The 57,500-nt window shown below is 51.3% G+C and carries 58 protein-coding genes (2 of these 58 running past the window's edge); 32 read left to right on the top strand and 26 right to left on the bottom strand.

What is annotated here, in order from left to right; translation table 11 throughout:
- The 4 genes from parE to ABD836_RS07080 form a co-directional block, all read right to left on the bottom strand.
- Nucleotides 1-1,416, bottom strand: the 5' portion of a protein-coding gene (gene parE, locus ABD836_RS07065; protein WP_344933930.1) for a DNA topoisomerase IV subunit B. Its footprint begins 474 nt before the window's first position; the window shows 1,416 of its 1,890 coding nt (coding positions 1-1,416); it begins with the start codon at nt 1,414-1,416; the stop codon falls past the left edge of the window.
- Nucleotides 1,417-1,515: 99 nt separating this feature from the next.
- Nucleotides 1,516-2,097 carry a YqiA/YcfP family alpha/beta fold hydrolase gene (locus tag ABD836_RS07070; RefSeq protein ID WP_344933932.1) on the bottom strand — a complete coding sequence of 194 codons (582 nt, stop codon included), beginning with the start codon at nt 2,095-2,097 and terminating at the stop codon, nt 1,516-1,518.
- On the bottom strand, nt 2,094-2,894 hold the full coding sequence (cpdA, locus tag ABD836_RS07075; RefSeq protein WP_344933933.1) for a 3',5'-cyclic-AMP phosphodiesterase: 801 nt from the start codon (nt 2,892-2,894) through the stop codon (nt 2,094-2,096). The genes ABD836_RS07070 and cpdA overlap by 4 nt, the downstream gene beginning before the upstream one ends.
- A gap of 79 nt (nt 2,895-2,973) precedes the next feature.
- Entirely contained in the window at nt 2,974-3,417 is a 444-nt protein-coding gene (locus ABD836_RS07080; protein ID WP_344933934.1) for a DUF1249 domain-containing protein, read from the bottom strand.
- A gap of 121 nt (nt 3,418-3,538) precedes the next feature.
- On the opposite strand from ABD836_RS07080, the gene ABD836_RS07085 reads away from it, so the two are divergent.
- Nucleotides 3,539-4,987: a TolC family outer membrane protein gene (locus ABD836_RS07085; RefSeq protein ID WP_344933936.1), complete on the top strand. Its 1,449-nt coding sequence runs from the start codon at nt 3,539-3,541 to the stop codon at nt 4,985-4,987.
- On the opposite strand, the gene waaA is transcribed toward ABD836_RS07085, so the two are convergent.
- The 3 genes from waaA to ABD836_RS07100 all read right to left on the bottom strand — a co-directional run bounded on the left by waaA (nt 4,977) and on the right by ABD836_RS07100 (nt 7,976).
- Nucleotides 4,977-6,263, bottom strand: coding sequence for a lipid IV(A) 3-deoxy-D-manno-octulosonic acid transferase (waaA, locus tag ABD836_RS07090; RefSeq protein WP_344933939.1), 1,287 nt, complete (start codon nt 6,261-6,263; stop codon nt 4,977-4,979). The genes ABD836_RS07085 and waaA overlap by 11 nt on opposite strands.
- A 92-nt stretch (nt 6,264-6,355) precedes the next feature.
- On the bottom strand, nt 6,356-7,009 hold the full coding sequence (gene elbB, locus ABD836_RS07095; protein WP_344933942.1) for an isoprenoid biosynthesis glyoxalase ElbB: 654 nt from the start codon (nt 7,007-7,009) through the stop codon (nt 6,356-6,358).
- A gap of 25 nt (nt 7,010-7,034) precedes the next feature.
- Nucleotides 7,035-7,976 (bottom strand): Ppx/GppA phosphatase family protein, encoded by a 942-nt coding sequence (locus ABD836_RS07100; protein WP_344933945.1) that lies wholly within the window; start codon nt 7,974-7,976, stop codon nt 7,035-7,037.
- A gap of 66 nt (nt 7,977-8,042) precedes the next feature.
- On the opposite strand from ABD836_RS07100, the gene trxA reads away from it, so the two are divergent.
- From trxA to ABD836_RS07125, 5 genes are all read left to right on the top strand, one after another.
- A complete protein-coding gene (gene trxA / locus ABD836_RS07105) occupies nt 8,043-8,369 on the top strand; it encodes a thioredoxin TrxA (RefSeq protein WP_344933948.1) in 327 nt (108 codons plus the stop codon).
- Between the two features lie 221 nt (nt 8,370-8,590).
- Nucleotides 8,591-9,859, top strand: coding sequence for a transcription termination factor Rho (rho, locus tag ABD836_RS07110; protein ID WP_344933951.1), 1,269 nt, complete (start codon nt 8,591-8,593; stop codon nt 9,857-9,859).
- A 122-nt stretch (nt 9,860-9,981) separates the two neighbouring features.
- A complete protein-coding gene (gene ubiD, locus ABD836_RS07115; RefSeq protein ID WP_344935014.1) occupies nt 9,982-11,445 on the top strand; it encodes a 4-hydroxy-3-polyprenylbenzoate decarboxylase in 1,464 nt (487 codons plus the stop codon).
- A 412-nt stretch (nt 11,446-11,857) separates the two neighbouring features.
- On the top strand, nt 11,858-13,036 hold the full coding sequence (gene hemW, locus ABD836_RS07120) for a radical SAM family heme chaperone HemW (protein ID WP_344933953.1): 1,179 nt from the start codon (nt 11,858-11,860) through the stop codon (nt 13,034-13,036).
- A 231-nt stretch (nt 13,037-13,267) separates the two neighbouring features.
- On the top strand, nt 13,268-14,239 hold the full coding sequence (locus tag ABD836_RS07125; protein WP_344933955.1) for a sensor domain-containing diguanylate cyclase: 972 nt from the start codon (nt 13,268-13,270) through the stop codon (nt 14,237-14,239).
- Nucleotides 14,240-14,262: 23 nt separating this feature from the next.
- Here ABD836_RS07125 and ABD836_RS07130 read toward each other — a convergent pair whose 3' ends face one another.
- Nucleotides 14,263-15,051, bottom strand: a complete 789-nt coding sequence (locus tag ABD836_RS07130; RefSeq protein ID WP_344933957.1) for an SDR family NAD(P)-dependent oxidoreductase — start codon at nt 15,049-15,051, stop codon at nt 14,263-14,265.
- Nucleotides 15,052-15,149: 98 nt separating this feature from the next.
- Between ABD836_RS07130 and ABD836_RS07135 the strand changes: the two genes are divergently transcribed.
- Nucleotides 15,150-15,635: an NUDIX domain-containing protein gene (locus tag ABD836_RS07135; RefSeq protein WP_344933959.1), complete on the top strand. Its 486-nt coding sequence runs from the start codon at nt 15,150-15,152 to the stop codon at nt 15,633-15,635.
- 29 nt (nt 15,636-15,664) lie between these two features.
- Here ABD836_RS07135 and ABD836_RS07140 read toward each other — a convergent pair whose 3' ends face one another.
- Entirely contained in the window at nt 15,665-16,837 is a 1,173-nt protein-coding gene (locus ABD836_RS07140; protein WP_344933962.1) for a mechanosensitive ion channel family protein, read from the bottom strand.
- 181 nt (nt 16,838-17,018) lie between these two features.
- On the opposite strand from ABD836_RS07140, the gene ilvD reads away from it, so the two are divergent.
- Entirely contained in the window at nt 17,019-18,860 is a 1,842-nt protein-coding gene (gene ilvD, locus ABD836_RS07145) for a dihydroxy-acid dehydratase (protein ID WP_344933964.1), read from the top strand.
- 230 nt (nt 18,861-19,090) lie between these two features.
- Here ilvD and ABD836_RS07150 read toward each other — a convergent pair whose 3' ends face one another.
- The 6 genes from ABD836_RS07150 to ABD836_RS07175 all read right to left on the bottom strand — a co-directional run bounded on the left by ABD836_RS07150 (nt 19,091) and on the right by ABD836_RS07175 (nt 27,374).
- On the bottom strand, nt 19,091-19,390 hold the full coding sequence (locus ABD836_RS07150; RefSeq protein WP_344933967.1) for a putative signal transducing protein: 300 nt from the start codon (nt 19,388-19,390) through the stop codon (nt 19,091-19,093).
- A gap of 17 nt (nt 19,391-19,407) precedes the next feature.
- Nucleotides 19,408-21,855 (bottom strand): acyl-CoA dehydrogenase, encoded by a 2,448-nt coding sequence (locus ABD836_RS07155; protein WP_344933969.1) that lies wholly within the window; start codon nt 21,853-21,855, stop codon nt 19,408-19,410.
- Nucleotides 21,856-21,917: 62 nt separating this feature from the next.
- Nucleotides 21,918-22,766, bottom strand: coding sequence for a mechanosensitive ion channel family protein (locus ABD836_RS07160; RefSeq protein ID WP_344933971.1), 849 nt, complete (start codon nt 22,764-22,766; stop codon nt 21,918-21,920).
- Between the two features lie 157 nt (nt 22,767-22,923).
- A complete protein-coding gene (locus tag ABD836_RS07165) occupies nt 22,924-25,401 on the bottom strand; it encodes a TonB-dependent receptor (protein WP_344933973.1) in 2,478 nt (825 codons plus the stop codon).
- Nucleotides 25,402-25,554: 153 nt separating this feature from the next.
- Nucleotides 25,555-26,145, bottom strand: coding sequence for a chalcone isomerase family protein (locus ABD836_RS07170; RefSeq protein WP_344933975.1), 591 nt, complete (start codon nt 26,143-26,145; stop codon nt 25,555-25,557).
- Nucleotides 26,142-27,374, bottom strand: a complete 1,233-nt coding sequence (locus ABD836_RS07175; RefSeq protein WP_344933977.1) for an MFS transporter — start codon at nt 27,372-27,374, stop codon at nt 26,142-26,144. Before ABD836_RS07175 ends, ABD836_RS07170 begins: the two co-directional genes overlap by 4 nt.
- A gap of 112 nt (nt 27,375-27,486) precedes the next feature.
- On the opposite strand from ABD836_RS07175, the gene ABD836_RS07180 reads away from it, so the two are divergent.
- The 12 genes from ABD836_RS07180 (at nt 27,487) to ABD836_RS07235 (ending at nt 38,113) form a co-directional block, all read left to right on the top strand.
- Nucleotides 27,487-28,848 (top strand): NAD(P)/FAD-dependent oxidoreductase, encoded by a 1,362-nt coding sequence (locus ABD836_RS07180; protein ID WP_344933979.1) that lies wholly within the window; start codon nt 27,487-27,489, stop codon nt 28,846-28,848.
- A complete protein-coding gene (locus ABD836_RS07185; protein ID WP_344933980.1) occupies nt 28,845-29,630 on the top strand; it encodes a DUF1365 domain-containing protein in 786 nt (261 codons plus the stop codon). Before ABD836_RS07180 ends, ABD836_RS07185 begins: the two co-directional genes overlap by 4 nt.
- Before the next feature lie 27 nt (nt 29,631-29,657).
- Nucleotides 29,658-30,911: a class I SAM-dependent methyltransferase gene (locus ABD836_RS07190; RefSeq protein ID WP_344933982.1), complete on the top strand. Its 1,254-nt coding sequence runs from the start codon at nt 29,658-29,660 to the stop codon at nt 30,909-30,911.
- 363 nt (nt 30,912-31,274) lie between these two features.
- Nucleotides 31,275-31,853, top strand: a complete 579-nt coding sequence (locus tag ABD836_RS07195; RefSeq protein WP_344933984.1) for a TetR/AcrR family transcriptional regulator — start codon at nt 31,275-31,277, stop codon at nt 31,851-31,853.
- Between the two features lie 206 nt (nt 31,854-32,059).
- Nucleotides 32,060-32,233, top strand: a complete 174-nt coding sequence (locus ABD836_RS07200; RefSeq protein WP_344933986.1) for a hypothetical protein — start codon at nt 32,060-32,062, stop codon at nt 32,231-32,233.
- 177 nt (nt 32,234-32,410) lie between these two features.
- On the top strand, nt 32,411-32,602 hold the full coding sequence (locus ABD836_RS07205; RefSeq protein WP_344933988.1) for a hypothetical protein: 192 nt from the start codon (nt 32,411-32,413) through the stop codon (nt 32,600-32,602).
- A 216-nt stretch (nt 32,603-32,818) separates the two neighbouring features.
- A complete protein-coding gene (locus ABD836_RS07210) occupies nt 32,819-32,995 on the top strand; it encodes a hypothetical protein (protein WP_344933990.1) in 177 nt (58 codons plus the stop codon).
- Between the two features lie 27 nt (nt 32,996-33,022).
- Nucleotides 33,023-33,700, top strand: coding sequence for a GMP/IMP nucleotidase (gene yrfG, locus ABD836_RS07215; RefSeq protein WP_344933993.1), 678 nt, complete (start codon nt 33,023-33,025; stop codon nt 33,698-33,700).
- Nucleotides 33,687-34,091, top strand: coding sequence for an RNA-binding S4 domain-containing protein (locus tag ABD836_RS07220; protein ID WP_425583026.1), 405 nt, complete (start codon nt 33,687-33,689; stop codon nt 34,089-34,091). The genes yrfG and ABD836_RS07220 overlap by 14 nt, the downstream gene beginning before the upstream one ends.
- Before the next feature lie 87 nt (nt 34,092-34,178).
- A complete protein-coding gene (gene hslO, locus ABD836_RS07225; protein WP_344933999.1) occupies nt 34,179-35,030 on the top strand; it encodes an Hsp33 family molecular chaperone HslO in 852 nt (283 codons plus the stop codon).
- Between the two features lie 178 nt (nt 35,031-35,208).
- Nucleotides 35,209-36,759, top strand: coding sequence for a phosphoenolpyruvate carboxykinase (locus tag ABD836_RS07230; protein WP_344934002.1), 1,551 nt, complete (start codon nt 35,209-35,211; stop codon nt 36,757-36,759).
- Nucleotides 36,760-36,907: 148 nt separating this feature from the next.
- Complete coding sequence (locus tag ABD836_RS07235) at nt 36,908-38,113, top strand: class I SAM-dependent methyltransferase (protein ID WP_344934004.1); 1,206 nt, start codon at nt 36,908-36,910, stop codon at nt 38,111-38,113.
- Nucleotides 38,114-38,125: 12 nt separating this feature from the next.
- Here the strand turns inward: ABD836_RS07235 and ABD836_RS07240 are convergent, their stop codons facing one another.
- The gene (locus ABD836_RS07240) at nt 38,126-38,914 is read right to left on the bottom strand and encodes a PGAP1-like alpha/beta domain-containing protein (protein WP_344934006.1); all 789 of its coding nucleotides are present in this window, start codon (nt 38,912-38,914) and stop codon (nt 38,126-38,128) included.
- 259 nt (nt 38,915-39,173) lie between these two features.
- On the opposite strand from ABD836_RS07240, the gene ABD836_RS07245 reads away from it, so the two are divergent.
- The 4 genes from ABD836_RS07245 to ABD836_RS07260 all read left to right on the top strand — a co-directional run bounded on the left by ABD836_RS07245 (nt 39,174) and on the right by ABD836_RS07260 (nt 43,633).
- On the top strand, nt 39,174-39,650 hold the full coding sequence (locus ABD836_RS07245; protein WP_344934009.1) for a hypothetical protein: 477 nt from the start codon (nt 39,174-39,176) through the stop codon (nt 39,648-39,650).
- A 184-nt stretch (nt 39,651-39,834) separates the two neighbouring features.
- A complete protein-coding gene (locus ABD836_RS07250) occupies nt 39,835-40,317 on the top strand; it encodes a phasin family protein (RefSeq protein WP_344934012.1) in 483 nt (160 codons plus the stop codon).
- Between the two features lie 160 nt (nt 40,318-40,477).
- Entirely contained in the window at nt 40,478-41,119 is a 642-nt protein-coding gene (locus tag ABD836_RS07255) for a TetR/AcrR family transcriptional regulator (RefSeq protein WP_344934014.1), read from the top strand.
- Between the two features lie 207 nt (nt 41,120-41,326).
- Nucleotides 41,327-43,633 carry a Tex family protein gene (locus ABD836_RS07260; RefSeq protein ID WP_344934017.1) on the top strand — a complete coding sequence of 769 codons (2,307 nt, stop codon included), beginning with the start codon at nt 41,327-41,329 and terminating at the stop codon, nt 43,631-43,633.
- Between the two features lie 8 nt (nt 43,634-43,641).
- Here the strand turns inward: ABD836_RS07260 and ABD836_RS07265 are convergent, their stop codons facing one another.
- The 4 genes from ABD836_RS07265 to ABD836_RS07280 form a co-directional block, all read right to left on the bottom strand.
- Nucleotides 43,642-44,586 (bottom strand): PA2778 family cysteine peptidase, encoded by a 945-nt coding sequence (locus ABD836_RS07265; RefSeq protein ID WP_344934020.1) that lies wholly within the window; start codon nt 44,584-44,586, stop codon nt 43,642-43,644.
- Nucleotides 44,573-44,971 (bottom strand): PA2779 family protein, encoded by a 399-nt coding sequence (locus tag ABD836_RS07270; RefSeq protein WP_344934023.1) that lies wholly within the window; start codon nt 44,969-44,971, stop codon nt 44,573-44,575. Before ABD836_RS07270 ends, ABD836_RS07265 begins: the two co-directional genes overlap by 14 nt.
- A 60-nt stretch (nt 44,972-45,031) precedes the next feature.
- Nucleotides 45,032-45,586 carry a glycine zipper 2TM domain-containing protein gene (locus ABD836_RS07275; RefSeq protein ID WP_344934026.1) on the bottom strand — a complete coding sequence of 185 codons (555 nt, stop codon included), beginning with the start codon at nt 45,584-45,586 and terminating at the stop codon, nt 45,032-45,034.
- 136 nt (nt 45,587-45,722) lie between these two features.
- Nucleotides 45,723-46,487 (bottom strand): adenosylcobinamide-GDP ribazoletransferase, encoded by a 765-nt coding sequence (locus tag ABD836_RS07280; RefSeq protein WP_344934028.1) that lies wholly within the window; start codon nt 46,485-46,487, stop codon nt 45,723-45,725.
- Between the two features lie 267 nt (nt 46,488-46,754).
- On the opposite strand from ABD836_RS07280, the gene ABD836_RS07285 reads away from it, so the two are divergent.
- The gene (locus ABD836_RS07285; protein WP_344934030.1) at nt 46,755-47,234 is read left to right on the top strand and encodes a peroxiredoxin; all 480 of its coding nucleotides are present in this window, start codon (nt 46,755-46,757) and stop codon (nt 47,232-47,234) included.
- Nucleotides 47,231-48,040 carry a glutamate racemase gene (gene murI / locus ABD836_RS07290; protein WP_344934032.1) on the top strand — a complete coding sequence of 270 codons (810 nt, stop codon included), beginning with the start codon at nt 47,231-47,233 and terminating at the stop codon, nt 48,038-48,040. Before ABD836_RS07285 ends, murI begins: the two co-directional genes overlap by 4 nt.
- Here the strand turns inward: murI and ABD836_RS07295 are convergent.
- The 3 genes from ABD836_RS07295 to ABD836_RS07305 form a co-directional block, all read right to left on the bottom strand.
- On the bottom strand, nt 48,027-48,365 hold the full coding sequence (locus ABD836_RS07295; RefSeq protein ID WP_344934034.1) for a hypothetical protein: 339 nt from the start codon (nt 48,363-48,365) through the stop codon (nt 48,027-48,029). The genes murI and ABD836_RS07295 overlap by 14 nt on opposite strands.
- A 264-nt stretch (nt 48,366-48,629) precedes the next feature.
- Nucleotides 48,630-49,637 carry an aromatic ring-hydroxylating oxygenase subunit alpha gene (locus ABD836_RS07300; protein WP_344934036.1) on the bottom strand — a complete coding sequence of 336 codons (1,008 nt, stop codon included), beginning with the start codon at nt 49,635-49,637 and terminating at the stop codon, nt 48,630-48,632.
- Between the two features lie 194 nt (nt 49,638-49,831).
- A complete protein-coding gene (locus ABD836_RS07305) occupies nt 49,832-50,449 on the bottom strand; it encodes a hypothetical protein (RefSeq protein ID WP_344934038.1) in 618 nt (205 codons plus the stop codon).
- A gap of 99 nt (nt 50,450-50,548) precedes the next feature.
- On the opposite strand from ABD836_RS07305, the gene moaA reads away from it, so the two are divergent.
- From moaA to ABD836_RS07335, 6 genes are all read left to right on the top strand, one after another.
- On the top strand, nt 50,549-51,550 hold the full coding sequence (gene moaA, locus ABD836_RS07310) for a GTP 3',8-cyclase MoaA (protein ID WP_344934040.1): 1,002 nt from the start codon (nt 50,549-50,551) through the stop codon (nt 51,548-51,550).
- Between the two features lie 49 nt (nt 51,551-51,599).
- Complete coding sequence (locus ABD836_RS07315; protein ID WP_344934042.1) at nt 51,600-52,106, top strand: cupin domain-containing protein; 507 nt, start codon at nt 51,600-51,602, stop codon at nt 52,104-52,106.
- 16 nt (nt 52,107-52,122) lie between these two features.
- The gene (locus ABD836_RS07320) at nt 52,123-53,055 is read left to right on the top strand and encodes an AAA family ATPase (protein WP_344934044.1); all 933 of its coding nucleotides are present in this window, start codon (nt 52,123-52,125) and stop codon (nt 53,053-53,055) included.
- A gap of 10 nt (nt 53,056-53,065) precedes the next feature.
- Nucleotides 53,066-54,508: a VWA domain-containing protein gene (locus tag ABD836_RS07325; protein WP_344934047.1), complete on the top strand. Its 1,443-nt coding sequence runs from the start codon at nt 53,066-53,068 to the stop codon at nt 54,506-54,508.
- A gap of 101 nt (nt 54,509-54,609) precedes the next feature.
- Entirely contained in the window at nt 54,610-55,251 is a 642-nt protein-coding gene (locus ABD836_RS07330; protein WP_344934050.1) for a DUF502 domain-containing protein, read from the top strand.
- A 36-nt stretch (nt 55,252-55,287) separates the two neighbouring features.
- Nucleotides 55,288-56,748, top strand: coding sequence for a TrkH family potassium uptake protein (locus ABD836_RS07335; protein ID WP_344934053.1), 1,461 nt, complete (start codon nt 55,288-55,290; stop codon nt 56,746-56,748).
- A gap of 11 nt (nt 56,749-56,759) precedes the next feature.
- Here the strand turns inward: ABD836_RS07335 and ABD836_RS07340 are convergent, their stop codons facing one another.
- The 3 genes from ABD836_RS07340 to ABD836_RS07350 form a co-directional block, all read right to left on the bottom strand.
- Nucleotides 56,760-57,116, bottom strand: a complete 357-nt coding sequence (locus tag ABD836_RS07340; protein ID WP_344934055.1) for a DUF4112 domain-containing protein — start codon at nt 57,114-57,116, stop codon at nt 56,760-56,762.
- 4 nt (nt 57,117-57,120) lie between these two features.
- A complete protein-coding gene (locus tag ABD836_RS07345) occupies nt 57,121-57,279 on the bottom strand; it encodes a YqaE/Pmp3 family membrane protein (RefSeq protein WP_344934058.1) in 159 nt (52 codons plus the stop codon).
- 87 nt (nt 57,280-57,366) lie between these two features.
- Nucleotides 57,367-57,500, bottom strand: partial view of a DUF202 domain-containing protein gene (locus ABD836_RS07350; protein ID WP_344934059.1) — the 3' portion only. It continues 142 nt past the right edge of the window; only the last 134 of its 276 coding nucleotides appear in the window; its start codon lies off the right edge, out of view; the stop codon is at nt 57,367-57,369.

A 57,500-nucleotide genomic window follows, 5' to 3' on the forward strand; every position in this document is an offset into this window, starting at 1 on the left:
GTCTGGATCAATGCCCATGGCCACCGAGATATCGTGCACTTCCTGCGACGCCAATATCTGCTGGGACTCAACCTCCCAAGTGTTCAGGATTTTACCGCGCAGAGGCAGAATCGCCTGAAACTGGCGATCTCGCGCCTGCTTGGCTGAGCCACCCGCCGAATCACCCTCAACCAAAAACAATTCCGAGCGCTCGATGTCGCCACCAGAGCAGTCAGCCAACTTGCCCGGCAGCGCTGGCCCAGCAGAGACTTTTTTACGCACCACTTTTTTCGCTTTACGCATGCGTGATTGCGCATTATTTATGCACAGTTCAGCCAGCTTTTCAGCGTTTTCAGTATGCTGATTTAACCAAAGGCTAAACGCATCTTTCGCCACACCGGAAACAAACGCGGCCGCCTCCCTGGAACTAAGCCGCTCCTTGGTCTGCCCTGAAAATTGCGGGTCTGCCAATTTCGACGACAACACGTAACTGCATTTTTCCCAGATATCATCAGGCGCCAACTTCACGCCACGGGGAATCAAACTACGGAATTCACAAAACTCGCGCATCGCATCGAGCAAGCCGCTGCGCAAGCCATTTACATGGGTACCGCCCTGCGCCGTGGGGATTAAGTTAACGTAGGATTCCGCCAGCGGTTCACCGCCTTCTGGCAGCCATTGCACCGCCCAGTCCACCGCTTCCGAACGGCCACTAAAATGCCCAATAAATGGTTCGGCAGGCAGGGTATCGTATTCCCGAGTATGACTTGCTAAATAGTCGCGTAGACCGTCTTCGTAATACCACTCTTCACTTTCCGTGCCGGTCTCGTCGACAAACTTAACCTTGAGGCCAGGGCATAAAACCGCCTTGGCCCGCAGTACGTGTTTTAAACGGCGAACCGAAAATTTGGCCGTGTCAAAGTATTTTGGATTTGGCGTGAAACGTATATACGTGCCCGTATTGCGCTTGCCACAACTGTCTATTACCGCCAGTTCAGAGGCCTTGTCACCGTCAGCAAAAAACATCTGATGCACTTGGCCATCGCGCTTAATCACAATTTCAAGCGAACTCGACAGCGCGTTGACCACCGACACCCCAACCCCGTGCAAGCCGCCAGAAAACTGATAGTTATCATTAGAGAACTTACCCCCGGCATGGAGGGTACACATAATCACTTCCACCCCCGGCAAGCCCTGCTCTTTATGGATATCCACCGGCATACCACGACCATCGTCGGCGCAACTCAGCGAGCCATCGTTATAGAGCGTTACGGTAATCTCTCTGGCGTGGCCAGCAAGCGCCTCATCGACACTGTTGTCGATAACTTCTTGTGCAAGGTGGTTGGGTCGAGTGGTGTCGGTATACATGCCCGGCCGCTTGCGGACAGGCTCTAAGCCAGTAAGTACTTCAATGGACTGCGCATCATATTGTGACATTTGAAACCATTTTAGCGGCCGGGCCGCATTGTCTAATTATTTAAGAATTCACCGTCACTTGCTCAGCAACGGTGCTCAACTATGTACTTTGCGTCATGCTTAAGCCAACTGCAAAAAATCCATTACCGCCGGCAAGTAACGGTCAAAGCCTTGGAAACTATGATCACCCCCGGCCTCCACCGTTAATTTACTGGATTGATAAAAATCGAGGGCGCGACGGTAATCTAATATCTCATCGGCTTCCTGCACCAAAACCCAGTAGCGACTGGCAGTTGGCGACACAGCCATCCCGCGTAAGGCATCGATATCAGCTTGGCCGAGGCTAAAGTCCACCCCCGTATAAGGGTTGCGATGGTCACCAATAAAATGCTCGGCAAAATTATGTGGCGCGACCGCCGGATTAATTAATACCGCAGGCAAATCATAGCGCTCAGCCATAACCGTGGCCAAAAAACCGCCCAGTGAACTGCCGACCAAGCCAAGCAAGCCGGGATATCGCCGCAGGCAATCTTGCACCAACTGATCTACTTGCTGACAAGCTTCTCCGGGATTATTAGCCAAACCTGGAACGATGTACTCGACATCTGGATGCTGCGCGGCGACAAATTCACCCAGTTGCTGCGCCTTGAGCGATTGCGGCGACGAGAGAAAACCATGAATATAAATTACCGCTGCTGTCATTCGTAACCACTAGCCAAATTATCAACAGCGAATCTTACACCTTTTACCCGCGACACTCTTGTTTGAAACTCACCCCGCGACCCCAACCAAAGTTGGCGATAACCAGGATTGCAATCATCCAAGGCGAAATTAGCGCTATTCGGCGCAAATTGTACACAGGTCGACGGCGTGCTCAACAGACCAATATTTTGGAATAGTTGCTCCGACTGCTGATGAACGTGACCGCAAATAATCGCTTTAAACTGGTCTTTATCAACAAGCTGCTCAAATAGGGCGCTCGCATTCGCCACCCGCTGCTCATCGAGCCACGCACAACCCAAGGGCCGTAAATGGTGGTGCAAAAACACCAATGTGGGGTAATTGTTTGCAGCGGCAGCGGCCAAAATCGCCAACTGATCAGCCGCTAAATTGCCGCCAACCTGACCGGGGACGGCGGTATCTAAAAACACCAATTGCCACCCGCCCACAACGATACTGCTGGGCATCCACTGCTCACCGACCACATTTCGCATTAGCGCGCTGCTGTCATGATTGCCGGGTAGCCAAACAATTTGCTTTGCCATACCGTCAAGCCGAGCAGCTAGGCGCTGATAAGCACTTATATCGCCATGACCAGCCAAATCACCAGACGCCACCAGCACATCGATTTCCGGACACTCCTGCTCCACGGTCTTAAGGACAGCCTCAAGACTATGGTCGGTATCCATACCGAGCAAATCGTCACCGGGGTTTGCGCCCAGATGACAATCGCTAATTTGCACCACGCAGAGCGGCGCCTTGTTAGGAAGAACAGGCAATTTTAAGCTTACCCCATAATTTGATGCTTGTTTTATACGGTATGAGCTTTGTCAGCACCAGTCAATTTCGCGACGGGCATCATATTTCGAGAAGATTCAGTGGATTATCCAAGGAATGCCCTAACTCCAAACACAGACTCAACCACTCACCAAGGTAGGTATTCTGCTGGACTTTTTCATCGCGCTGGAACATGCCCGCATTAGGGTAGGCGTAACGCGGCTTTAAGGGACGCAAGCCGCTGGCTCCCATTACCTCTGCCAATTTAGCATCGTGGTATATACGAACATGCAAAGACGGTGCGGGTAAATCGAGAAACAGCGGTTTTTGTAAGCGTATTTCCAGCATAGTGGTATACGGCGCGCGCTCTTTAATCAGGATTTCTACAGCACTGCCGACCACGCCAAAACACAGGCAATCGCCCGCCTCAACATCGGCAGGTAGCAACTGCTTTAGGCGACGAAAATTCACCTCACAATCGGCGAGATGCCCACTGAGATCGATTTGATAACGTTGACTACTCACGCTTCTCCCAATAAATAGCGGTCAAATCCATAACTTTAGTTAATATTCATTCTCATACGTCAGTAGTTTGATACACTCCCTTGCTATCCAAACCTCCCCATCTGGAGAACAGGTTAACGCTATGATCGCCAAACGTCATCTTCTCAATCTTTCCATCGCGACACTATTCGCCAGCCAATCTGTGTTTGCAGATACCTTACTCGATGTATATGAACTGGCGGTGAAAAACGACCCCCAACTCAAAGCCGCCGAAGCCAGCTACCGCGCCAATATTGAAACTGAAAAATTGGGTCTATCCGCCCTGCTACCGCAGGTCTCTGCCCAAGCGTATTACCAAGATGCCGAAATCGACAGCCAGCGCAAAAGCGTTACGTCCTCATCTGGCGGCGTCCTCGGAAGTTCAAGCGTCATTGATCAACAGTCCAACACCGATAGCGAAACCGAATCCTATAGCATTTCTCTGAATCAGGCGCTGTTCGACTTACCCGCGTGGTTCACCTTTCGCGCCGGCAAAAAAATCACAGCCCAAGCCGAGGCGCAATTAGCCTACGACCAGCAACAATTGATCATACGTGTTTCTGAAGCCTATTTTAACGTACTCCGCGGTCGGGAAAATTTAGACGCATCCAAAGCCGAAGAGCGCGCCGCCAAACGCCAATTAGAACAAACCCAGCAGCGATTTGATGTTGGCCTCATCGCCATCACCGACGTTCACGAAGCCCGTGCGGTATACGACAGTACCGTCGCCCAGCGCCTTGGCTTTGAAGGCAATCTGGCTATCGCCAGAGAAAACCTTAGCAGCCTGACTGGTCAAGAGCACAATAATTTATGGTCGTTAAAGTCTGACTTCCCCATCACAATGCCAGAACCGCTGGATCGCGCGGAATGGGTCGACTTCGCATTAGCCAACAACAAACTATTAAAAGTATCGACCACCGGCGCGGAATCGGCCTATCAATCTGCCCAAGCCAAGAAAATGGCTCACCTGCCCACAATTTCCGGAAGCTTTACTGCGAGCAAAGAAGATTTAGACGGCACTACGCGCTATATGCCGAGCAGCACCTTTTCTACACCGCCAGACAGCTACACTGAATCAGAAGCGTTGCGCATAACCCTCAGCGTGCCACTGTTTGCCGGTGGTGGCATCAGCGCTGGTCGTCGTCAGGCTTACGAGCAATACAATGCGGCCAATTACAATGCCCAAGCTACGCAGCGCCAAGTAATCACCAATACCCGGGCACAGCATATTGCGGTATACACCGACGTGCAGACCGTCAATGCGCGGCATCAGAATATTATTTCTACCCGCAGCGCACTGGATGCGACCGAGGCGGGCTACGAAGTGGGGACGCGTAATATCGTCGATGTACTCGACGCTCAGCGTCGACTCTATGCGGCAATGCGCGACTACACCAATGCTCGCTATGACTACGTGATTAACGTACTGAAGTTAAAATTAAATGCCGGCACGCTAAGCCCAGCCGACATATTCCATTTTAATAAATGGCTGCAGGCTGCCGAGTCAGTATCTCTCAGCGACCGCGCACCAGCGACTAGTGTTAAGCCCTAAGATAGCCGTCAATAATCGCGAGCAAACGCTGCAAAGCGCCGCGATTATTATCAACCACCTGTTTTGCCGCCGCGCCCTGCCGCTGGCGGCAAACAGGATCTGCAAACCAAGCGAGCAGCTGTTCAGCTAACGCCGCATCACTCTCAATTTTTTCTAAACCGCCAGCCGCCATTAGCATTGCGCTGATTTCAGCAAAATTAAAATCACTCAGCCCAGTCACCACCGGCAAACCCCAGGCTGCTGGCTCCAAACTATTGTGACCGCCATGCTCAATTAAACTGCCGCCAACAAACGCAATATCTGCACACCCCAATAACAGCAACAGCTCGCCCATGGTATCGCCCAAAACAACCGACGTATCACTTACCAGCGGAGTCAGGACCTTCGCGGTCAATACTGTGCTTCGGCGCTGCAAAGGCAAATCATACCCTGCAATAAGTTCCGCGACCTTGGCAAAACGCTCTGGATGACGAGGCACTAAAATCAATAGCGCGTCGGGGTACTGCGCTAGCAACTTACAATGCGCGGCAAGCAGAATCTCGTCCTCACCGGCGTGCGTGCTGGCGGCAATCCAGACCGGCCGTGCGCCCAGCCAATCGCGGCGTAGCGCGATTGCTTGATCACGCAGCTGCGTGGGAATATCCAGATCAAATTTTATACTGCCCGACACCGTCAGTTTAGACTCGGCTAAGCCCAGATCCACAAAGCGCGCACCGTCAGCCGCACTCTGCGCCACCACCTGACTAAAGCGCGAAAACACATCGCGACTCAAACTGCCAAGACGGCCATAACCACGGGCCGAACGTGCCGATAACCGGGCGTTGGCCAATACCACTGGAATCCCTCTTGCCGCGGTTTGGCACACCATATTCGGCCAGATTTCGGTTTCCATAATTACCGCGACGCGGGGCTGGACACGATTAAGAAACCGGGCAATTGCATCGGGCAAATCATAGGGCGCATAAACATGAAAGACGCGGTCGCCAAACATCGCGCGCACCCGCTCCGAACCGGTCGGTGTCATCGTCGTGACAACCACGGGTAAGTCTGGATTGTGCGCTAAAAAATGTTCGATAACCGGCGCGGCGGCGATACTCTCGCCAACCGAGACCGCATGAACCCACAATCCACCGGTTTTCGTAGGGGCGCGAAAAAAACCAAAGCGCTCAGCAATTCGCTGACGGTAGGCTGGCGCCTGCGACGCCCGCCAAAACAAGCGAAGCAGCACTAGGGGCAGAATCAGATAGAAAAAAGCAGTGTATAAAAAACGGGCCATATAGCAGGGTTAAACTCCAACTTTCGGCGCGATCTTGCCGAGCGCTCAATGTTAAAATGCAAATTTGCCCGCCAGTATACTCAGTCTGACGCTCAAGCCATATTCAACACTTCGCGCACGCAGCGGTTAATCCCTCGCGCGGCCTCAGCGATACTGCCCGCCAGCATATACGCTGGCGTTGTGACTAACTTCAGCTCCTCATCAATGCAAACTTCGTCGACAGCACACACTTGATGATTTCCGCCCATGGCAGTAATCGCCGCGGAGGTATCTACGTCACTGCCTATCGTGCATTTCACTCCAGGCCCAAAAATCTTCGCGGCCATGGTCGGCGCAATGCAGATCAGGCCCACCGGTTTATTTGCTTTATGAACTGCCTGAATAAAATTGAGCACTTCTGGCTGAACACACATCTCAGCCCCTTTAGACGCAAAATCAGACAAGTTTTTAGCCACACCAAAACCACCCGGCACAATCACCGCATCAAAATCAGCGGCACTGGCCTCACTTAAGTTTTTAATGCGGCCCCGCGCCAAGCGCGCCGACTCAACCAAGACATTGCGCCGCTCTCCTTCGGCAACCTCACCACTAAGGTGATTAACAACATGCATCTGCTCAAGGTCTGGCGCAAAACACTGGTAGCTGGCCTCATGATTTTCCAGCGACAACATGGTCAACACACTCTCGTAAATTTCTGAGCCGTCGTAGACCCCACAACCCGCTAAAATTAACGCGACGTTCTTCATTCTTCCTCTCCTCTATAGCAGTCTACTAGTCAGCCCCGGCAGCAAGATAACAACGCTCAAGGATGCCTTCGCGCAGGCCTCGCTCAGACACCGTCATTTGCTCTATATTTAAGGCATCAAAAAGCGCCAATACAATCGCCAAGCCAGATGCAAATATTGACTGACGATCTTCAGGCAAACCCACAAAAATCACCGAATCTAAATGACTGAAACCTTGTAGGTCTCGCACCAAACTCCGCAAATCTGCGCGGCAAATACCCGCACAGTGTTTACCACGGGCAACAAGCACCTGTTCAACCGCCAATAATGTTCCTGAGCAACCAACGACCGTCATCAGCCGCGGCACAGCTAATTCTGCCACCGCGCGATCAAATTCGCGCCGCGCCGCACGGTACGCCGCGTCGAAATCGACCTTAGTTAGCCGTCCCTCAGGAAAATAACGCAGATAACTCAGGCAGCCAACGGCGACACTGCGACCTCTAAGCATAGATTCGGTCTCACCGAAGGCCAACTCCGTGCTACCGCCGCCAATATCGACAACCAACTGCCCTGCACCAAAGCTCGCCATCTCGCTACATACGCCAAGGTAGACCAGCTCGGCTTCTTCCTCGCCACTAACTATCTCTGGCGTCACGCCAAGCAAACATTGAACTTGTTCGCAAAATTCACCGGCATTACGCATCCCCCGCAGCGATGCAGTCGCCACAATATGAATGGGCACAGCACCATAGCTACTTAAGATCTGTTTAAACTCCTGCAAGCACTGCAGGGCGCGTTCTTGACTCGCGAGCTGCAAAACGCCGCCCTCACTCCCAGCCGCCAGCTGCACTTTACGCTCAGCGACGTAGCAGGGTTGCCAATGCGAATGCGTCATTTCCGCTATTAGTAAATGGAAGCTATTCGAACCCATATCGATGGCCGCAATCGTCGAGCCTGTCGTCAAAGTTACACCCCTGTCTGTTTTCACTTCCGCCCAAATCCTGTGCTATCATCGCACATCCTTAATTTTATGATGTGTAATCGGAGAAATAACATGAGCGACAACATCGTTCACGTCACCGACAGCAGCTTTGAAGAAGAAGTGCTGAAGTCAGACGTACCTGTACTGGTCGATTTCTGGGCAGAGTGGTGTGGTCCCTGCAAAATGATCGCCCCCATTTTGGAAGCGGTAGCTGTTGAATTTGCTGGCAAAATCAAAATCTGCAAAATCGATGTTGATGCCAATAGCAGCACGCCTCAGAAATTTAGCGTGCGCGGTATACCTACACTGATTATTTTCAAAGGCGGCAACGCCGAGGCGACTAAGGTCGGCGCACTGTCTAAAACTCAGTTGCTCGATTTTATTAACGCTGCACTGTAATTCGAAATTGCGCGGCACCGCCGCGCAATTTTACTGAATTTAAATACTAGACGCCTCGGACATTCAATGTTAGAGTGCTGACGATCCTTCAAAGAACACCCAAATAATTAACCTTATTTCGTTCCTGCTTTACACGTCGAGTTCGTTTCGGCTTTCCGATTCTGCCGTTTCCGCGTCTCGCTCATATCTCGTTTAATTGACACCACTAAACCCATATACCTATGAATCTTACCGATCTTAAAACAAAACCAGCACAAGAATTACTCGACATTGCCAAAGAAATTGGCCTAGACAACGTCTCCCGTTCGCGCAAGCAGGACATCATCTTCTCCATACTTAAGCGTCACGCTAAAAGCGGTGAAGACATCCATGGCGACGGCGTATTAGAGATACTACAAGATGGCTTCGGCTTCTTGCGCTCAGCCGACTGTTCATACCTCGCTGGCCCCGACGACATTTACGTTTCACCCAGCCAGATCAGACGCTTTAACCTGCGCACTGGCGACAGCATTGCCGGCAAAATACGGCCACCGAAAGAAGGCGAACGCTACTTCGCCCTACTCAAAGTAGACGAAGTCAATTTTGCCCGCCCCGAGCAATCCAAGAACAAAGTCCTGTTTGAAAACCTCACCCCGCTGTTCCCCAATGAGCGTCTGACGCTGGAACTGGGTACGGGTTCTACAGAAGATTTAACCGGTCGTATTATTGACCTTGCGGCGCCGATCGGCAAAGGCCAGCGCGGCCTAATTGTCGCACCGCCAAAAGCCGGTAAGACCTTGATGCTGCAGAACATTGCATCCAGCATCATCCGCAACAACCCCGAGTGTTACGTTATCGTCTTGCTGATCGACGAACGCCCAGAAGAAGTTACCGAAATGCAGCGCTCCGTGGGTGTTCGCGGCGCCGAAGTTGTGGCCTCGACCTTCGACGAGCCACCAGCCCGTCACGTGCAAGTAGCCGAAATGGTTATAGAAAAAGCCAAGCGTTTGGTTGAACACAAACGCGACGTGGTCATTCTACTCGACTCCGTTACCCGTCTTGCACGTGCTTACAACACCATCGTCCCCAGCTCAGGTAAAGTATTAACGGGGGGTGTCGACGCCCACGCACTAGAACGTCCTAAGCGTTTCTTTGGCGCGGCACGTAATGTTGAAGAAGGCGGCAGCTTGTCAATTATTGCTACCGCACTAATCGACACCGGCTCCAAAATGGACGAAGTTATCTACGAAGAATTCAAAGGCACCGGTAACAACGAACTGCACTTGGATCGTAAAATTGCAGAGAAGCGCGTCTACCCAGCAATCAATATCCGTCGCTCCGGCACCCGCCGCGAAGAGCTGCTAACAGGTGAAGAAGAGCTCGCCAGAATGTGGATACTACGCAAATTGCTGCATGGGATGGAAGACACCGCCGCAATAGAGTTCTTGATCGACAAGCTCAAAGACACCAAGACCAATGCGGAATTTTTTGATTCAATGAAACGGAAGTGAGTCCAGCGTCGGACCTCCGACGCTAAAGCCCACAACCAGCAACGCATATTGAGTTTGATAGTATGACGCCGAGGCTGCAGTTTGCAGCCTCGGACATCCGACTCCGACGTCAGACCTTCCCTATGTATAAAGACCTCAGAGAATTCATTGCCGACCTTGAAAAAAAGGGCGAGCTAAAACGCATCAAACACCCCGTCAATCCCTACTTAGAAATGACTGAGATTTGCGATCGGGTTTTACGCGCAAATGGACCGGCACTGCTTTTTGAAAACCCTATTGGTTACAACATCCCGGTACTGGCAAATTTATTTGGCACTGAAAAGCGCGTTGCCATGGGTATGGGCAAGGACGACATCAAAGCCCTGCACGAAGTAGGTGAATTACTGGCCTTCCTCCGCCAGCCTGATCCACCAAAAGGACTTCGCGACGCCTGGAGCAAGCTGCCGATATTCAAACAAGTCCTGAATATGGGGCCAAAATTAATCAACGGCGCCCCTTGCCAACAAATGGTTATTGAAGGCGACGCCGTCGACCTAAAAACAATACCGATTCAAACCTGCTGGCCCGACGACGCCGCGCCGTTAATAACCTGGCCGCTGGTCATTACCCGTGGACCGCACAAAGAACGCCAGAACCTCGGCATATACCGCATGCAATTAATCGCAAAGAACAAAGTGATTATGCGCTGGCTCTCTCATCGCGGCGGCGCGCTGGATTTCCAAGAATTTAAAAAAGCCCACCCCGGTGAAAAATTTCCAGTATCGGTTGCGCTTGGCGCCGATCCTGCGACAACACTCGGCGCGGTGACGCCGGTGCCCGACAGCCTGAGCGAATACGCTTTTGCCGGTTTATTGCGAGGCAGCAAAACCGAACTCACCACCAGTCTGACCAATAACTTACAAGTGCCGGCCAGCGCCGAATTTATTTTGGAAGGTTATATCGACCCAGAAGAAATGGCGGACGAAGGTCCTTACGGCGACCACACCGGCTACTACAATGAAGTCGACCGTTTTCCTGTATTTACCGTGACCCACATCACCCACCGTCGCGACCCCATTTACCACAGCACTTACACTGGCAGACCGCCAGATGAACCCGCCGTGCTCGGTGTCGCACTGAACGAAGTATTGGTGCCCTTACTACAGCGCCAATTCCCCGAGATTGTCGATTTCTATCTGCCGCCAGAAGGTTGCTCCTATCGCATGGCGGTAGTGACCATCAAAAAACAATATCCCGGCCATGCTAAAACTATCATGTTTGGCGTGTGGTCATTTCTGCGCCAATTTATGTACACCAAGTTTGTGATTGTCTGCGACGACGACGTCAATGCCCGCGACTGGAACGACGTAATCTGGGCAATCACCACGCGCATGGACCCAGCACGAGATACCGTGCTGGTAGAAAACACCCCCATCGACTATCTCGACTTCGCCTCACCTGTATCCGGCCTCGGTTCAAAAATGGGGATGGACGCAACCAATAAAATGGGTGGGGAAACTACCCGCGAGTGGGGACGGCCTATTATCAAAGACCCTGCTGTTATTCAGAAAATTGACGATATCTGGGATGAGCTGGGGTTGAGCTAAGCTCATCATTCGGCGCCCTCCAGCAGCACAGAAACTATCCGCAGGAATGGCTTGTTAAGTTATTTCTAGCGGATTACAGTTTTGACTCGTTAATGAACATGGCTACGCTTATCTACGAGCAAAGGAAATACACTATTCGCCAGCAGCCATTTAAAAAATTTTCTAGTATTTGGTATAGCCTGTTTTTTAATAACTTCGCCGGCCGACGGCATTTCGCCCTCCCTTCAGCACCCACCTATACAAATATGACTCACAGCGCATCAGATGCCTGAAGCACAAACCCTCTCTACGCTGAATGCGCCGCTCACGCCCAGCCTTAACGACGCGCCATAGGCCGCGCTCAATAACAAAGAGACAATGAATAATGCTAAACTGGCAGTCCGCAGCGAACCATCACAAGTAAAGTCCGGCTATGAACGACTCCCCATTAAACACCTTCGATACCGGACGACCACAGGTAACCCCCTTATCTCTGTACATCCACATTCCCTGGTGCGTGCGCAAGTGCCCTTACTGTGACTTTAATTCCCACGAGCAAAAGGGTGAGTTGCCCGAGCAGGCATATATTGCTGCGATGCTGGAAGACTTTGAACAGGATTTAGATTTCATTCAGGGTCGTGAGCTGCAAAGTATTTTTATTGGTGGCGGCACACCGAGCTTATTCAGTGCAGTCGCATATAAGACCTTATTTAAAGGTTTACAAACGCACCTCAAATTCGCCGATGATATTGAGATTACCCTCGAAGCCAATCCCGGCACCTTGGAACAGGGCCGTTTTGAGGGCTATCGTGCTGCGGGTATTAATCGCCTCTCGATTGGCGTACAAAGTTTTGACCCTGTCCAGCTCACAAAACTGGGGCGCATTCATAATAGCGATGATGCCTTGCGCGCTATTGCCTGCGCGCAGGAGGCAGGCTTTAGCAATTTTAATATTGATCTAATGCACGGCCTAAACGAACAAACGCCCGACGATGCACTTCGAGATTTAAATACCGCCATCGCCGCCGGCGCGCCCCACATCAGCTGGTATCAACTTACCATCGAGGCCAATACAGAGTTTTACAAACGGCCACCGGCGCTTCCCGTTGAAACCGATATGCACCGTATTCAAAACGCCGGAGGCGCGCTGCTTGCTGCCAATAACTTTGCTCGTTATGAAGTTTCGGCGTTTGCCAAACCTGGGCATCAGGCCCGCCACAATCTTAATTATTGGCAGTTTGGTGACTACCTCGCCATCGGCGCTGGCGCCCACGGCAAAATCAGTCTCGCCAATGGCGATGTCCTGCGCTACCAAAAAACTCGTAAGCCCGAAGACTATCTACAACGTAAGCCCTCGCGCAGCAGTAAAACCGAGCTGATCGACGCCATCGATTTACCGCTGGAATTTATGATGAACTCGCTGCGCCTGCAGCAAGGTTTTACCCGACAATTATTCAGTGAACGTACCGGACTCGATAGCCAAACCATAGAGCCGACTCTGGCTAAGCTCGTGAAACAAGGCTTACTTGAGGAAGAATCCCTGCTAATCAAGCCAAGTCATCGAGGCTTTGAATTGATCGACAGCATCCTCAGCGAATTTTTACCCAGCTAACTCAAGTTATGCCGCAACAACTGTTTATTTTTCTTTCTTGCGAATCAAACTCTTAAAGACTATTTACTCTGTAATCGTGGAAACTACGTATCGTTAATCGGCAGGAGGCGCGCTAGCGTGTTTGTCTGGCGAAGATATTTATCACAACACGCTAGCAAGGATCTCTATTGTCGCTACTCAATAAGAAGGAGTTTTGACACACAAATACCAACAGTTAAAGGATTAAAAACGATGATCGAAAGAGAATTACTCGAGACAGCCCTGTCTGCGACATCGGAAGGCGTGATCATTGCGAGTATTGAGGCCAAAGGTAAGCCCAGCAAAATTATTTATACCAACAAAGCTGTTGAAACACTCACGGGCTATGACAGCCAATCTCTTGTCGGTAGTGATTGTAATTTAATGGCGCGCCTTACCAGTGACACCACGGTCACTGAACAAGAGATTACCGCAGCGCTACACGCGGGCGAAAGCATTCGCTACACAAAACAATCCAATACTAAATCCGGCGATTTTTTCTGGAATGATCTTTGTATATCCCCAGTATTGAACAACAATACACTCACCCATTTCATCTGTGTTTTACACAACATCAATGAGCAGGTTCTATACCAAGAAAAAATTGAGCTTCAGAATTCACTCTTAGAGAAAAAGAATTCTCAGCTCGACAATATGGCCACTCACGACTTTTTGACACAGCTCTATAATCGTCGCTTCTTTGACCGCGAACTTAAACGACTCTGCGCCTTTCACCAACGCTATCAAACACCATTGAGTCTAGCATTTTTGGATATTGATTATTTTAAAGAATACAACGACTTCTACGGACACAGTGCCGGCGACGACGCCTTGCGTCTCGTGGCTAGTCAAATCAACGATGATTTTAGTCGCGAAGCGGATATTTGCGCTCGGTATGGCGGCGAAGAATTCGTCGTGCTTTCGGCCAGTGATTCCGATGAATCGACTTTTTTAAACCATGTAGAGACGGTTAGGTTGCGAATTGAAGAACTTGCCATCCCCCATGAAAAATCCAAGACATCAGATGTGATTACAGTGAGCGCGGGTATTTATGTTGGAGTACCCATGCGTGGCGTGTCACCCAGTTATTTCACTGAGGAAGCCGATCGCGCCATGTACGAAGCAAAACACGGCGGCCGCAATCAAGTAGCCGTCGCAAGGCACATGCGCCTAATTAGCGGTTAATACTGCCAGCATAAAGCCCACGCTTACACATAACAAACCGCGCCACCATCAATACGAATATTCTGGCCATTGATAAAACCCGCGCGATCGCTGCAGATAAACGCCACTAAATCGGCAACCTCTTGCCGCTCCGCTATCCGCCCACAAGGGTTGGGGTACTCGCTGGCCACGATATGTTTAACAATGTCACTCCAATCATCGCCCCAGCCTTTTTTCTCAGCGCGGCGGCGGAAGCCAGCCTCTAATTCCGCCGTGCGAATATAGCCCGGTGAAATAGTATTGACCGTGATACCAGTGTGACTCAATTCTTTTGTTAGGCTGACGCTCATAGTCGCCAAAGCCCCTTTTGCCGCATAGTAATGCGGCATAATACTATTGGGCTGATGACTGCCAATAGTACCCAGCTGCACAATACGCCCCCAGCCTTTGGTTTTCATTGCCGGTACCAAACCTTGTATTAAGCGCGCGGCCGATAGCACATTTTTTTGGTACATATCCAGCCAGTCATTGGTGTCGCTCACCGCCCATTTACCCGCGGTTGCGGTGCCGTAGTTATTCACTAGTATATCGACTTCGCCAATAGCAGCGCGGGTCTGTGCTAAGACTTGCTCACAGCCTTCCTCGGTACTGACATCGCCCCACACTCCCAATGCGCCATCAACAGCAGCTACTGCGGCATCAGCGCCACCCTGTTCGTTGCTGTGAAAGACCACCCGTGCACCTTCGCTGGCCAAGGTAGCGGCAATGCACTCGCCGGTGCCGCGATTGCTTCCAGTAACAAGGGCTACTTTATTCTTTAGGTTTAGATCCATGGTGAACCGCCCTGTAAATTAACGTTATACCAACATAGTCGCACACCGGCAGTCTGTGGCAAAATCATCTGCTGCTAATCACGATAAAAGAGGCCACGATGAATTTTTGCCCCCAATGCGCCAGCCCAATTGCCGAAATACTGATCGACAGTGAGATTCGTAAAGGCTGCCCCGACACGGCATGCGGTTTTGTACTGTGGAATAACCCCGTACCGGTAGTCGCTATGATCGTCGAAGTGGATGGCGGAGTGGTGATGGCCCACAACGTGGCCTGGCCTAAAAGTTTTTATTCTATTATCACGGGCTTTTTGGAAGCTGGCGAAGACCCGGAAGAATGCGCTCGCCGTGAGACACTGGAGGAATTAAACCTCCACGCCCTAGAAACAAAATTGATCGGGGTCTACCCCTTTGCCCAGCAAAACCAAGTGATTATTGCCTACCATGTTCGCGCAGCGGGCGAAATCAAACTCAACCATGAGCTTGACGATTATAAAATTGTACCCGCACTAGAAATCAAGCCCTGGCCAATGGGCACTGGACTCGCAATTAGCGAATGGCAGAACTCCCTACGCGCCGCAGAATAAACTCATCGCATTGCTATCACCGCCTGCGGCTATTTAGCCTTAGGCGGTGCGTCCTCGGGTTCATCCGGCGTGAGTTCTTTGGCCTCGGCACCCTCTGCCGCGGCTTCTTCGTCTTCCTCACTGCTGGTATCACGATCTCTTGCGATCTCGTCTTTTGCCAACTGGCGGGCGAGTTCTAATTCCTCGGTGAGCGCACTGAGTTCCGCTTTTAAGGCATCCCGATCAGGCGCTTCTTCGCCCTCTGCTACTTCCGCGTTCAGCGAGTCTTTCAGTTTCTTAATTTTGATTTGCAGCTGTTCCACGGCACTCGCAACTTCCGCCTTATTAAACAAGATTTCCTCAGCATGGCCGGTTTTGTCCTCATCCGGGTGTGCTTGGTAGCGACGCTTAGGAATAAACTTTTGCTCTGGCGGCAGTGGCCGCTGATTCATAAAGTTCGGCGACACAATTTCGATGCCCGCTTCATGCAGCGCATCCAGTATTTTGCCCCGCAATCGCGAGCGAGCGCTCACGAGCAAAGCCGCCTCCTTCAACCAACCACTAGCGCGATAATTTACCGAAAAATCACCGAGATTTCGGATTTGCACAAAACCGTTTTCAAGCTCCGCCGCCTCAATCGCGATCAATAGGGCGGTCTCTATATCGCGGCGGTCAACGTCATAGCCCAACGATACTTCCGCCGACACCACCGTGCCCGAGGCTCGCACCACGTTGTACGGTTCTTGCACCAGCAGCAGATTCGGTACCGTCACCAGCTCGCTAGTTTCATTCTGAAATTCAACGTGCAGCAAACCCCGCTGGGACACGCGACCCAGCTCATTGCGAAATTCAATATAATCACCGGCGCGAAAGCTATTCACCGTGCGCAGCATAAAGCCCGCCATTAAATTGCCCATGACCGAGGTCGACGACAAGGCAATCGCAGCACTCATTAACAGGCCTACTAAGCTTAATAGCTGGCCGCGTAATTCGCCGTTCATTGGAATAGTGCTGATGGCGAGCAGCAAGCCGCTAAGGCGGAAGGCCAAGCGCGTACCCTGTTCACGATACCGCGTATCGACACCGTGACCTTTCTGGACCGCAAAGACTTTTCGGGTAAACAGCCAACTGCCAAATAGGAGTACCATCACTACGGCAAACGGCCCCCACTGGCCCAGCCAGTTCGGCGCTACGCTGACGACTACGTCTAAGGCATCATCCATTCAACAAACCTCTTTACTGGTGTAAGACTGCATCATACTCATAGCCACGAGTATAGACACCTGCGTGAAACCTTGCTGATGCACTATTTACCGCATACGAAGGCGCCGCGCTCTGTGTTAAACTGCCGCCCAATAGCAATTGTTCAAAATACCGCTCTGCGAACCACCCGCGAGGAAAATTATGCCTGTTTACCGTTCCAAGACGACAACCTCTGGCCGCAATATGGCGGGTGCCCGCGCACTGTGGCGCGCCACCGGCATGAAAGACGGCGACTTTGAAAAGCCGATCATTGCGGTAGTTAACTCTTTCACGCAGTTCGTACCCGGCCATGTGCATCTTAAAGACATGGGCCAGTTAGTTGCCAGAGAAATCGAAGAAGCTGGCGGCGTCGCCAAAGAATTCAATACCATCGCGGTTGACGACGGCATCGCCATGGGTCACGACGGCATGCTCTACAGCCTGCCGAGTCGTGACATTATTGCGGACTCTGTGGAGTACATGGTTAACGCCCACTGCGCCGATGCCATGGTGTGTATTTCTAACTGCGACAAAATCACCCCGGGCATGCTCAACGCCGCGCTGCGTCTGAATATTCCGGTGATATTTGTTTCCGGCGGTCCAATGGAGGCCGGTAAAACCAAGTTGTCTGAAAACAAACTCGATTTGGTTGATGCCATGGTGATCGCCGTGGATGATGGCGCCTCTGACGAAAAGGTTGCCGAATACGAGCGTTCAGCCTGCCCTACCTGTGGCTCTTGCTCAGGTATGTTCACCGCCAATTCCATGAATTGCTTAACCGAGGCACTGGGCTTATCCCTGCCGGGCAACGGTTCGCTGTTGGCGACCCATGCCGACCGTAAAAAGTTGTTCTTAGAGGCCGGTCGCCGAATCGTTGAGATCGCACGCAAGCACTACGAAGAAGACGATTACACTGTGCTGCCCCGCAATATTGCCTCATTCAGTGCGTTTAGTAATGCCATGGCGCTGGACATTGCCATGGGTGGCTCAACCAACACCATACTGCACTTGCTGGCTGCCGCCCAAGAAGCGGAACTGGATTTCACTCTCAAAGATATCGATGCCCTGTCGCGGAAAGTACCGCAGCTTTGTAAAGTGGCGCCCAATACCCCGCTTTACCATATGGAAGATGTTCACCGCGCCGGTGGCGTTATGGCTATCCTCGGCGAACTCGATCGCGCCGAGCTGCTCGACACCAGCCTGCCAACGGTCCATGCCAGCACCATGGCCGCAGCCTTGGCGCAATGGGATATCATGACGACCGACAACGACGCGGTGAAAAACTTCTTTAAAGCCGGGCCCGCAGGTATTCCCACCCAAACCGCCTTTAGCCAAGATACCCGTTGGAGCTCACTCGACGCCGACCGCGAAAATGGCTGTATTCGTTCAATAGATCACGCCTTCTCTCTCGAAGGCGGCTTAGCGGTACTGTTCGGCAATATTGCGGTAGACGGCTGTGTGGTTAAAACCTCCGGCGTAGACGAAAGCATTCTGGTATTTGAAGGTCCAGCCCATATCTGCGAAAGCCAAGAAAGCGCAGTAGACGACATTTTAAATGACCGAGTGAAAGCCGGTGACGTTGTTATTGTTCGCTACGAAGGCCCCAAAGGCGGCCCCGGTATGCAAGAAATGCTCTACCCTACCAGCTACATAAAATCTAAGGGCTTGGGTAAAGCCTGTGCACTGCTAACCGACGGCCGCTTCTCCGGTGGTACGTCTGGCTTGTCGATTGGCCACGCCTCACCAGAAGCGGCGGCGGGCGGCGCCATTGGCTTAGTTGAACAAGGCGATATTATCCGTATCGATATACCAAATCGCGGCATAAACGTGTTGGTAGACGAAGCCGAGCTCAATAAGCGCCGCAAAGCGATGGATGCCAAGGGCGCCGACGGCTGGAAGCCAGTTAAAGAACGCCCTCGCAAAGTCTCTGCAGCCCTAAAAGCCTATGCTGCAATGGTAACCAGTGCCGACAAGGGTGCCGTGCGAGATGTTAGCCAGCTATAAACGCCGACTATAGAAAGAAAAAAGGGGCCAATAAAGGCCCCGTAAGATTACTGGCATGCTCACGCAACTGAGTTTGCCAGCCGTCCCAATAATTCATAGCGTCGACATTAAGCTCACGCCAAGCCAAACTATACCGCATGTCTGCGTCGATATTTATAGGCAAATACCCCTAGCCATCATTCTTGGTGAAATTTACTACTCCAGTCACAAAAAAAATCGCCTGACTGTTATTACGTCGCTGATGCGCCGCAACGCCAACACAACTTGAAGTTTGCACCATTACCTTCCTTGCACTGTGAGCAGTGCCATTCGCGATCATCCTCCTCACTTAACACCGCCAATAAGGTCTGTGCCTGCGCAAGATGCTCTTCCGCAACCCAAAGTTCCGGCCATACCTCAGTAAAGGCAAGACCACCGCTAGCGCCCCCGGCGTAGGTATTGCGCATCTCACTAGCCAAGCCAGCCATATGCAAAACGTTGGCCGCATTGGCGACCAAACTTAAATTTGCATCCGTAAAAACTTTCTTCACTGCGCTTCGCACTCCGGTTACGCTTCTGGCCTAAGTGGGCGAACATCGACCTTGTCGAGACTCGCATCGAAGGCGTCGGTCAACAGGCTGTCGTAACGACAGTCATCATAGGCTGCTATCGCGTCGGCTTGGGCTTGGTTCAATTGACCACCAGCGACTGCGCTGGCCAATTTTTCGGCGACGGAGTCCCCAGCGAGCTCACCTTGTTTGTCGAGGCTTAGAAAATGTTCATAATCTTTTTCCACTGCAGCCAAGAGCTGATAAGTGTATAGAATACGGCCTTGTGCATCTTCTGGATCAGGACTGAGATAAACCTTATCTGCCAAAAGATTTCGCACCGAACTCGGCTGCATAATCAACTCACCCAGCGCGCGAACCTCGTCGTCAGACGGCGTCCACTGCGGCATACCCCAAGGGAAAAACGCGGCTTTTAATGTGACGCCCAAGGCTTTGATAGGCAAGTTACGGTAGTAAGCTGCAAGCGCGGTATTCATACTCATAAAGCAGTGTTTTAAGGCGTACTCCGCGTGCAAGGCATTTGCCTCGTCGGGCGTTTGCGCATCATGAAACTTAAGTATGGCGCAGGCAATCACGAGTTGACTGTGCACATCGCCCAAGCGTGCCGACAGTAATTCGCGACGCTTCAGATCGCCACCTAAGGTCAGCAAGGCAATGTCAGCACTCGCCGCAAAGACCGCGCTATAACGATTAATATGGCGATACCAACGCGCTGACAATTCGCTATTGCCGCATTTTGGTTTTGCCAGGAGGCCGCCACTGAGGCCGAGTAGAATACCGCGACTAAATACCTCCGCGGTATGCCCGAGGTGCGCCATTAGCAAGCCGTCAAAACGCGGCAGTGCATCGGCAGATTCGTCGCTAAGTGCCGCTAATTCGTCGGCCAAGTATGGGTGGCAGCGCATCGCGCCCTGGCCAAAAATTATCATCGAACGCGTTAATATATTCGCGCCTTCAACGGTAATCGCAATCGGCACGGTTTGATAAACCAAGGCCATAAAATTGCGCGGTCCCATTTGAACACCGCGCCCACCAAGAATATCCATGCTGTGATTAACCACGCCGCGCAAACTTTCAGTGGCGTGGTATTTAGCCATCGCGGTAAGTACCGAAGGCGCGCCATCTTCCAGCGCGCGGGTAACCAAGGCCCTGTATGCTTCAAGCATATAGGCCGAGGCTGCAATCTCGGCGCTGGCCTCTTGCACCCCTTCAAACTTACCAACCGGAATACCGAATTGCCGGCGAATACGGGCGAAAGCCCCTACCAGCAGATAACTCATTTCACCGCCAGCGGTGGACAGCGCCGGTAGCGAAACACCGCGCCCAGCGCCTAAGCACTCGACCAACATACGCCAACCCTGGCCGATATAATCCTGACCACCAATGAGCATGTCCATTGGAATAAACACATCTTCACCAGTAATTGGGCCATTCATAAATGCCGACCCGGGATTGTGTCGCCGACCAATCTCCACCCCCGGCAGTGTCGCGGGCACTAGGGCGCAGCTAATACCCCGCTCGACTTCGTTGCCAATCAAACCATCGGGGTCGCTGAGCCGAAAGGCCAAACCCACCACTGTGGCTACTGGCGCTAAGGTAATCCACCGCTTAGAGAAATTTAACTTAACGCCAAGTACCCGCTTACCGTCATAGTCTTGCTCGCAGACCACACCCGTGTCAGGAATCGCGCCGGCATCAGAACCCGCTTCCGGACTCGTTAAGCCAAAGCAGGGCAGTTCGTCACCCTTTGCTAGGCGCGGTAGCCAGTAGTTTTTCTGTTCATCACTGCCGTACTTTAGCAGCAGCTCGCCCGGCCCTAAGGAATTGGGCACCATCACGGTGACGGCCGCAACAGTTGAACGGCTGGCAATTTTGCTCACCACTCGGCTCTGGGCGTAGGCGCTAAAGCCCAATCCGCCATAAGCGGGTGGAATAATCAGTCCCAGAAAGCCTTTGTCTTTTATGAATTGCCAAACCTCTGGGGAAAGGTCTTTGCTCTCATGATGAATTTGCCATTCTGATAGCAGCGCGCACAGTTCATTGGTTTCGCCGTCGATAAAAGCCTGCTCTTCTGCGGTGAGCTCTGACAGGTCTATCTCTTCAAACACCGACCAATCAGGGCGCCCCGAAAATAATTCTTTCTCCCACCAAGTGGTCCCCGCATCTAGCGCTTCGCGCTCAGTATCGCTCATCGGCGGCATCATTTTTTTGAGTCCGGCCATGGCCGGTGCCGACAACACTCGTATACGCAGCGGCGTATAAAGGAGCAGCGCTAAACCCGCAAACAGGGTTAATAAACTCAAGGGGTGAAGGAATATTGGACTACTTAGTCCGAGTAGCAACCACGCCAATACCAAAACCACTGCGCCGGTATGCAAAGACAGCCGTCGATAGAAAATAAAAAACAGTAAAAATACAAACGCTAAAATGCTCAAGACGCTGGCCATATTACAATCTCCAAATTAAGTGGTGATGCGCTTAGCCTGCCAAGCCCGATATTCGATAAGCCTTACATGTCTTGCTCCGGCGGAGCCGTATTTTGTTCCGCGTCGACGTTAGACTTAAACCCAGAAACAATATGCAGATCCCGCTGCGGAAAGGGCACCACAATATTGGCGTCGACCAAGGCGCTATCTATTGCCCATAAAAATACTGAGCGGGTGCCACTCTGCTGGGCGGCGTATTCGGGTTTCACCCACACCAGTAATTCAAAGTCTAAACTTGAGTCACCAAAGCCTTTCATAATCACGGTTGGTGCTCGACCCGGAAAATCCAACAAGGTCTGCGGCAGCTCCTTAATTGCCGCTAACACCACGTCGCGCATGCGTTCTTTGTTGGTGCCGTAGGCAACACCAAAAGGGATACGCAAACGGCAGTAATTATTGGTGTGTGTCCAATTTGTGACCTTGCCGTTAACAAATTCGGAATTTGGCACAATTACCTCGGCATTTTCCAAGGTAGTAATAATGGTAGCCCGCACTGTAATTTCAGAAACGACACCAATTACGCCGCTTTCCAATTGCACGTAGTCGCCTACTTTCAGGGCGCGCTCAACCAAAATAATCAAGCCGGATACAAAATTGCTGAAGATAGCTTGCAGACCAAAACCGATACCCACAGAAAGTGCCGAGGCCACCAATGCGAGTTTGCTAAAGTCGATACCAATCACTGACAGGGCAATAAACACCCCTATACTCAAGACCACGTAATGGATTAGCCGTTCAATGGTGTACAGGATGCTGCTAGAAAACGACGCGCGTCGCTGCGCCACCGAGCGCAAGCTGCCCCGCAATACGCGCGACGCCACCATGGCCATGCCTACCACCACACAGCCAGTAAGCAGGGTGCCCAAGGTCACCGGGTTTTTACCCAAGCTGACCAAAGGGTAGGTAAGATAGCTATTAAGTGAAATGAAAAAACTGTCGACGGTAATGATTGCGGCCCTCGGTGAGTGGCCGCGGCGCGGCCTATATCATTTACTTAATATAGGCGCCTGTCGCTAAAACAGCGAGTTTTTATGGCTGCCAAGACAGGCTAATACCGTAGGTCACCGGCATACCGGTATAGCGGCCAATCGTGTCCAGTTGATTAGTGACATTATTATAGTAGTACTCGTCGCCGAGGTTGCGGCTCCAGAGCATAAGCTGCCAAGGTCCAGCGGTAGGCGCCAAGGCGACACGGGCATTAATTATGCCGTAGTCATCAATAAAAAAGCGCTCGTCCTGCTCAAGAGACGCATTGGATTCCCCGCTGTAGCTGTAGTCGACACCGATCGACAAATCATAACGATCAAACACCGGCAAGACGTAGTCGAGCAATACTGTGTACTCCCAGCGCGGACTGTAATTAAAGGGCTTGCCGGCAAAATCAAACTCGTCACCATTGCTGTCGCCGCTAACAAACTCCTCAACTTCCGTGTCTAAGTACGCCGCCGCCAATGACAAGTAGAGGCCCTCAACCGGCGTGTACTTTACGTCCAGCTCCGCACCACGCACCGTGGACTTAGGGGCATTGCGCAAGATCGGTAAAGCGCCAAACACGGGGTCACGGAAATTGGTGACCAGCTGCTTGTCTTTATATCGGTAGTCAAACACCGAGGCATTGAGCTGCATCGATTTGTCGAGCAGCGTTAATTTAGCGCCAATTTCCAAAGCATCTAGCTGCTCTTGCGTAACCGGCTCAAACTGCACAGAGTCAGAAATATTAATTACCGGAAAACTGCCTGACTTAAAGCCCCGACTCAGCGCAACATAGGCCAACATGTCTTCAGCGAACAGCCAATCCAAGGCCAGACGGCCCGACACGTTATCCTCTGCCAGCTCACCAAAGTAACGGCCAGGACGACGGGTTTCACTGTCCAGTGTAAAACAACCACCAGACTCCGCTGTACCAGGCAGGTAACCGGCCAATGGCGACTGCGCCAAACTTAAGGCGCTAAAAGCGCCCGCTAGGCCGACGCCCTCGTCCTGCGCGCCTGGGGAGTCTTGATCCGCGCCGGGCTCATCGTCAACGTTCACGTCTCTACCACAGCCATTAAACTTACGCGCTTCATCGGTGTAACGCGCACCAGCGGTTAATGTCCAGTTGTCAGTGAACTCCCACTCACCATGCACAAATACCGCGGCCACCTCGGCGATCTGATTGCCGTCAAAGCCGGAGCGGTTATCGAGCCCGGCAACACCATCGCCATTGGGCGCGTCGACAGGAAAAATAATACTCACCGTCTCGTGATGCAAACGCTGGAACTCGGCAACATCGTCTTCGCTGTAATTGACCCCAATCTGCCAAAAAACCTCATCTTGATAACGCCCAGACAAACGCCACTCTACATTGTAGTAATCCGTGGTTGCGAACACATTGCGCTCGGTGTTCACCGTGTCCACACCGGATTGAGGAATAAAGCTGCCGTCGGATTCAAAACGACCCAGCGATGCCAAAAATACCGCGTCTAAATTTTCTGACAGCGTCCAGCCCACTCTCACACCAGTGGAGTAAAAGCTGTCGTTTAAACGAAATTCCATACCAATATTGGGCCAATCGGCCGCGCGGCTGTCCTGCGTGTCTTTGTCATTCACTGGGTAATCTGCCACCTCAGGATGCAAGCCTGCCGCGCCCAAGATTGCATTCTGAGACTCAATGGCAATCACTTGCAGTGCCTGTGGCTCTGAGCGGTCACGCCAACCGTCGAGATGATAGCTAATATCAATATTGTCGCTCAGCAGCCAACTAAGCGAAAAACGACCGCTCTGCTTGTCGAACTCGCCCAAGGTATCGTAGCCAAATTGCTGGTAATCACCACCAAGATTACGACCAGTGTCGCCATTATAGGCGTCACTACTGGAGTGACGAGTGCGGCTGCGCTGCCAACCTTCGCTGCTACTAATCGCACGCAGCGCGAGGCGCGCACTAAGTGTCTCGGACAGTGGTCCACTAATAAAGCCATCAGCTTCAGTGGTTTCATAACTGCTATAACCAATACTACCGCCGTAAAGCAGGCTGTCACTGGGCTTATTGGCAATATAGTTTATGGCGCCGCCGGTGGTGTTGCGGCCATAAAGCGTGCCCTGCGGGCCCTTGAGTACTTCCACCCGCGCCAAGTCTACATTGCTACCCTTGGTCATAATTGGGAAGGGCAAATTGAATTCATCAACGTATACACCCACCGTGGCACTCGCGGTTTGGCTATTTTCATTAAAGCCCACGCCGCGCAAGGTGTAGATTGGGGTGTTAAAGCCGCCATCGGCGTAGTTAAAGCCCGGCAGTAATTTGCCAAGGTCACGGGTATCACTCACCCCTAAGGCAACAAGGTCTTCGCCAGTGTAGGTAGCAATCGCCAAGGGAATATCATTCGCGCCCTCTTCACGCTTTTGCGCCGTGACCAAAACTTCTTCGATGCTAAGACCACGCCGAGTTTGTGTATTTTCTTGCGCGCTGACCCCAAGCACAGGGGCTAAACTTAACAATACTAAGGACAATTTGGTCGACTTGTTCACCTAAACTCACTCCCGGCAGGCTATCAGCAGCGCATGCTAGGGATTCAGCCTAGGGTTTTCAAGCAATTGACTGCTCCGAGCATGAAATGTTCTAAGGTTATACCATTTGGTTATTATCTTTTATTTCAATAACCTAGCGAAAACGCACAGCAACTAGAGCTTATTTTTGGTGTTAGTAAGCGCTCGACGCCACGCCGCTAACATCGTATCGCGCTGGGATTCACTCACTGCCGCCGGCCCCAGCCACACACTTAATATCAGCGCAGCGGAATTTGGGTCATCAATCACCCCTAAATACGTATCATTTAAATAAAGCTGCAAGCCTTGCGCCGGCCGCCAGGCAAGACGATATTTATCACCCTTTTCGACATCTTGGTACCAGCTGGAAAATCGCGCAATATCCCCAGCCGCAGGAAGCAATTCGGCCTGCGAATAGGCGCCAGCTAGGGCCTTTTCGGTCATATCGCGAAAGCGCTCAGCAGAAACGCCAATCTTATATTCAATAATGATTTGTTTGGCGTATTCAGGCGCAAGAATATCACCCGCGTCAGGCAGAGCTTGCTGTGGATCCACTTGCAACTGGGTGTAGGTTATTTTTTTCCAAAGCAAACTGAAATACTCACTGCTCACGGTCTGCCAATTAGCCGCCGCCAGCAAACCCGTGGCGTGGGATACAATGACAAGGAACAGCAAAATACGTCGTACCCGAGTCCAATGACCTTTAACGCTGCGTCCGCCTTTCATTTGCCATCCCCCTCAATATTAATCAGTGATTTGCGGCCCAACATAATAAACGCCAATAATTTGAGTGCTACCGGCGCCAAAACGTATACACCGCTGATCGCCCATACTGGCGGCGCTGCAGCCTCCGCCTGGCTGCCCAGCCACAAATACGAAATGCCGACAGCCACTCCCATGGCGGCTTTCCCTAACATACTCCACAAGGCGAACATCCGCGCCGCTATGACAGCCCCACCGTGTTCAGCAGACAATGTCTGAGCCAAGCCCGTTTGCATTACCGCGGGCAATGCTTGGTCTGCCCCCAGGGCCAGACCGGTACCAATACTGATCGCGATAAACCACCCGACATCGCCCTCGCCCAACAGCGCTGCAGAACTAAACAATAGCGCTGAACTGCACAAACCTACCCGCCAAGCCCGTAAATTGCCGATTCGTCTCGCCAAGAAATACCAAAACGGCACGCCGGCTAAACCCGCCAGAAAATAGCTCACTAACACAATTGCTAGATCGTCTTCAGCCTGCAGCACTTCACGCATATAAAGTATAAGCACCGTACCGGGAATGGCGTTAGCCAACATATTGGTAAACCACGGGAGTGCTAAGCTACGTAGCCGCACATCAGCAAATAATACGTTTAGACCCAGTGACTGCCGATCTCCAACCACCGACCCTTGGCTACCCTGCAAGTACACCGCCAGCAGCAACAAGCAAAGCACAAACAGGATAACTAAGGGGATATTTTTTGATGCCAGCATGGCCGGTAAAACCATTGCCAGCAGGGTGCCCAGCAGCAACATTGCTTCGCGACTGCTGTTATAACGCAATCGATCTACCGCCGAAAAAGAGAGATTCACAGGGAGCGCTAGCCAAGGTACAGTAATGCCCGTCCATCCCAGCATGAGTAATACCAAACCGGCAACGAGCAGTGGCAGCGGCCAAGGGTGGGGTAAAAAAACTAAGGCTAGCGCACTACTGGCAGTGAGTAACCAGGCACTGAGCCAAAGATATCGCTTGCTTCCGTGCTTATCGATCCATGCCCCGACAGGCATATCGCTCAACACGTCGCTGAACCGAGCAGCAAAGAACACAATACCAACTATGCTGTAACCATAGCCGCCCTGCTCAGCAAGCCATAGTGGCGCATAAAGATAGAATGGCAGGCCCAAAGCAGCTAATGGTAAACCCGGCAAGGCGTATCGTAGATACCGCCAAGCCCGGAACGGACTCCGCATTTAACTCTCCATAACAGAGGCATTAATAATTGCCCTGCCAAACGTTTGTCGTGGCTGATCTGTTTATGGTTGATGTACGTACAAATTGCAATGAGAGATCAGCGATAATTTTATGCAAACACCATTCAATACAACGTCAACATCAGCACCGCTCAAAATTGCTGTTATCGGTTCCGGCATTGCCGGCTTAAGCAGCGCGTGGCTATTAAGCAAACAGCACCAGGTCACTTTATTTGAACAAGACGCCCGGCTCGGTGGCCACAGCAATACCGTCGACATCCAAACCAGTGCTGGCACCATTGCGGTGGATACCGGTTTTATTGTATTTAATGAGCGCTGCTACCCAAATTTAGTTGCGCTGTTTAAGCATCTGAGCATTGAATATAGCGGCACTGACATGTCCTTTGGCGTGTCATTGGATAACGGCCGACTTGAGTACAGCGGGTCAAACTCGATTGCCACTATGTTTGCCCAAAAGCGCAATATATTGCGCCCCCGCTTTTGGGGAATGCTAAAAGACCTTTTGCGTTTTTATAAACAAAGCGCTGACTGGCTTGAAACACTGCCAGCGGACCTCTCGCTCGGCGAGCTTCTGCGCCAAGAAAATTTCGGCCCCGGTTTTTGCGAAGACCATCTTTTGCCGATGAGCGCCGCAATTTGGTCGACACCGGTAGAGAAAATGCTCGCCTACCCAGCCAAAACTTTTTTGCGCTTCTGCGACAATCACGGACTATTGCAAGTCGATGAACGCCCCCAATGGCAAACTGTTTCCGGTGGCTCTAGAGAATATGTTAATCGGCTCGCCACCGGCTTTAACGGTACACTGAAATTAAGCTGCGGCATTAGCAAAGTACGCCGTTTCAAGGATTACGTTATTCTTGTCGACGCCCAAGGCGAGAGTCATCGCTTTGACCACGTCGTGATGGCCGGCCATGCCGATCAGTCACTTGCCATTATTGAAAACCCCAGCCCTGATGAATCACGCTTACTGGGCGCCTTCGCCTATGAGCGCAATGAAGCGGTTTTACACCGCGATGAACGCTTAATGCCCAAACGTCATCAAGTATGGTCGAGCTGGAACTACCTAAAGGACAGCAGCCAAAAAACCGACAAAGTCTCGGTTAGCTATTGGATGAATTTACTGCAACACCTGCCCTGCCAGGAATCGATTTTGCTCACATTGAACCCGCTAGAAGAGGCGCGTCCAGATCAGGTTTACCGTCGCTTTAACTATCAACACCCTGTTTTCAATGAAGAGGCCCTCAACGCGCAACAGTATTTATGGGACCTACAAGGCCAGCAGCGCACCTGGTTTTGCGGTAGTTATTTTGGCTACGGTTTTCACGAAGACGGCATTCAATCTGGCCTAGCGGTGGCTGAACAACTCGGCAATACGGTCAGACCGTGGATTGTGCCCAATCCCAGCAGCCGTATTCACCTGCGCAAACCACCGGTGATAGACAATGCAGCATGAAACCTAAATTGAGTACGGCTATTTATAAAGGTGAAGTTAGGCATCAGCGGCTAACACCACTCAGCAATCGCTTTGCCTACAACATTAGTAGCTTTTTATTTGATCTCGACGAACTCGACAAAGCCCAGCGGCACTGCCGCTGGTTTTCCCTAAATCGCTTTAATTTGTTTAGCTTCTACTTTAAAGACTTTGGCAATGGCAGCAGTGAACACCCCCGTGACTACCTTGAACGCTGTCTGAAAGAGCAAGGCTTAGAGGACACCCTCGCCAGCGCAAGCGTTCTCTGTTACCCGCGCATCTTGGGCTACACCTTTAATCCGCTGAGCGTTTACTACTGCTATAACCAGCACAAGGAGCTGTTTGCTGTACTCCACGAAGTGAGCAATACCTTTAAACAGCGCCACAGCTATTTATTCTCTGTTCCCGCCGTCGACCGCAATAAACCTACTATTCGGCAGCAGTGCGACAAGAATTTTTACGTATCCCCATTTAACGGCATGGCAATGCGCTACCAATTCCGATTGCGCCTGCCAAGCGACAAGCTGGGCATTAGCATCCGCGTTAAGCAAAATGAACAAGACGTACTCCACGCCTCGTTTCAAGGCCAGCGGCGTCCATTTAATGACCGAGAACTGTTACGCAATTTTTGCTCACTCCCGCTAATGACATTAAAAGTCCTTGGTGGCATTCACTGGCAGGCACTAAAGTTATTTAGTCGCGGATTAAAAATAGTCCCTCGACCAACTGAACCAAGTTCACCAATTTCACGTATTGGTAAGTAAATCCGTTGAACACACAAAGGGTCTACTATGAAATCAGCTGCTGCCACCTTAGATGGCAACTTAGAATCGGGCTGGTGGGCAAAACGCCAGCAGCAAATGCTCGCCAAAGTGCTTGCACCATTGTCCAAGGCATCTCAAGGGGTGTTAAGCCTAAATTTGCCCAATGGCAGCTGTGTTGAGTTTGGCGAGCATCCCTGCGAGCGCCTAAATCCCGTGGTTACCCTGCACAATTGGCAGGCGGTGCGCAAAGCCTTTACCGGCGGATCGGTCGGCTGGAGTGAAGCGTATATGGACGGTGATTGGGACAGCCCCAATCTTGCCATGTTAGTGGAGTGGGTTACCGTTAACGAAAGTGAGTTCGGCGGCATGCTGGACAGCGGTAAATTTGAAGGCGCAATTCAAAAATGGCGACATCGCCGCAATGCCAATAGCAAGCGCGGCAGCCGTCGTAATATCAGCTACCACTATGACCTGGGGAATGCGTTTTACCAACACTGGCTAGACCCCAGCATGACCTACTCTGCCGCTTACTATAGCGACGAAAATCAAAGCTTAGGCGAAGCACAATACGCTAAGTATCAACGACTTATCGATTTACTTGAGCTTAAAGACGGCGACCGTGTTTTAGAGGTCGGCTGCGGCTGGGGTGGCTTTGCCGAACAACTCTGTCAGCAAAAAGCCGTTGAGCTCCATGGTATTACCTTGTCCGAGCGCCAGCTCGAATACGCTCAGCAACGCTTAGATAAATTAACATCACAGGGCGAATGTAAAGGCAAAGCCGAGTTTAGTCTCACCGACTACCGAGATACCCAAGACCAATACGACCACATTGTCTCCATTGAAATGCTTGAGGCAGTGGGTGAAAAATACTGGCCGACTTACTTTGAAACACTATACCAGCGTCTCAAACCCGGCGGCCGCGCCGCGATTCAAATCATTACTATAGAAGAAGCCCGATTTGCAGAGTACAGCCGCAATCCCGATTTCATCCAGACCTATATTTTCCCCGGTGGCATGCTGCCCAGCCCCGAGCGCTTCCGAGCTGAAGCTCAGACTGCGGGCCTCGCCGTAAAAGACGAAGAAGCCTTTGGCCTGGGTTACGCCAAAACCTTGCATGAGTGGACAAAGAACTTTCATCAGCAATGGGTAGGCATTGCACCACTGGGCTTTGATCAACGCTTTAAGCGGATGTGGGACTACTACTTGGGCTACTGCGAGGGTGGATTCCGAGGCAAGTCCATTGATGTTTATCAGTTTGTCCTGGAAAAACCCTTAAAGTAAATCGACTCAGGGGCACTTTTTCTAGCCCCGTTTTTTAAAGATCTCGCTCCATCTCCCAAACCGGAAATATAAAACAGAGTCTTATATGCCTTTGTTTTATATTGGCCTGAAGACATTGAGTTAAGCAAAAACCAATCGAATTACGTAGCAGCTTGGGCCGCAATGGGCAATTTTCACGCAGACAAGTGGGGAACTTCTCCATCATCGGCCCCACTAAAGTTTTGAAAATCACTAAATTCACACATTACTTCATCGATAAATACGTATAATCCACGATCAAAATGCCGGGTTTAAACAGCAACCACAAGATTACACCGTGCTAAGATAGTGACACACAAAAAGGCGCTGAAGAGCAAACTAGCTATGAAAACAAACAAACGCTGGGGCAATGGAGCACGGGTCGACGACCTTGATACCGGTAAAAAAATTCTACTTAAGTCAGCCGTTGACTGTTTTATAACCAAGGGCATAAAGTCCACCACCATTGAAGATATCGCCAAAGTTGCCAATGTCACGCGGCGCACTGTTTACCGCTACTTTAACGGCAAGTCAGACATTATCACCGCGCTGATCGAGATCGAACGGCAGCGGATGTTTTATAAAGTGAAGGATATCGCCGTCCTACACGACAATAATTTTCCGCTAATGCTCGAAGAGTGTATTTGGTTTGCGGCAACCTATCGCCCACCAGAAGGCGGCAAAATCGACTTAGTATCAGGTGTAAATGCCGCTGAGGCGTCGCCGCATATCGATACTGAGGAGTCTGACGAACACTGGCGTGAGCTACTCAAAGCGCCCTTGGATGCTTACAATGCGCGTAATAAGCGCAATGTGAAACTCGATGACCTAATCAAAATAGTCGGTCGTCTTGTTATTTCCTACCGACAGTCACCAAGCACAAAGGAACAATTTAAAGCCAGCATGCTCGCGCTGATGCTTTAACCGCGCTGGGGCCACCGGCCCCACGCAAGCCAAAACTCCCCGCAAACCCCTATTATCACTCGTTTCACGCACCTTGTAGCAGCTAACCAGCATCGTTATTACCCACAAACCCCAATCTGTGTAAGTGATATCCCGAATACGCTCAAATGCCGCCCATCGCTATAGTAGCCCTACTTAAACAAAACAACTTATTTCGGGGCAAGATCATGGCTACAGCAACTCAAAAAACAGACACTTCAATCTTTGGTGACAACCGTATGCACCAATCTTCACTTAGCCAAAATGGTGCTAAACGCAGCGAATGGTGGCTAAATGTCGACTACGCAGAAATCGTAGAAATGAACCGCGCAGTAGCAGCACTACAACGCTGCAGCAACTAATATTGCACTAGGAAATGGAAGCATTGATACCGCGAGTTTTATCAAATGTATGGATGACAAGAATATTAGCTCAAACGGATCCATTTAGTTGCGCTAGACGTAAGCCAATCTATACTTAGGCGGTGCGCAGGCACTAGTGCAGTTCACCTTACTAACCACCCTATAAGCGCAATCGATATGGCAAACGCTGACGACCAATCCAAGACAAACACCCCTTTTCAGCAAATCGGCGAGAAACCAACGACAAAGCGCCGGTTTGGCAGTCATCGTGATGATTGGTGGCTAGATATTGATTACTCAGAAGATATCGACATGGACTCCGCGATCGATACCAAAGCCACACGCGATAAAAACAAACAGCCAAAATAAACCTCAGCACCACCAGCTATTCAGGTAGGCCAGTGCTCAGTTTTTAAGCCCGACCATCTCCGCAGCAGATAAGAAGACGCTCCAAACCGTACCCAGTTCACAGTTTCAATACCAAGGTACCCTCACTAGGGACTTTTCCCTATACTCGCAGGCTAGGCCTAGCGATACCTTACTTACTCATTACACACAGTCAAAAGTAAGTGAAGAGGATTCCCCATGGCTAACATCAAATCTGAAAGCACGTTTTTCCAGGAGTCGCGTCGCGGCACTAACACCATTAACGTTTACGGCGGCAGCCGCGCAGAATGGTGGTTAAACGTCAATTACGCAGAAGTCATTGAAATGCGTGATGCGGTCAGCGGCAAACTCAATAAAGCACGGGTAGCGAATTAATACCGGTGCACACAACACCGGTAAGCTATGATAAATTGGCAAGAAATAGACACCGTTCTGCTCGACATGGACGGCACTTTACTCGACCTTCACTACGATAATTTTTTTTGGTCGCAACACCTTCCCAAACGCTACGCAGAAATACACGGCGGTGAACCCGAACGCGTCACTAGCGATCTCTTTGACCTCATCATGGCGGAGCGCGGCTCATTAAATTGGTATTGTTTAGACTATTGGTCCAAGCGTCTAAATGTGGATATTCCCGCTTTAAAACGCGAAGTTGCCCATTTAATTGCACCACACCCCAGCACAGCAGACTTCCTAACCGCACTAGGCGATAGCCATTGCGAAACATGGCTGGTCACCAATGCCCATCGCGACAGCTTAAACTTAAAGCTCGAGCACACTGACTTGGCTCGCTGGATGCAAAAAATGATCACATCCCACGAGTTGGCCAAACCCAAAGAAGACCCCGAGTTCTGGCTTCGCCTCCAACAACACTGGCATTTTGACCCGGCGCGCACCTTACTCGTTGACGACACCTGCAGTGTCCTCGACGCTGCGGCCGCATTTGGCATCCGCCATCTACTCACGCTACGCCAACCCGACAGCAAGCAAGCTATTCGCGAGCAATTGACTTACCCCGCCGTTCAGCACTTTAATGAAATTTTGCCTATTCCTAGACGGGAGAATGTCGGTGACTGATACGCCCAGCGGTATTCGCTTAGATAAATGGCTTTGGGCAGCGCGATTTTACAAAACCCGCAGTCTCGCCAAGCAAGCCGTAGAAGGCGGTAAAGTTCACTACAATGGCGAGCGCTGTAAAGTCAGCAAAGAAGTGCAAATCGGTGCCAGCCTCAGTATTCGCACCGGCTGGGACAGTAAAATCGTTGATGTTATCGCCCTTTCCAATCAGCGACGTGGTGCACCCGAAGCCGCAATGCTCTATCGCGAAACCGACGAAAGCATTAGCGCTCGGGAACAACTCGCCGCCGACCGCAAAGTACTTGGCGCCGCTGCGGGCGCCTTACACCCCGAGCGACCAAACAAAAAACAGCGCCGGCAAATCCACCGATTTAAAAACATCAACGAATAAGCGTCTACTTTATAGCGCAGCCAAGCAAGACCCCACTTACTGTCCGCGCTATAATTGTCGCCTTTTTACTACGGACAACAATCTGCCATGAGCGATACTATTAGCCGCTTTATTTTTGACAACAGCGACGTTCGTGGCGAACATATTCGCTTAGAGAAAAGCTATCAGGACATCCTGAGTATCCACCACTACCCCCCGGGGGTCGCCAATCTATTGGGCGAATTTCTTGCAGCTGCTAGCCTGCTCAGCGCCACCATTAAATTTGAAGGCTCCCTGATTCTTCAGGTTCGAGGGGACGGACAAGTACCTTTAATTATGGCCGAGGCTAATTCCAAACAAGAACTGCGCGCCATTGCCCGTGATGCGAACCAAGCCATTAGCCTGGACTTTCAATCCCTCATCGGTAACGGCCAGCTGGCGATGACTATTTCCCCAGAGAATGGCAAGCCGTATCAAGGCATAGTGAGCTTAGATGGTGACAGCCTCGCCAGTTGCCTCGAAGCTTATTTTCAGCGCAGCGAACAGCTTGCCACCCGTATTTGGCTATGTGCCGACGGCAAAACCGCCAGCGGCATGATGTTGCAGCAGTTGCCCAGCGCTAAACCTGACCTAGACCGCTGGGAGCATCTAAGCACCATCGCCCACACCATCCGCGACGAAGAGCTGCTAAGTTTAGACGCAGAAACCTTACTCTACCGGCTCTACCACCAAGACGCAGTTCGCCTCTTTGACACCAAGCCGCTCGTCGCGCATTGCGGCTGTAGTCGCGAACGGGTGGCGCAGGCACTCACTTCCATTGGTCGCGAAGAACTCGACGACATTCTAAGCGAGCGAGAGCTCATCGAGACAAACTGTGAATTTTGCAATCGACTCTACCAATTTAATGCTGGCGATATAGCCGGTTTATTTGAGCAAGGTAGCGATATGACCCGCCACTAAGAAATTAAATTCGGGTATTTTCCCCAAACCGCACTTTCGAACTTCAAAAATTAGCGCTGTCATGGGTTTTTTGTAATAATGGCGCCCCAATTAAACAGCCACTTAGGGGTACTATTGCCCACCCCACAGCTACACAAAATAAGGCTGCTCTCCGAATTACGCGACAGGAACCCAGAGAATGAGTGCTGAAACAACGATTTACAAAGATTTAACCCCTGCTCAATTGATCGAGCAAGCCCTGAGCCGTGGCGAAGGCCGTTTGGCCGACAGTGGTGCCCTGGTAGTTACTACCGGAAAACGCACCGGCCGTTCGCCAGCTGACCGCTACATTGTGCAAGAGCCATCAACTTCTGATGCTATCGATTGGACTAGCGTCAACCGCCCCATCGCTCCCGCCATTTTCGACGCTTTATGGACTCGGGTTGAAGATTATTTAGCAGATCAAGACAGTTTTGTTTCCTCACTCCACGTCGGTGCTCACGAAGAACACTACATCCCCGTGGTTACTCATACTCAAACGGCATGGCAAGGTCTATTCGGCCGCAATATGTTTGTGCGCCCAGCAAAATACAACCCCAAGGGCAAAGAAGAGTGGACCATCATCAATTGCGCAGGCTTTGTTTGCGAACCTGAGCGCGACGGCACCAACTCCGACGGCTGCGTAATGATTAATTTCGCGCAGCGCAAAGTCCTATTAGCCGGTATGCGTTATGCCGGTGAAATGAAAAAAGCAATGTTCTCAGTACAGAACTTCTTGCTCCCAGAAAAAGACGTAATGCCTATGCACTGCTCGGCCAACGTCGACGAAACAGGCCAAACTACGCTGTTTTTCGGCCTATCTGGCACGGGTAAAACCACCCTGTCTGCAGATCCAAGCTGCTACCTGATTGGCGACGACGAGCACGGCTGGGCCAAAGGCTCTGTCTTCAATATTGAAGGCGGCTGCTACGCCAAGACCATCAACCTGAGCCAAAAGAACGAACCCATTATTTGGGACGCGATTCGCTTCGGATCTATTGTTGAGAACGTGGTTATTGAAGATCACACTCGCCATGCCGATTACGACGACACCAGCCTTACCGAAAACGGTCGCTGCTGCTACCCGCTAGAGAACGTTGAAAAACGTGTTATTGAGAACGCCGCCGGCGAGCCCAAAACCGTTATCTTCCTGACGTGTGATGTGTCAGGCGTGATTCCACCAATCTCGATACTGTCTAAAGAAGCCGCAGCCTTCCACTTCTTGAGCGGCTACACCGCTCGAGTGGGCTCAACCGAACTTGGTGCAGAAGCCGGTATCCACCCAACCTTCTCTACCTGCTTTGGCGCGCCCTTTATGCCCCGCCCCGCTGGCGATTACGCTGAATTGCTGATGAAGCGCATTGAAGACTTCGACTCGCAGGTTTACTTGATTAATACCGGCTGGACTGGCGGTTCAGGTGCGGCTGGCGGCACTGGCTCGCGCTTCCCCATCCCAGTTACACGCGCAGTGGTTGCTGCAGCCCAGAACGGTAGCCTGATCGGCGCCGAAACTGAGTGCTTGGAAGCACTGAATCTGACTATTCCCAAAGCAATTCCTGGCGTTGACGAGAAGTACATCAATCCGCGCAACGCTTGGGGCGATACCGCGGCATACGATGCAGAAGCGAGCAAGCTGGCACGTCTCTTTCAAGAAAACATCAAGAAATTTGACGTTTCCGAAGCCATTGTTGCCGCCGGCCCTAAAGCCTAAGGCATTACGCAATACAAAAAAGGGCAGCTTAGCTGCCCTTTTTTGTGCTTCAAACTTGCCTAGCGCTCCCGCACAGCCCACACTTATTGCGATTTAACGTAAAAGGCTTCGGCCTGCATACCAATTCGGCTTCTCACTGGATAAGTCTATGACGGCAATTCCCACGGCAGAGCAAACTGCGAGCTTTATCAACGACTGTCAGCAGGCTTTTCATGCCGGCCAACTGCAACGCTTGGTGCTGTCTAAATACCAAGGCGACGAACCCGAACTCAATCGAATTAGCATCCGTCCCGTTAGTCTTAAAAACACCTTACTATTGTCGTTTCTTTATGAATACCGCAATCGCCACGTGACGAAGAACATGAGCATGGACGATGCAAGCAGCCTGCTACATCGCTGGCTTGGCAGCGATTTCAATAATGCTCATATGGTGAGTAGCAGCTGGGAAATTCAGCTGCGCTTCAGTAAAAAAGGCAAACCATTACTGAATAAACATCGCATCAAAAATAGCCCCGCTAGCTCGGCCGACGCACCGCAGCACAATCGCGAAAAACATCGTTTTGTCGAGCAGTCTCGTCCCTACCTGCAGGCATTAGGCATTACCGACCAGCAAGCGCAAATCATTCCGGCTATGGCGCGCAAATGGAAACAGATTAACCGCTTCATTGAAGTGCTGGCCACAGCCATCACTAATACCGGCGTGGCTGAACACGACACGATCCACATTGCCGACTTCGGCTCTGGCAAGGCTTACTTAACCTTTGCGCTGCACGACTACCTCCACGACAAGCTGCACATACCCGCAAAGGTTACCGGCGTTGAACTGCGCCAAGACTTGGTCGACCTCTGTAACACCACCGCAGCCAATCTCGGCTTGAGCGGCATAAAATTTGAGCAGGGTGATGTTCAGCATTTCGCCGCACAAGAAATCAATGTAATGATTGCGCTACACGCCTGCGATACCGCCACTGATTACGCCATTCATATGGGGATACGCAGCGGCGCCGACATTATTATGTGCTCACCGTGCTGCCACAAGCAGCTTCGTCCCCAGCTCAAAAGCCCTGCGACCCTAGCGCCACTGCTACAACATGGAATTCACCTAGGCCAAGAAGCGGAAATGCTCACGGATGGTCTACGCGCATTGCTACTAGAAGCACACGGCTACGACACCAAGGTCTTTGAATTCATTTCGCTAGAACACACCAGCAAAAATAAAATGATACTCGCGCAGAAACGCAAGCAACACCGTGATAACAGCGAAGTTCTCCAGCAAATAGCCGACATTAAGCGCTTTTATGGAATTCAGGAACAATGCTTAGAGCGCCTGCTACAAGCAGACGCCCTAAATTAGCATAGTGAGAGATTAGGCAGGCACCGCCGAGTGAGCGTATACCCGACTCCGCAATCCAGCTACATTGAAACGCTGCCAGCGATCTTCACGCTGGGCTAATCGTTCCGCCACCGCATACATGACGGCTACATTGTGGGTTAGCCCTACGTGGCTACCGGGTACACGCAAGTTTTCAGTATTACTATTCAACTCTTTATCAATACAGAACTTCCAGTCAACGATTCCGTCACCCTCACTGTACATCGCTGTAGACGGCACCGTAGGCGTCGCTCGCCAACAATCGCCCCAGCCCAACATAGGATCAGTCATCGCACCAGGGTTCATTAGCTCATAGAGTTTTAACACTGGCCCCGTTACCCCATCCATGTCCGGGATATGAATAGGCGAGCCAAGGGTGATCACTTGGCGAACGATATCAGGGTTTTTATGGGCGAGTGTTCGAGCGTAAATTCCACCTAAACTCCAGCCAATCAGGCTGACTTTACGGCAATGACGCGCCGCAAGGTCTTTAACATGACGCTCATAAGCTAAATACTTTTGTTCACTCATGCCGCTATTTAAGCCTTGCTCCCAGCCATAAGCGGCAAAGCCGCGACGGCGCAAGAACCCGCGAAGCGCCGCTGTACCGCCATCGCCGGTCATAAATGATGGCGCCACCACAACCGGATGACCATCGCCACACTTAATCTTGTCCAAGGTTGAACGAAAACTGACCATCGCCAGCATTTCAAATATCACCCTCAGCTCTTTTGCTGTTCTTAAAACCGTGGGCTGACCATTGTTATTCTTAGATTGAGCCATTATCACCTCTTTATATTTGGGCAAGCAGCCTAAAAGGTAACAACCATATAACCTAAATTTATCGTTATATGCAATACCACTTGTATTGCATATAACGATGAGGGGAATTTATCGCGCACGGAATAGGGACTTACCGCAGTTTAGTATGTGCTTTCTAATTAAACACCGTAGTCTTGCATCCAAGTCAGCGAGCAAGCGCAGTTCTCGCCGAATTCAGGCTCACACAGCCTTTTACTTCAATTTTTACGAGGACGTCACCATGACCGAAGCAAGCAAAATCGAAAAAGCCAATGCCATCGCAAAAGAATTGTTTTTAGCTAACCTAGGCCTGGCTGGCAAAGTATTTGAACAAAGCCAAGAAATGCTAAAGCAGACTGAAGCCAAAATCAAAGAAACCGAAACTAAAGCCAAAGACGCTTACAGCAAGCGCAACGAATTCTTTGACGGCTTGGTTGCTCGCGGCGAAAAAGTCCAGAGCGACGCGGTTTCTAAATTCGAAACAAGCAAAACCCAAGTAACTAGCAAAATTGAAGATAGCAAAGCGCAAGCAATTGCCAAGTTCAACGACACTAAAGCGCAGGCGCTAGCCAAGTTCGAAGAACTTAAAAGCGAAAGTAATACTGCCGTTGAAACTCAGTTAAAAACATTGCGCGAAGGTTTTGAAAAAGTGAAATCTAAAGTTTCTGGCGGCTCTACTGAAGCAGCTGAAGTTGTAGCAGAAGCTACCGCGTCGTAAGCATTCGGCATCCGTTTTAGGTTGCCAAATCCTAGGTCTGAATCTCACCTATGCTTTTGCACGATGCGCCGTATGGCCATCGTGCTTTTTTCATACCCGAGTCCAGACTCATAGTTTCCGCACTGACAAGGTATTCTTGCCGGTGCATTAGATTCAGTAATTTTAATTTGCAATGGAGAACGCCATGAGCAAAGACAGTAAAAAAAGTTTGCAAGATCTTAAAGACGCTACCAACCACGCTGGCGAAGTCGCAAAAAGCATTTGGCTAGCTGGACTTGGTGCATATGGTCGTGCCTACGACGAAGCCCACGAAGTCATCGAGAAGGCGAGCAAAGAAACGCCTAAGCTGTTTACCGACTTGGTCGACAAAGGCAACCGCTTGGAAACTCAAGCTCGTGCTAAACTTGGCGAAGCTACCAATATTGGCAAAACCATTTCCATTGAAGAGCGCATTAGTAAAATGCGTGCTAGCCTTGGTTTTGGTCACACTGCCAGCGCCGACGATCTTAGCCGCCTCGAGAAAAAACTCGACGCACTGAGCAAAAAAGTTGACGCGCTGAGCAAAGCCGCTAAGCCGGCAGCTGCACCTAAGGCCGCTGCGACAAAAGCTGCACCAAAAGCAAAAGCACCACGCAAAGCACCTGCAAAGAAAGCTGTCACTAAATAAGTGATGCAAGTGTTAGGCAAAAGGGAAGATGATTCATTCATCTTCCCTTTTTTGTGCCGCAGCCTAATTGAAACCGGCGCAGAATAGACGAACACCGCTAGACACAGACGTGAGGTTCGTGGCACCTTGTGCCATCTTTCACAGGAGTCTGTCATCTCGGATGAAAACCCGCGACAAAATTTTATTAAGCAGCCTCGCCTTATTTAATACCGACGGTGAACCCAATGTCACCGCCGTTGATATTGCTAATGAATTGGATATCAGTCCCGGTAATCTTTACTACCATTTCCACGGTAAAGACGAAATTATTCCTGAACTTTACGCCGCCTTTGAGCTGGAACTGGTTGATATTCTCAGCGCGCCACTGGAAAAAAACCTTAGCGCGCAGGATACCTGGTTTTATCTATATATTGTTTTTGAGCACATATTCAACCACCGTTACTTCTACCGCAACCTCAATGATATTCTGCAGCGATACCCACAAATTGCTAAAAAGTTTTCTAAACTACTTGAACTTAAGGTCCAGGCAGCCCGTGCGGTAGCGTTAGAACTGCGCAGCCAAAATTTCCTCGAGCTAGACGATCTGCAACTTGAACGCCTTTGCGACAATATCGCCATGTCGCTCACATTCTGGCTGAACTACACCCAGCTACGCGAGCAACGCACTAGCAATGAAATGATGATTCATCAAGGCGTGTTTCAAATTATGTCGCTGGTGACCCAGCATCTCCGCCCGGAATTTCGCTATTTTTATGACGAGTGCTGCGCTTTATTTGACGCCTTAGCACAGGGCGAGGCTTAGTACCGACGGCAGCGGCTGCTTGCGAAATGACACGCTGGTGACTAGACGCGAGGCGTTAAAAATTAGGCCCTAAGGCTAAATCTGGCGTGCTATCTTCCGCGACCCAGTCAGCGCCGCCCCCAGCCCAAAAAACTTCCTCTCAAGCCTCGCACCTGCGCCTTAGTTTTTGCATAATGTCCGCCTTTCAATATCCAATAAGCCAATCATATGAATTCCATTCCCAGCCGTATTGCCCAAGAACTTGGTGTCAAAGAAGCACAGGTTAGCGCAGCTGTTGCCCTGTTAGACGAAGGCGCCACCGTCCCGTTTATCTCCCGCTACCGCAAGGAAGTCACCGGCGGCCTAGATGACACCCAAATGCGGGATCTGGAGTCCCGGCTGGGCTATTTACGAGAACTGGAAGATCGGCGCGAGACCATCCTTAACAGTATTCGCGAACAAGACAAATTAAGCCCCGAGTTAGAGCGTGATATTCGCGGCGCAGACACCAAGAACCGCTTAGAAGACTTATATCTCCCTTATAAACCCAAACGCCGCACCAAAGGCCAAATCGCAATTGAAGCGGGCCTAGAGCCTTTAGCAAACACTCTGTTTGATGATCCCAGCCAAGATCCCGCCAGCTTGGCACTGAATTATTTAAACCCTGAACAGGGTATCAATGATGTTAAAGGCGCACTGGACGGCGCCAAATATATTTTGATGGAACGCCTTAGCGAAGACGCCAATCTACTCGCCAAACTGCGCAATTTCCTGTGGAATGAATGCTTACTGTGCAGCACTGTCATGACCGGTAAAGAGCAGGAAGGCGAAAAATTCCGCGATTATTTTGCCCACAGCGAACCGCTCAAAACCACGCCGTCACACCGCGCGCTGGCAATGTTCCGCGGCCGCAATGAAAGCATTCTCAGCCTAGCCATTAAATTCAGTGAAGAAGAGGGAGCAACTCACCCCTGCGAAGGCATGGTTGCCGAATTCTGGAAGGTGAAAGACGAGGGTCGGCCCGCCGATACCTGGCTTAAAGAAGTGATCCGCTGGACTTGGCGCATAAAACTCTACACCCATCTGGAAACTGATTTGCTCGGCCAGTTGCGGGAACTCGCAGACAACGCCGCTATCGACGTGTTTGCCCATAATTTAAAAGATCTACTACTCGCAGCACCCGCAGGGCAGAGAGCCACTATCGGGCTAGACCCCGGCATGCGGACTGGCGTCAAAGTCGCCGTTATCGATGCCACCGGCAAGGTTGTAGACCACTGCGCTATTTTCCCAACCCCGCCACAGAACAAAATCGCCGAGTCTGCCGCGGTGTTGCTCGCCTTAATTAAAAAACACGGTGTTGAGCTCATCGCGATTGGCAACGGTACCGCGAGCCGTGAAACCGAGCGCTTCGTCAAAGATTTACTCAGCGCGCGCCCGGAACTCGGCTGTACCAGCGTGATGGTAAACGAGTCTGGCGCGTCAATTTACTCCGCCTCAGAATACGCCGCGAAAGAATTTCCTGACCTCGACGTCACCATTCGCGGCGCTATTTCGATTGCCCGCCGCCTGCAAGACCCACTGGCAGAGCTGGTTAAGATCGACCCCAAATCCATTGGTGTTGGCCAATACCAACACGACGTCTCACAAACTGCACTGTCGCGCACTTTGGAGACAGTGGTCGAGGACTGTGTAAACGCAGTAGGCGTTGATGTAAACACGGCTTCACCAGCGCTGTTAGCACGTGTTTCCGGCTTAAATTTAAGTATTTCAGCCAATATTGTTGAATACCGCGACCGCAACGGCGCCTTTAAGAGCCGCGAGCAATTAAAAGAAGTCAGCCGCTTTGGCGCCAAAACCTTCGAACAGGCTGCAGGGTTTTTACGGGTAGTTGGTGGCGACAATCCACTGGATGCTTCTGCAGTGCACCCCGAGTCCTACAGTGTGGTCGAGAAAATTGTGAACCGCTGTGGCCGCGAGGTCAGCAACGTGCTGGGTGACAGCAGCTTCTTGAAGACACTGAAACCGGCGGAATACGCCGACGAACGTTTCGGTATTCCCACGGTGACCGATATTTTTGCCGAACTCGACAAACCCGGCCGCGATCCGCGTCCTGATTTCAAAACCGCGACATTTAAAGATGGCGTCGAGAAGTTATCAGACCTAGAGCCCGATATGATCCTGGAAGGCGTGGTCACCAACGTGACTAATTTCGGCGCATTTGTCGATGTTGGCGTCCATCAAGACGGCCTGGTTCACATTTCAGCACTCGCCAACCAGTTTGTTAAAGACCCACATAGTGTGGTCAAAGCTGGCGACATCGTGAAAGTGAAAGTCATGGAAGTAGATGCTCAACGCAAACGCATCGCACTGTCTATGCGTTTGGATGACAAAGCCAGCGACGTGCAATCAGCAAATAGCAGTGGCGAGCGGCGCGGTGCACGCAATAAACCAGCGGCAATGCCCAAACAGCCCCCAAAGGCCGAAAACACGACCATGGCCGCGCTATTTGCGCAGGCCAAGCAAAAGAAACGTTAACACCGAGCTTATTGGTTTCGCATTTCACAGTGCTCCGCAGCCGCCTCGGCGGCGCGGATGTCACTGGCGCTATCACGATATAGCTGGTCATCAGGCGCGAGCGCTTCGGCACGACTAATCGCCGTTAGGGCTTGCTCCTTACAGCCACCGGCCAGCAGCGAATAGGCGTAATTATTCCAGAGTGCTGGGTCCTCAGCGCTGAACGTCAACAAATGCGCAAACAAGGCAATTGCTCGCTGATTCTCGCCTTGCGACAGGGCTAAATTTGCCTGCGCGGTAAGAACCGGCTGAGAATCTGGCCAGCGTTCCGCGGCTAGAGCATAAAAACCTGCCGCGAGCTCAGGGTGGCCAGTTTGCTCAAAGGCATAAGCGCTGCTGATTGTCGCTACAGGCTCTGCCGTAACTGGCAGACGACTGCTATCGACCATAACCCGCGCCCAGTTGTCAGTGCGATCCCATGTTGCGATAAAAGTCGAAAACGGCATGCGATAATAGGCATGACTCCCCGAGTGCAAAATCAACTCTTCACTGTCTAAATCGTAGCCAACCGCAAGCGCATAATGCCACTGGGGCCACCACGAGAAGCTCAGATTTTGAAAGACGAGAACTGGATTCCCGGAGCTGATTTCCCTAAGTAGGGCATGAAAATCTTTCGCCAAGGGGTAGGGTAGCAAACCCAAACGACGGCTAGCGGCCTGCATTTCCACGGCAAGCGATCCCTTTTTACCGGGGATAAACAAGCGCTTTGCTAGCTCGTTTTGATTCGCATCAATACCGTAATACTGGGCGACTTCAGCCAAAGCCGCAGGGCCACAATAGAATTGCTGCTGCGCAATAAACGGCACATCTAGTTGGCGCCGCGGCGCGATGGTCTCGGCGTATTCCTTTAGGGGTAAACCTGAACAGGCCTGCAGAAGCAGGCACAGTAGTACGAAGGTTTTACTTCGCCGCATTAACAAACGGGAAGATATCGGTAATACCCAGCACATCAGTAATAAAGAAGATTAAGACCAATAGCGCTAACAGGCCAACCGCACCTGAGCCCGCTGGCATTTCAGCCATACGTTCGTGGAGCATGGCCAGTTCGGTAGGGCTTAGCGCGTCAATACGTGCCTCGACATCTGCAGGTGACACACCTAATTCCAGTAAACGAGAACGCACATCATCACTGGCCAGTGCAGCTTTCATTTCTGCACGATCCGATTGAACCGAATATTCCGCTACCATTTTATCGGTGCTAATTACCGCCGCAGAGGCGGTACTAGCTAATAATCCAGTCCAAATCATAAAGCCGCTCATCACGACAGCGGTACTACGTTTTGCCAATACTTTATTCATAAAGCTCACTCCAGTATAAAATTAACCGCACACAAAGGTGCCGGTGCGGCCTAGTAGAACTTAAAGACTACTCGTCTCAGGTTTACTCATGACCAGTTGGCCATTTTCAACGGGAATGGTTGCTCCCGGCTTATGATCCATAATGACCGTCTCAGTTTTACCGTCTAGTTGGTAGGTAACACTATAGCCGGTAATTTTCTGATGCGGATCTTGTACAGTATTACAGCGTTGTTCGGTGGTGGTATATACGTCTTTTTGCTGCATATTCTTTTGTACTTTATTACCGGCATAGCCACCGGCTGCCGCACCCGCCACGGTCGCTAACTTCTTACCGTTGCCGCCACCCACTTGCTTACCAATAACCGCACCCAATACCGCGCCAATAACCGTACCAGTGACCTGATTGCCGTCTTTTACTTCAGCCTGATGCTGTACCACTTCGTCATAACATTCTTGCCGATCAGTGTAGTAGGTTTCAGTAATGGCCTTGCTGTCGACAACCTCAGCAAACTGCGGCTTTTTGTTTTCTACCAAGGTGTTATAGCCGGCGTAACTGCCAGCGGCTGTGACAGCAACCGCGCCAAAAATGCCGCCTACTAATAAATTTGTGTTCATGCCTGTATCCTCAGCCATCAATTGCTTGTAGTGCTATGACTGTAGTCGAGGCTAGGAGTGCCGTTAGAATGGCAGCCAAGTCTGTGCAGTATTCACACTCTGTGTATTAGCCGCAAGGGCATTGGCGATGAATTGCTCATAGTAAAAAAGCGAAATACACTGTTATTTCAATAACTTGCTGCGCAGCGCCGAGGGCATCACCGGTATAACCGCCAATTCGGCGACGCAAATAGGCCGCAAAGCCCAAACGAAAGCCAATAGCCGCAATGAGTAAAACGCCCAACGAAGTTACGTCAATTAAAAAGAGCAGGGGAATAAGCACGACACCGGAATACCACCAGTGTTTTAGCGGCATTGTCGTCGCCAAGGGTTTGGACTTGCCTTCGCCACGAACGTAATCGAGGTCGAGCAAATACGAGGTCGACACCCAACGGCTAAACACATGCCCCCACAGGAGGGCGCCACATACTGTCGATGCCGATGGCATGGCGCCCAAACTGGCCGCTTTCAGGGCCAAAATTAATATCAGGCCCACGGTGCCGTATGTGCCTATCCGCGAGTCTTTCATTATGCGCAGCACATCTTCACTACGCCAACCACCACCAAAACCGTCGCAACTATCAGCAAATCCATCTTCATGGAAAGAACCGGTAATCAGAATAGATGCGACCATCGACAACAGCACGGCAATGACGCCATTTGCAAACACGGCTAGGGCCACCACGTATACCAACGCTGCCAAAAAACCGACCAACAAACCCACCAAGGGAAAATAGCGCGATGCGCCGTTGAGCTTTGCCTCGGTAAAACTTGGATCTTCAGGCACCGGCAGACGCGTTAAAAACCCCACTGCCAAAATAAACACCTGCCATTCATAGCGACACTGTTGCCGAGATATCAAATGTTAACTCCACATTGCATATACCCAGAATAAATTCTGGCCACCAATTTAAGTCGCTTAGTGTATCAAGCCCGCTCGTATTCATGTGTTTTTATTCAAAAGCTAACGGGATAGCGGCTAAACTCTTGCAACCATCACCCACTCCCGGCCGGCCGCCGGTATCAAGAAACTTTGATTTTTCAAGTGCATTACGCCCAAGCCACAGCTCTGCTAAACTGCTTAATTACAATCTCAGAAAAACCTTCACACATAATTAAAGGTCCTATTATGAGCATTCAGACTGGCGACAAGATCCCCGCAGTAACATTGAAAGTTATGGGCGAGAAAGGCCCGCAAGACATTACGAGTGAAGAAATCTTTGCCGGTAAGAAAGTTGTGTTATTTGCCGTACCTGGCGCCTTTACACCGGGTTGTTCAATAACGCACTTGCCTGGCTACGTGGTAAATGCCGACAAAATAAAAGCGGCCGGTGTCGACACCATTGTCTGCATGTCAGTTAACGACGCCTTTGTTATGGACGCCTGGGGCAAGTCGCAAAATGCAGAAGAATTGCTAATGCTTGCCGACGGCAACGGCGATCTCACCAAAGCCCTGGGCCTAGAAATGGATGCCAGCGGTTTTGGTATGGGCACCCGCGCCAAACGCTTTGCGATGATTGTCGACAACGGCAGCGTAAGTCATATCGCCGTTGAACCCGCTGGTGGCGTTGACGTTAGCGCCGCTGAAAAAATCCTCGCCCTGCTGTGAGCGCACGCCAGCACACGCTCCGTGTGCTGATCTTCGATTCCGGCGTTGGCTCACTGAGTATCGGCGCCGCGATACACGATCTGCTTCCGGAAGTTGAACTGCTCTACGTCATGGACCACGACGGATTTCCCTATGGGGAATGGGACGAAGCCAAGCTCACGGCGCATATATGCGCCACCATAGAACAGGTTCTGTCCGCTCACCACGTAGACTTATTGGTCATGGCCTGCAACTCAGCAAGTACGGCGGTATTACCGGCGCTACGCAAGCAAATTACAATACCCGTTGTTGGTGTCGTGCCCGCCATTAAGCCTGCGGCGGCGCTGAGCCAAAGCGGCGTTATCGGCCTCCTAGCCACCCCCGGCACCGTAAGCCGCCCTTACACAGCTCAACTTATTCAAGACTTTGCCGCTAATTGCCAAATTATTGCCGTGGGGAGTCGCGAGCTCGCTCCCGCAGTAGAAAATTATATTTGGCATGGACAAGAACTCGACGCGGTCCTCCACAAAGTAAAAACAGCGTTTAGCCAGCACCCCGAATTTGCCCATATGGACACCGTAGTGCTGGCATGCACTCACTTCCCATTAGTCGCCAAGCAACTCTCAACATTAATGCCAAATATTAACTGGGTGGATTCTGGTCAGGCGATTGCGCGACGGGTGGCCTTTCTCATTGAGCAATTAGGTCTGACGACGATGCCGGATAAGCTCGCCACGCAGTCAGTGATTATTCTTGGTGAAGAGCCCATAAGCGCAAGTTTACGGTGTTATTTGCAGGCTAATAATATTCACATCAACGCAGGTTAAATGCCTCAACGCTACTATTATAAGTCCCTCGCACCTCGCTCATATTTTTCATGGCAACATTATAATTCGCGATACGTTTACGACGGCGCTCATCATTATCACGGCCAGTGCCTATGGCGGTTTTATCCATAGTATCTAGGCATTTTAAATAACGCTCACTATCATCCAGATAGCGTTCTACTCGTCGTTTAGCGGCATTCATATCGTCGGCATCAGCAATTGCGCCATCGACCAAATTTTTGGGTACTAAGGGCAGAATACATGCTGCTTTTGCGAGTGGTGCCCAGCAAACAATAATTAAAAAAATAAATGTGCAAAAACGCATTAATTCGATCCGGAGAAAAATTCTTTGGCAGAGTATACCCACAGAACTGTCGAATGTCAGATGTCGCTGGCAAAGCACTCGCGGAGTATTAGAGAGAGGTGACGTAAGAAGGAAAATTCCCGCGGAAACCACGGTGTTAAACAACTTGTCTATTTGTTGCGAGGGTAAGCCCCTGTCTAAACAGGGGCGATGATTTGTATCCTTATGCTTACGCAGGCGGAAATAAGCACACCACCGTTAAAAGATCTGATGTCAGACCTTGGTTTATAGTGCCCGGGGGTCAAAACCACCTGCGTAAAACTGGCTATACCATTTGCGGAATTTAGCGATAGGACCGTCACCATCACACAGGATAGGGAGGGGGCGGTAAATCTTATGTTCCCAAATCGGCTTATCTTCTTCTAGCTGGCCAACGATATTGGCGATGATCGCAGCGTTAACACCACCTTTTTTGACTTCGCCGTTTACTTTGGGCTGAATGAATGCAAAGCGAACCTGCACCGTGTGCTCATCTATTGGCGTGGTCAGACCTAATAAAAAGGTATCGGCAATACCTTCGAACTTGGTAAAACCCTGGCCTGGGCCAGCACTACCGGTTCGAATAGAACCCTTCACTTCACCTCGTGGCGTTGGCATATTCGCCACCTGCAGACCGCGTACAAATGGGCCGTCGTAGGTGGTTTCCCACTCAGGGAAAGAGGCTGTGCCATGTACATATTTAAAATGCGCTGGATCAGCAGCATTCTCAGCCATTTCTTGAGGATGCGTTTTAATAATCCACTCATAGCGGTCTTGAGGTGACCAGTCGTCGCTATTGGCTTCATCGTGACTGATTACTTCCCACAACGGCGCAACACCATCTGGGTGATACCAGGCCCAAATCACTTGATTGGTTTCCGTAACAGGGAAGGTTTTCAGGCACTTTTTACCGGCTACTTTTGGCGGCATATTCTTCGCGTAGGGCACATCAACACATTCGCCCTCAGGGTTAAATTTCCATGAATGGAAAGGGCACACTATATTATTGCCTTCAATGCGACCGCCACCGGTGCCAGAGCGCTCGTGAATACCGTGACCAAGGTGCGCGCCCAAATGTGGGCAGTAAGCTTCCATCAGCACCGCTTTGCCGGCCTCGGTGCGGAATAACACCAACTCTTCATTAAAATAATGTACGGCGCGAGATTCGCTCGGCGCCAGCTCGTCGGAGTAAGACACGGCAAACCAGCCGAAGGGCATGGGCATAGGGTAGCGTTTTAGCATTTGGCTAGTCATTATTCTGTCCTCAAGGCACTTGGCGCCAAACCATAACATTGGCGAGTTTGGCGTATTTTGCCCACACTTTACTCTCCACACCTCCACAGACAATGACAAATGGAGACATGACACTGGCAAAAAACGCCATTCTGGCGCAGGCCAAATAAGGGCAACCGTCCTTGGCCGCTAGGCTCAGCAGGCATATTTTGCGCTTAACGCCAGCTTTTGAATTTTTCCATCATCACATCGGCGCCCATGCGAATCAGCGACTCATTAGGCGAGCCAGGCTGCACGCCGGTAGCCAAAATAGTTTGCTGCACGGCAATCTCTTTAGCGACTTCTTCCATGGTTTGCTCGTCAACCGGCTCCCCCTCTGCAGTGGTCGCCTCGCCATTTGCCGCAGCACGAATTTGTGCATCACGCTCGGAGCCCGGTTCAATACCGCCGCGGCGCATCACTTCAACCACCGCCAAATCTTCCGCCGCCTGGCGACTATCAATTGGATTGCCCTCGGCGTCGTAAATGCCATCATTTGGCTCATAGGCCGTTTCAGGTGCCTGGCCCATGCTAATACGAATCATCGCGGCTTCGGTCGAATCCGGCGCCACGCCGGCTTTACGCACCGCCGCCTCTGCCGCACGTGCTTTGCCTGCCTGCATCGCGGTAGTTGGATTACCATGACGATCATATATAACCGCCGTTTGATTAACCTCGGCGCTGGCAGATGCCTCGGCAGCACTGCTGCCTTGGGAATTTGCCGTTGATTCTGCCGCCTGCAAGGGCAGTGCAAACATAAGTGCAATTCCTGCCAAGGTATTGATAGTTTTCATTTTTCACCCCTAATTCATCTGAAATTTAATACTATTGAATTCTTTTCCAAGCCTGCACAGGCGAAGCTCATTGGCCCAAGCTGTGGTAGCATCAACGCCATGACTAGCACAAGCGCCCCATTACAAGACCGCTTTGGTCGCAGTGTAGATTACCTGCGCCTCTCGGTCACCGATCGCTGCGATTTTCGCTGTGTATATTGCATGGCGGAAGATATGACCTTTTTGCCGCGCAAGCAAATTCTTAGCCTTGAGCAGTTATACGATGTTGCCAGCAGCTTTGTTGAGCTCGGCGTACGGAAAATTCGCCTCACTGGCGGCGAACCGCTGGTTCGCAATAATGTGATGGCCCTGATCCAACGCTTGGGCAAACTCGAACAACTGGAACAACTGCACCTGACCACCAATGGCGCCCAACTAGACAAATACGCTGAGCCACTGAAAGCCGCGGGTCTAACGGGCATGAATATTAGCATCGACAGTCTTCAACCGGACCGTTTTAAGGCGCTAACGCGCTTTGGTGAACTCAGTAAAGTACTCGGCGGTATCGACGCCGCCGTCGCCACAGGCTTTGAGCGCATTAAACTCAATGCCGTGATTCTCAAGGGTCGCAATGACGACGAAATACTCGACTTAGTCGATTACGCTCGCCACCAAAACGTCGACATCAGTTTTATTGAAGAAATGCCGCTAGGCCATATTAGCGAGCACGACCGCGCCTTGAGCTTTATAAGTAGCGAGCAAATTCGCGACATCATCCACGCCCGCTACCCCTTAACCACCAGTACCGAAAGCACCGGCGGCCCATCGCGCTACCACCGCATGGCCGACAGCAGAAGCCGCATCGGTTTCATCTCACCCCACAGCCATAACTTCTGCCACCTGTGTAATCGGGTACGGCTCACTGTCGAAGGCCGCCTGCTATTGTGCTTAGGCAATGAACACTCGCTAAACCTGAAGGAAATTATTGAGGCGCACCCCGGCGACACGCAGGTATTGCAAGCCGCCATCATCAAAGCCATGGACCTGAAACCTGAGCGCCATCATTTTGATCTCGACGGCGAACCGCAAATCGTGCGCTTTATGAATACCACCGGTGGCTAATGCCAGCCCCGTCCGCGCAGCACGTTTTCTCAGCGAGCCTAATGTCACTATGAGCAGTACAGCAATCATCGCTCAGCTCGGCCTCGAACCGCATCTTGAAGGCGGCTACTTTCGGCGCAGCTATACCGCGGCACACAGCATCAACGGACGCGCGGCGATGTCGTCGATCTACTATTTACTTAGCGGCGACAGCCCCGTTGGCCACCTACACCGCAATCGCTCAGACATTCTGCATTTTTGGCAGGGCGGCAAGCCGCTGCATTACACCCTAGTGTCACCCAACGGCGAGGTGAGCCACCCCATAATGGGGCCGAATATCGCCGAGGGTGAACTCCTGCAAATGCTCGTGCCCGGTGGCTACTGGAAAGCATCGGAGTTAAAGGCAAACCGCTTAGCATCCAGCGACTACGGATTAATTTCCGAGGCGGTATGCCCCGGTTTTGATTTTGCTGACCACGAACTGGCCAGCGCCGCACAAATCCAGCGCGACTACCCTCAGCATTGGCCTGAACTCGCGCACCTTATTTCGCCCTCAGACCACGACAACAAGCAATAAACTTGGAAGCCCCGCCATGAGCGACGCCCGTGAAAACATCGACAAACTCATCGCCCAATTAGCTGAGCAGGGCTATATCGCCAGCTCCGCCATTGCCACTACGCTCTATATTGCCCAGCAATTAGAACGGCCTATTCTTATCGAAGGGCCGCCGGGCGTGGGCAAGACTGAACTGGCCAATGCCACCGCCGCCATGCTCAATAAACCCATGTTTCGCCTACAGTGTTACGAGGGGCTAGATGAAAGCAAGGCGCTGTACGACTGGAGATACAGCAAGCAATTACTGTACGTGCAGGTCTTAAAAGAACAGCTACAAGAAATCCTTAATGGCGCCGAAGGCTTGAGTTCCGCGGTCGAGCGCCTCCACAATTTTGACGACATTTTTTATTCCGAACGTTTTCTGGAGCCCCGGCCGTTGCTCAAAGCGCTGCAGAGTGACAGCGGCGCAGTATTGCTCATCGACGAAATCGACAAGGCCGATTATGAATTTGAATCACTGCTGCTAGAAATTCTTGCCGATTTTAAAGTTACCTTGCCGGAAATCGGCACCTTAAGCGCCGTGCATAAGCCCCTGGTTATCCTCACTAGCAATAATACTCGCGACCTCAGCGATGCCCTTAAGCGCCGCTGCCTGCACCTGTATATTCCCTTCCCAGAGGCCAAGCTAGAAAACCAAATCGTGCAGAGTAGGGTGCCCGAGGTACCCGAAGTGCTACGTCGCCAATTGGTGGATTTTGTACACAGCGTGCGCAGCTTCGACCTTAAGAAACAACCGGCCATCAGTGAAACCATCGATTGGGCCCGCAGCTTACTGCTGCTGCACAGCGACCGCCTGTCAAAGCAACTCGTCGAAGACACACTCAATGTGCTGCTCAAATACGAGGAAGACATCGCCATGGTCACCCCAGAGCTGCACAGCCTAATTAAAAAATCCGAACGCGAGCTGTAAATCCACGCCCATGGATAGCACCTTGCTGCAATTTATTCGGCACCTGCGCCACCACGGCCTGCCGGTATCGACCGCCGAAACCCTAGACGCGATGCAAGTCACCGCGGCCTTGGGCTATGGCGACCCAGTCTTGCTTCGCGACGGTCTCGCGAGCTGCCTAGCCAAAACCGTCGATGACAACGACACCTTTGCACTGTGTTTTGAACGGTTTTTCCACCTCAACAATCCTCAGACGGAAAGCGAAGCCCACGCGGACGAGCAAGGCGAGAATGCAAACACGGACCAAGCGAACTCCGAACAGGGCACCGGAGCAGAAGGCAGTGCAGCAAGCGCCGAGGAGCCCGCACAGGGTGATGGCGACAGCCAGGGCGAAGCGGGTGGCGAAGGTCAAAGTGACGCGGCCATGCCCGGTAAAGGTGGCGGCGGTGGCGGGCAGGGCAGTCAAATCCGCGCCGAAGTAATGCGCGCAGCAGCCGAAGTCAATCTGGAGAATATTCAATTTCGCACCCAGCGCGGTATTTTTCGACGTCGAATTCTCCAGGCACTAGGTGATCAACAACGCCAAGCTGAAATACAAGCATTGCGCGAGGCGGGTAATGACGAACAAGCCAACTGGCTTGAACAAATCCGTCAGGGCCAAATAGACGCCGTCATTGAGGTCATCAATCGACAATTGTTACTCAACAACGACGCCGCTACCCGCGCTATTCGCGACGATATACTTCAGAACAGCTCTCTGTCGGCCATGGAGTCTTATCACCGCGAGCGCCTGCCGCCACTGATTCGCAAACTCGCCAAAAAACTCGCCTCCCGGCATCGACAGCGCCAACGTCACGCGCGCAAAGGCAAGCTCGACCTTGGCAAAACACTGCGCCGCAATATCGCCTACGGCGGCATTCCCTTCCATCGTTATTGGAAAACTACTCGCAAAGATAAAAGCGAGATTTATGTTTTATGTGATATTAGCGGCTCGGTCAGCGCGTGGTCGCGGGTGTTACTGCTGTTTATGCAGGCACTGAACGACGTTCTACCCAGTACTCGTTGTTTTGTGTTTTGCGGGAAAAGCATTGAAGTCACTGATTTATTCCGTCAGCACCCCGCCGACGAAGCACTGGCAATTGTTCAGCAACGCCACGGCTTAGGCGGCAGTGACTATGGTCTGGCACTAAATAGTTTTCGCGATCAGATTTCCGACAAACTCAACCGCCGCAGTTGTGTAATTATATTAGGTGACGGACGCGGCAACGGCGGCGATAGCGGCATTGCCGCGCTTCGCGATATATACCACCGCGCCCGCCTAGTGCTGTGGTTTAATCCAGAATCGCAATACAACTGGAACACCGGTGATTCAGAAATACGGCGCTATCAAAGTGCAGCACACTATGTCGCAGAGTGTGGCTCACTGCGAAAATTAGAACGCTTACTCGACGGCCTATTAAGTCTATTGCGTTAAAAAAACGCGAAATACTGCGGCACTAATTCACCGTCATTAGCGATGTAGTCCACGGCTAAACTCGCTACTATACGCACTGACCTAGACCAACCTGGATCACTATGAACAAGCTCAAGCATTTTATTAGTCAGTCATTCATTGGTGGCGTGTTGGTTATTGCCCCTATTATTATTTTATTGCTGGCCCTGCGCTGGGCAATGCAAAGCGTGCAGTCGCTCATCGCCCCACTCACCGATCCACTAGAGCGTATAACCGGTGCACCAAGCCTGGCGATAGACGCCGCCGTTATCGTTTTAATATTGCTCGGCTGCTTTATGGTCGGGACGTTGGTCGCGACACGCGCCGGACACTGGCTGCAAAATTTTGTCGACAATCACCTCGCCCGGTTTGCGCCTGGCTACAAACTCATTCGCGATATTATTCAGCAAATGTTTGGCGCCAATAGCAACTCACCATTTACCCGGGGCGAAGCCGCGGTTGTGCAGCTGTATGGCAGCCACATTCCCTCCCGCGCAACGGCCATTATCACCAGTCGTCACGACAATGGTTGGTTTACGGTGTTTGTACCGACCGGGCCCAACCCCACCTCGGGCTTTGTCTATCACCTGCCGCCCGATTGCGTCGAACCACGCCCCGACATTAAGTTGGACGTTGCGTTTAAATCGATTATTTCTTGTGGCGCCGGATCAGCCGAACTCGGCATCATCAGAACCGCAGAAAATAAGCCGGTAACTCAGTCATAATGATTTCTACGCTAGCCAAGCGATAACAGCGAAACCATGATGAACCAAGCCACACTGATTAAACCGGTACTAAAAGTCTGCAGCTTAATTCTGCTGGTCTTTGGCTTGCTGATGGCTGTGCCACTGCTTATGGCCATCATCTACAACACTGGCAACAGCCGCGCGTTTGCCAGCGCTCTGGCCTTAACGGTGACTCTCGCCGCGTGTGGCTGGATGCTATCGCGGTCCTACCGCATGAATATGCTCACCCCCAGACAAATGTTTTTGATCACCACCAGTTCCTGGCTGATGATCTCACTGACCGGCGCCCTACCTTTTTTATTAATACCCGGTTTTTGCGACTTCACTGACGCCGTATTTGAATCCGTGTCTGGCCTAACCACCACCGGCTCAACCGTATTAGTTGGGCTCGACGATATGGCACACGACATACTGGTGTGGCGCTCCATGTTGCAATGGATCGGTGGACTTGGGGTCATTGGTATGGCGGTCGCCATTTTGCCCTTTTTAAAAGTGGGCGGCATGCGTCTTTTCCAGACAGAATCATCCGACTGGTCAGACAAAACCACCCGCTCCGGCACCATGGTGACAATGATCATCTACGTTTACATCATACTGACCTTCTTGTGCGCGGGCGCCTATATGCTCGACGGCATGGACGGCTTTCACGCTGTAAATCACGCCATGACCACTATTTCAACCGGCGGCTATTCCACCTCAGACAGCTCCTTTGCCCAATTCGCCGACCTGCCGAGCCACTGGATTGCCATCTTCTTTATGATCTTGGGTGCTATGCCGTTCACCATTTACGTGCACTTTATAATTAAGCGCCACTGGCAAGTCTTTAACGACCAACAAATCCGCGGGTTCTTACTCACGCTGCTCACCCTCAGCGTCTTCATTACGCTGCATTTGCTCTCAGAAACCGACATCGATCTAGCTCATGCTTTCACGTATGCGAGCTTTAATCTGGTATCGGTTATCACCACCACTGGCTACGCCAGCGGCGATTACTCTCAGTGGGGCGAGCTAGCCGTAGCGGCCTTTTTCTTTGCTATGTTTATCGGCGGCTGCTCCGGCTCCACAAGCGGGGGTATTAAAATATTTCGTTTCCAATTGCTGTTTATGATGATGCAAGAGAGCATTGTTCGCGCGGTACACCCACGTGCGATGATCCGCCGCTACTATAATAACCGCCCGGTCGATGACAGCATTGTGCTATCGGCAGTAACCTTTGTATTTATTATGCTGGTGTCGCTGGTCCTTATTACCTTGCTACTGGCCTTCAGTGGGCTAGACCTCACCACCAGCTTAACTGGCGCCGCCACCGCACTCATGAACGTTGGTCCCGGACTCGGCGACACCATCGGCCCAGCCGGCAATTTCTCAAGCCTGCCCGACAGCAGTAAATGGATATTAAGTTTAGGGATGTTGTTAGGAAGACTGGAGTTTATGACGGTGATATTGATACTGACGCCAACGTATTGGAAAAGCTAAACACCGCCGCACTATTTCTTATTCCGCCGTGCTACCCACGTTTCTAACAAGTCGGCGTTGCGAATATTTTTACGGAACGCGACATCCGCAATATCACCGATAACCGGCACACTACCCAGCAAAAAATCCAAGGCTATATAGCCAAGCATTTTCAGCTGCAATGATCTCGGCGCGCTTAGCTTGTGGGCCTGCCAGATTATGCCCAAGCCGAGAAGGGCACTGAGCAGATCACCCGCCACCGGCAGCAAACCTAGCAAGGCGTCAATACCAAAGCGCCAAGACGTACCGGGAATTAACCAAGCGCCATCAAGCAGGGTGGCTAGCTGCCGACTGCGGCGCAAGCGCAGCTCGATTTCACTGTCAGTCATTTCGCTACTTCTTAGCAATAATATAAACCGCGTGGATAATCCCCGGCAGATAACCGCACAGAGTGAGGATAATATTGATCCAAAAATGTTTCCCAAAACCGACTTGTAAAAAAACCCCAACGGGGGGTAAAAGTATTGCAAATATAATACGGACGATATCCATGTGTATTAGCCTTCAGTTTTTAACATTGCTGCGTGCCAGTAAAGATAGCACAAAAAAATAATGTGTAGCCGGAGAACAGAAGCGTTGCTAGCTGTCACGTCCAGCGTCTTCGGCATAAGCATTTAAGTCCGCCCGTACGCTATTAAAGCGAAACAGGCCAATCACCAATACAAGTAGGCCGCTTATCGCCAAGACCCAGGCAATCGCGATATTAGCGTCGA

Source organism: Zhongshania borealis (genome assembly GCF_039539625.1).
Taxonomy (GTDB): Bacteria; Pseudomonadota; Gammaproteobacteria; order Pseudomonadales; family Spongiibacteraceae; genus Spongiibacter; species Spongiibacter borealis.

What these genes read in the sequence shown, in the direction of transcription:
- ABD836_RS07320 (WP_344934044.1), top strand. Translation starts at nt 52,123, where the DNA reads ATGAGCGACGCCCGTGAAAACATCGACAAACTCATCGCCCAATTAGCT.
- ABD836_RS07190 (WP_344933982.1), top strand. Translation starts at nt 29,658, where the DNA reads ATGAAATCAGCTGCTGCCACCTTAGATGGCAACTTAGAATCGGGCTGG.
- ABD836_RS07140 (WP_344933962.1), bottom strand. Translation starts at nt 16,837, where the DNA reads ATGGATGATGCCTTAGACGTAGTCGTCAGCGTAGCGCCGAACTGGCTG.
- ubiD (WP_344935014.1), top strand. Translation starts at nt 9,982, where the DNA reads ATGTATAAAGACCTCAGAGAATTCATTGCCGACCTTGAAAAAAAGGGC.
- ABD836_RS07250 (WP_344934012.1), top strand. Translation starts at nt 39,835, where the DNA reads ATGAGCAAAGACAGTAAAAAAAGTTTGCAAGATCTTAAAGACGCTACC.
- yrfG (WP_344933993.1), top strand. Translation starts at nt 33,023, where the DNA reads ATGATAAATTGGCAAGAAATAGACACCGTTCTGCTCGACATGGACGGC.
- ABD836_RS07300 (WP_344934036.1), bottom strand. Translation starts at nt 49,637, where the DNA reads ATGACTAGCCAAATGCTAAAACGCTACCCTATGCCCATGCCCTTCGGC.
- hemW (WP_344933953.1), top strand. Translation starts at nt 11,858, where the DNA reads ATGAACGACTCCCCATTAAACACCTTCGATACCGGACGACCACAGGTA.
- ABD836_RS07275 (WP_344934026.1), bottom strand. Translation starts at nt 45,586, where the DNA reads ATGAACACAAATTTATTAGTAGGCGGCATTTTTGGCGCGGTTGCTGTC.
- ABD836_RS07070 (WP_344933932.1), bottom strand. Translation starts at nt 2,097, where the DNA reads ATGACAGCAGCGGTAATTTATATTCATGGTTTTCTCTCGTCGCCGCAA.
- ABD836_RS07270 (WP_344934023.1), bottom strand. Translation starts at nt 44,971, where the DNA reads ATGAATAAAGTATTGGCAAAACGTAGTACCGCTGTCGTGATGAGCGGC.
- ABD836_RS07285 (WP_344934030.1), top strand. Translation starts at nt 46,755, where the DNA reads ATGAGCATTCAGACTGGCGACAAGATCCCCGCAGTAACATTGAAAGTT.
- ABD836_RS07330 (WP_344934050.1), top strand. Translation starts at nt 54,610, where the DNA reads ATGAACAAGCTCAAGCATTTTATTAGTCAGTCATTCATTGGTGGCGTG.
- waaA (WP_344933939.1), bottom strand. Translation starts at nt 6,263, where the DNA reads ATGGCCCGTTTTTTATACACTGCTTTTTTCTATCTGATTCTGCCCCTA.
- ABD836_RS07125 (WP_344933955.1), top strand. Translation starts at nt 13,268, where the DNA reads ATGATCGAAAGAGAATTACTCGAGACAGCCCTGTCTGCGACATCGGAA.
- ABD836_RS07130 (WP_344933957.1), bottom strand. Translation starts at nt 15,051, where the DNA reads ATGGATCTAAACCTAAAGAATAAAGTAGCCCTTGTTACTGGAAGCAAT.
- rho (WP_344933951.1), top strand. Translation starts at nt 8,591, where the DNA reads ATGAATCTTACCGATCTTAAAACAAAACCAGCACAAGAATTACTCGAC.
- ABD836_RS07315 (WP_344934042.1), top strand. Translation starts at nt 51,600, where the DNA reads ATGAGCAGTACAGCAATCATCGCTCAGCTCGGCCTCGAACCGCATCTT.
- elbB (WP_344933942.1), bottom strand. Translation starts at nt 7,009, where the DNA reads ATGAAGAACGTCGCGTTAATTTTAGCGGGTTGTGGGGTCTACGACGGC.
- hslO (WP_344933999.1), top strand. Translation starts at nt 34,179, where the DNA reads ATGAGCGATACTATTAGCCGCTTTATTTTTGACAACAGCGACGTTCGT.
- ABD836_RS07085 (WP_344933936.1), top strand. Translation starts at nt 3,539, where the DNA reads ATGATCGCCAAACGTCATCTTCTCAATCTTTCCATCGCGACACTATTC.
- ABD836_RS07135 (WP_344933959.1), top strand. Translation starts at nt 15,150, where the DNA reads ATGAATTTTTGCCCCCAATGCGCCAGCCCAATTGCCGAAATACTGATC.
- ABD836_RS07155 (WP_344933969.1), bottom strand. Translation starts at nt 21,855, where the DNA reads ATGGCCAGCGTCTTGAGCATTTTAGCGTTTGTATTTTTACTGTTTTTT.
- ABD836_RS07205 (WP_344933988.1), top strand. Translation starts at nt 32,411, where the DNA reads ATGGCAAACGCTGACGACCAATCCAAGACAAACACCCCTTTTCAGCAA.
- ABD836_RS07185 (WP_344933980.1), top strand. Translation starts at nt 28,845, where the DNA reads ATGAAACCTAAATTGAGTACGGCTATTTATAAAGGTGAAGTTAGGCAT.
- trxA (WP_344933948.1), top strand. Translation starts at nt 8,043, where the DNA reads ATGAGCGACAACATCGTTCACGTCACCGACAGCAGCTTTGAAGAAGAA.
- ABD836_RS07265 (WP_344934020.1), bottom strand. Translation starts at nt 44,586, where the DNA reads ATGCGGCGAAGTAAAACCTTCGTACTACTGTGCCTGCTTCTGCAGGCC.
- ABD836_RS07255 (WP_344934014.1), top strand. Translation starts at nt 40,478, where the DNA reads ATGAAAACCCGCGACAAAATTTTATTAAGCAGCCTCGCCTTATTTAAT.
- ABD836_RS07220 (WP_425583026.1), top strand. Translation starts at nt 33,687, where the DNA reads ATGTCGGTGACTGATACGCCCAGCGGTATTCGCTTAGATAAATGGCTT.
- ABD836_RS07175 (WP_344933977.1), bottom strand. Translation starts at nt 27,374, where the DNA reads ATGCGGAGTCCGTTCCGGGCTTGGCGGTATCTACGATACGCCTTGCCG.
- ABD836_RS07170 (WP_344933975.1), bottom strand. Translation starts at nt 26,145, where the DNA reads ATGAAAGGCGGACGCAGCGTTAAAGGTCATTGGACTCGGGTACGACGT.
- ABD836_RS07240 (WP_344934006.1), bottom strand. Translation starts at nt 38,914, where the DNA reads ATGGCTCAATCTAAGAATAACAATGGTCAGCCCACGGTTTTAAGAACA.
- ABD836_RS07325 (WP_344934047.1), top strand. Translation starts at nt 53,066, where the DNA reads ATGGATAGCACCTTGCTGCAATTTATTCGGCACCTGCGCCACCACGGC.
- ABD836_RS07180 (WP_344933979.1), top strand. Translation starts at nt 27,487, where the DNA reads ATGCAAACACCATTCAATACAACGTCAACATCAGCACCGCTCAAAATT.
- ABD836_RS07305 (WP_344934038.1), bottom strand. Translation starts at nt 50,449, where the DNA reads ATGAAAACTATCAATACCTTGGCAGGAATTGCACTTATGTTTGCACTG.
- ABD836_RS07345 (WP_344934058.1), bottom strand. Translation starts at nt 57,279, where the DNA reads ATGGATATCGTCCGTATTATATTTGCAATACTTTTACCCCCCGTTGGG.
- ABD836_RS07260 (WP_344934017.1), top strand. Translation starts at nt 41,327, where the DNA reads ATGAATTCCATTCCCAGCCGTATTGCCCAAGAACTTGGTGTCAAAGAA.
- ABD836_RS07340 (WP_344934055.1), bottom strand. Translation starts at nt 57,116, where the DNA reads ATGACTGACAGTGAAATCGAGCTGCGCTTGCGCCGCAGTCGGCAGCTA.
- ABD836_RS07200 (WP_344933986.1), top strand. Translation starts at nt 32,060, where the DNA reads ATGGCTACAGCAACTCAAAAAACAGACACTTCAATCTTTGGTGACAAC.
- ilvD (WP_344933964.1), top strand. Translation starts at nt 17,019, where the DNA reads ATGCCTGTTTACCGTTCCAAGACGACAACCTCTGGCCGCAATATGGCG.
- ABD836_RS07210 (WP_344933990.1), top strand. Translation starts at nt 32,819, where the DNA reads ATGGCTAACATCAAATCTGAAAGCACGTTTTTCCAGGAGTCGCGTCGC.
- ABD836_RS07295 (WP_344934034.1), bottom strand. Translation starts at nt 48,365, where the DNA reads ATGCGTTTTTGCACATTTATTTTTTTAATTATTGTTTGCTGGGCACCA.
- ABD836_RS07195 (WP_344933984.1), top strand. Translation starts at nt 31,275, where the DNA reads ATGAAAACAAACAAACGCTGGGGCAATGGAGCACGGGTCGACGACCTT.
- ABD836_RS07235 (WP_344934004.1), top strand. Translation starts at nt 36,908, where the DNA reads ATGACGGCAATTCCCACGGCAGAGCAAACTGCGAGCTTTATCAACGAC.
- moaA (WP_344934040.1), top strand. Translation starts at nt 50,549, where the DNA reads ATGACTAGCACAAGCGCCCCATTACAAGACCGCTTTGGTCGCAGTGTA.
- ABD836_RS07230 (WP_344934002.1), top strand. Translation starts at nt 35,209, where the DNA reads ATGAGTGCTGAAACAACGATTTACAAAGATTTAACCCCTGCTCAATTG.
- ABD836_RS07335 (WP_344934053.1), top strand. Translation starts at nt 55,288, where the DNA reads ATGATGAACCAAGCCACACTGATTAAACCGGTACTAAAAGTCTGCAGC.
- ABD836_RS07245 (WP_344934009.1), top strand. Translation starts at nt 39,174, where the DNA reads ATGACCGAAGCAAGCAAAATCGAAAAAGCCAATGCCATCGCAAAAGAA.